Raw genomic sequence first — 57671 nt, forward strand, 5'->3', positions numbered from 1 at the left:
AGATTCCGAAGAATGGCACTTTGTTTTCACGGGCATATTGTGTAGCAATGATTTTCCCTTCTACTCCGCGGTCTCCGAAGCCTCCAGGAACAATAATGCCGTCCACATCTTGTACGAAATCAGCGATATTCTCTGCTGTCACTTCTTCTGCATTGATCCATTTAATTTGAACATCTGCATCAAACGCATAACCAGCATGACGAAGTGATTCAACGACAGAAATATAAGCATCTTGCAGCTCAACATACTTCCCTACAAGACCAATTGTGACTTGTTTCGAAAGGTTTTGCACTTTATCAACAAGCGCTGTCCACTCCGTCATGTCCGCATCTTGGCAGTCAAGTTTCATATGTTCACATACTAGCTTGTCCAGCCCTTGTTTTTGTAAATCAAGCGGAATGGAGTATAGCGTGTCTGCATCCTGACATTCGATAACAGCTTTTGTATCAATATCACAAAATAGCGCAATTTTGTCCTTCATATCTTGTGCCAATGGCATTTCCGTTCTGACCACAATGACATTTGGCTGAATACCAAGACTGCGAAGTTCTTTCACACTATGCTGTGTTGGTTTTGTTTTCAATTCACCTGCTGCACGGATGTAAGGAACAAGGGTACAATGAATGTACATCACGTTTTCACGGCCGATGTCACTCTTCATTTGACGAATGGCTTCAAGGAATGGAAGGGATTCGATATCTCCTACTGTTCCGCCGATTTCTGTAATGACCACATCTGCACCCGTTTCTTTTCCGGCACGGTACACGCGGTCTTTGATTTCATTTGTAATGTGGGGAATGACCTGTACTGTTCCACCTAAGTAGTCACCGCGGCGCTCTTTCTTCAGAACAGTAGAGTAGATTTTACCAGTTGTGACGTTGCTGTACTTATTTAAGTTAATATCAATGAAACGCTCGTAGTGACCTAAGTCAAGGTCTGTTTCAGCACCATCATCTGTGACAAAAACTTCACCGTGCTGGTATGGACTCATTGTCCCTGGGTCTACGTTGATGTATGGATCGAATTTTTGAATGGTGACATCCATCCCTCTATTTTTCAGAAGGCGGCCTAACGATGCAGCCGTGATTCCTTTTCCAAGTGAGGAAACAACTCCTCCTGTTACAAAAATATACTTTGTCATTTCGTATGCTCCTCTCTTTTTTACCCTTGCATGTCTACACATGCACAGCTTCATCCTTTTTAGAGTGTATCCCTAAATCTCTTGAAAAATAAGAAAGCTCCCTTTCAAATAAATGAAAGGGAGCGTAAATGAACGTATCTTTACGTACTCTTTTTTAGAGAGCCCAAAATACATACTACATAGTTCGCTCTCGAAAGTCAAGACGGTTTTGTCCTGTTTTGAAGACCGGTTTGAGAGGGTTATTTGTCTTCCTCATCATCGTCTAAATCGTCTTCATCAATCTCCGTTAAGCCGTCATCATCTTCATCGTCATCTTCGTCGAAGTCTTCAAGATCTTCTTCAATTTCTTCATCATCGTCTAGGTCGAGATCATCGTCGTCTTCAACAAGGTCAAGGTCTTCTTCAAGCTCGTCGATTTCTTCTTCCTCTTCGATCTCATCGAAGTCGTCTTCAACGACAGCTGCTTTTGATTTTTTCTTTTTCGCTTTTGTTTTCACAGCTGGCTGAACTTCTTCTTCGATTTGATCAACTGGATACCAGCTGCGAAGTCCCCATCTCTGATCACCTAACGAAATAAAGCGGCCATCTATATTTAAGTCTGTATAAAATTGAGCAAGTCGATCATCAAGATCGGATTTTTGTATTCCTTGCAAACGGATAATTTCATCTATTAACTCGGAAAACGTAATTGGTGTTTTGCTGTCTCTGAAAATTTCATAAGCAAGTTCAACTAAAGACATTTGTTTGAGCTGTTCCTGTGAGTATTCTTTCAAACTCAAGGTCAGACACTCCCTTTCTATTACATGTATGTATCCATTTATCAGTGAAATAATAAGTATTTATACCTTATTCTTACGACAAACCATACCTCTCATTATAAACAAATTGGGGGAGTTTATGCCACCTTTATTGATGTTAATTTTTGATTTTTCTCACGGGGAGCACCTAGAGTGGGTACGGCATGCTTTTTGTCGTTCAGTTTTTTCTCGTCTATTTTAAAATGGGATGTTCTGAATGAGCGAGACAACGACAGGAATCGTGAATAACATTCCAGCAGACATGAGTACGATTAGTTTTCTCCGGCTGTTTTCTTTTTCTTCCTGCTTTTTTGGAGATTTCGAAAGCTCCGCGGACACCATGATCCAGATAACCATCATGACGATTGCCAAAATGCCCATAAATGTTGAGTTCATCATCATAACCTCCATATTGATATTTTCCCTAATTTTAACATAACACGATGATGATATGGATGAACATTAACAATACGCTTACGTTTGAAAACTGCATGACGAACGAAAACAGACCGCCTCACGTTCAGGCGGTCTATGCTTGTTTTCTACATATCTAGCAGTTTCCTTGAGATGACCAGGCGCTGGATTTCCTGAGTTCCTTCATAAATTTGAGTGATTTTCGCATCACGCATGTATCGTTCGACTGGGTAATCCTTTGTGTAGCCGTACCCGCCGAAGATTTGAACCGCCTCTGTCGTCACCTTCATCGCTGTATCACCAGCAAAGAGCTTGGACATGGCTGATTCCTTCCCATACGGGAGGCCTTTCGTTTCGAGCCATGCCGCCTGGTAAGTAAGCAGCCTTGATGCTTCAATCGCTGTGGCCATATCAGCCAGTTTAAAGGCGATCCCTTGCTGCTGAATGATTGGTTTGCCAAATTGTTTACGCTCCTTGGCATAATCAACCGCCGCATCAAGAGCACCTTGCGCAATCCCAACCGCCTGTGCAGCAATGCCGTTTCTGCCGCCATCGAGTGTCATCATGGCTATTTTGAACCCTTCTCCTTCTAGACCGAGCCGGTTCCTTTCATGAATTCGGCAATCTTCAAATCGAATTTCAGTTGTTGGCGATGAACGTATGCCCAGTTTGCTTTCCTTTTTGCCAACAGAAAAACCAGGTGTCTCTTTTTCTACAATAAAAGCAGTTGTATTTCGAGACGAAGCTTCTTGGTCTGTGACGGCAAACACAATATAATAATCTGCAATGCCTCCATTTGTAATAAAAATTTTCGCCCCGTTCAGGACGTATTCACTGCCTGCCTTTACGGCCGTTGTCTTCATTCCGCCGGCATCTGAACCAGAACCGCTCTCGGTGAGCGCGTATGCTCCTATCTTCTGCCCTTTTGCAAGCGGCTTTAAGTATTTCTCTTTTTGTTCCTTTGTTCCGAATGTATAGATTGGCCATGAAGCAAGAGATGTATGAGCGGACAGGGTGACGCCTGTAGAGGCGCACACTCTTGAAAGCTCCTCAACTGCTATGACGTAGGCTAAATAGTCACTGCCAATTCCGCCCACGTCTTCCGGCCAAGGGATACCCGTTAAACCTAGCTCCGCCATTTTGCGGAAAATAGATGGATCATATGTCTCTGTTTCGTCTCGTTCTGCTGCTGTTGGCTCCACTTCATTTTTCGCAAAGTCTCTCACCATTTTTTGAATCATTTCATGTTCATCACTTAATTGGAACTGCATCGTGAGCCACCTCGTTTCATATTAGCTGTTTACAGATGACCAGCCTTTGAATTTCACTTGTTCCTTCATAGATTTCACAAATTTTCGCATCACGAAAGTAACGTTCTGCTTGATAGCGATTCGTATAACCATCCATGCCTAGCAAATGGATCGCTTCTGTACTGATCTCCACCGCCGTTTTTGACGCAAATAGCTTTGCCATTGATGCTTCCTTTGTGACCGGTCGATTTGCCTCTTTGAAAGAAGCCGCTTGATAGACGAGCAGTTTGGCTGCCTCAAGCTTCGCCGCCAAATCGCCCAGCCGAATGGTTGTTTCAAGACCTGCTGGATGCTGCTTTAAATAGACCACTGCCTCGGTTAATGCGGCTTCTGCAATGCCAAGGCTTTGAGCCGCAATTCCGATTCTCCCTGCATTTAAGCTGGACATGGCAATTTGAAAGCCCTCTCCTTCTGCACCGAGCAGCTGATCTTTTGGAATCCGCACGCCATCAAAATGAAGCGTGACTGTTTTTGAACCGTGCAGTCCCATCTTTTTCTCATCTTTTCCAATCGTAAATCCCGGCGTATCTTTCTCGACAATGAACGCCGATATATTTTTTCTCGCAGAAGCCGGATCGGTCACCGCAAAGACAAGATACAGTTCTGCTTCTCCGCCGCTTGTGATAAAGATTTTCGTCCCATTTAATACATAATCGCCGCCCATCCGCTCTGCTCTTAACTGAATACTGGAGGCATCTGATCCAGCCTTTGGTTCAGTCAAACAAAAGGCGCCCAACTTCTTCCCGGATGCAAGCGGCGGCACATAAGTTTCTTTTTGTTCCTTCGTTCCAAAAGTCAAAATAGGCATCGTCACAACAGATGTATGAACGGACACAATGACACCGATGGTCGCACTCACTTTCGATAATTCATGGATTGCAATGATATACGTTGTAAAATCTGCTCCTAAGCCTTGATACGAAGCTGGTATTGGAATCCCTAGATAGCCTTGCCGCCCCATTTCACTTAAAAGGGTGTTTGGAAACCGGCCTTGTTCCATGGCTTCTACTTCAGGGAATATACGCTGGCGTGCAAATTTTGCTGTCTGTTCTCTCCAGAGACGCTGTTGAACCGTAAGCAAAACATCCATCTTGACTCCCCCTATGAGTGGTCGTGGTATGTGTAAAAACCTCTCTTTGTCTTTTTGCCCAGCCAGCCTGCATTCACGTATTTTTTTAAAAGAGGACAAGGTCGATATTTGCTGTCTCCAAGTCCCTCGTGAAGGGTATTCATAATAAATAAACATGTATCCAGTCCGATGAAATCAGCTAGACGAAGCGGCCCCATTGGATGATTCATCCCAAGTGTCATCACGCCATCAATGCTTTCTGCATCTGCTACGCCTTCATACAGGGTGTAAATGGCTTCATTGATCATTGGCATCAATATGCGGTTTGATACAAACCCTGGGAAGTCTTCCACTTCAATTGGGGTTTTGTTTAATGTCTTCGCTGTTTCATAAACAACTTGATATGTGTCATCACTCGTTTGCAGCGCTCGAATGACTTCAACCAGTTTCATGACAGGAACCGGATTCATAAAATGCATGCCAATCACTTTCTCCGGTCTCCCCGTAACAGCTGCTAATTCTGTGATCGATAAGGAAGACGTGTTTGTCGCAAATATTGCCTCAGCCTCTGCAAATTGATCAAGTGTTTCAAAGATTTGTTTTTTCACACTCATTTGTTCTGATGCAGCTTCTATGACTAAGTGAGCCTGCTGTACGTCTTTTAAATCTGTGGAAACGGCAAGCCGCTGCGTAATATCTCGGACTGCCTGATGTGCCAGCTTTCCTTTTTCTGCGCGCTTCGTCAGTTGTTTGGTCATGGAGGAGATCGCTCGTTGAATCTGCTTTTCTGATGCATCATGGAGCAGAACTGTATAGCCTGACTGAGCAAACACTTGAGCAATGCCTGATCCCATTTGACCGGCTCCAACGACCATAACGGTCTCTTCTATACTCATCAATAAACGCCTCCCTTTTCATCTACCTTTATCATGATGGCGTCTCCTTGACCGCCTCCGCTGCAAATCGCCGCAATGCCAATGCCTCCGCCTCTTTGTCTTAATGCATGAATCAATGTCAATATCACGCGTGTTCCGCTTGCCCCAATCGGATGACCGAGCGCGACAGCCCCTCCGTTGATATTCATTTTCCGCCGGTCGATCCCAGTTATTTTTTCACATGCCAGAGCCACAGCTGAAAAGGCCTCATTGATTTCAAACAAATCAATATCCTCTAGGCGCTTTCCTGTTTTCTTTAAAAGCTTCTCGATGGCAAAGGCTGGTGTTTTCGGAAAATCCTTTGCCTCTACAGCAACCTGAGCATGACCGAGAACGACTGCCAATGGCTTTACGCCATGCCGTGCAGCATACGTGTCTTTCATTAAAAGGAGCGCACTTGCACCATCATTGACACCTGGTGCATTTCCAGCGGTGATGGTGCCCTTCTGATCAAAAACAGGCATGAGCTTTGACAACCGTTCATATGACGTATCACGCCGCGGAGATTCATCTTCTGTGATCAGCCGTTCTCCCGTTTTTGTTTTGACGGTGACGGGGGTCATTTCATGTTGAAAAAAGCCGTTTTTTTGCGCTTCGATGGCCCGTTCATGACTTCTTAGTGCCCACAGATCCTGCTCTTCCCGCGTGATGCCGAGCTCCTTTGCAGCCATACTTCCATACTCACCCATATGAACGCCTGTAAACGAACAGGTCAATCCATCTAAAATCATCGCATCTTGTACTGCACCATCACCCATTTTGTAGCCCCATCGCGCTTTTTTTAGCAGATAAGGAGCGTGAGACATGGATTCCATACCGCCCGCTGCGATGACCTCAGCATCTCCGGCTCGAATGATTTGATCTGCTGCGGTCACACTGCGCATGCCTGAAGCACAGACTTTATTGATGGTTTGTGTTGGAACAGACCAAGGAAGATCAGCATATCTTGCTGCTTGCCTTGAAGGAATCTGCCCTTGCCCTCCTTGTAAAACACTTCCCATGATGACTTCATCTATTTCATGAGAACCCGAAACTCTTTCCAGTGCAGCCTTGATCGCTATACCGCCTAGTTCTGCGGCAGTCAAACCACTGAGAGCGCCGCCTAGTTTTCCAAATGGTGTTCTTGCTCCAGATACAATGACCGTCGTACTCATATATGCCCCTCCCCGTTTGTTACCGCTTACATATGATTTAGGCAGCTGATGAAACAGCGCCATGGATAAGCCGATGAACATTCTATTCATCGGCCTGTCATGTTTACGACACTTGCTTTCCAGGCTCGCCAAACACTGATTTTTCAAGAAGTTCGGCGACATCAAATGTGCCTACCTGTTCCTCTACTTCCTTCGCCTTCGTCCCATCTCCCAGCATCGTTAAGCAATAAGGACACCCTGAGCTGATGATGGACGGCTGGACCTGTAACGCCTGCTCCGTTCGTGCAGTGTTAATCCGGGTACCCGTCTCTTCTTCCATCCACATTAAGCCCCCGCCTGCTCCGCAGCACATACCAGTTTCACGGTTGCGCTCCATTTCTTTCAGCGTCACACCTGGAATGGCTTTTAAAATGTCTCTTGGCGGGTCGTACACTTCGTTATATCTGCCTAGGTAGCAAGAGTCGTGGAAGGTAATCACTTCGTTCACTTCATGTACAGGTGTTATTTTCCCTTCTTTCACTAACTCTGCCAGTAATTCTGTATGATGGTATACTTCTGCCTCAAGTCCGAAGTCTGGGTATTCATTTTTAAATAAGTTATAGGCGTGTGGATCAATCGTGACGATCTTTGTGACGCCGTTTTTCTGGAATTCTTCAATGTTTTTTGCAGCAAGCTCTTGGAATAAAAATTCGTTGCCGAGTCTTCTTGGCGTATCGCCTGAGTTTTTCTCTTTATTGCCTAGGATGGCAAAGGATACTCCCGCTTCATTGAGGAGCTTTGCAAAAGCAAGTGCAATCTTTTGGCTTCGATTGTCATATGCCCCCATTGAACCAACCCAGAATAAATAATCAAAGGTTTGCTCTGCTTTTTTCAGCTCTTTCACTGTCGGCACATGCACATCTTCTCTCAGTTCACGCCAATTTTCTCTTTCTTTCCGGTTCAATCCCCACGGGTTCCCTTGGCGCTCAATGCTTGTCATGGCACGCTGTGCATCTGCGTCCATTTTTCCTTCGGTCAGCACAAGATATCTGCGCATATCAATAATCTTATCAACGTGTTCATTCATGACAGGGCATTGGTCTTCACAGTTTCGGCATGTCGTACATGCCCAGATCTCTTCTTCTGTAATGACCTCTCCAATAAGAGAAGGATGATATATCGAGCTGGCAGCCGACTCTTCCGCACCTGCTCCTCTCGCCTGCAGTGCCAGCTGGTTTCCTGTTGTCTGCTTGAAGGCAAGCTGCGGGACCCAAGGTGTTTTTGATGTAATGGCGGCCCCTTTATTGGTTAAATGATCTCTTAACCTTAAAATCAAATCCATTGGAGACAGCATCTTCCCTGTCCCTGTTGCCGGGCACATATTCGTGCAGCGCCCGCATTCCACACAGGCGTAAAGATCGATGAGCTGAGACTGACGGAAGTCTTCAATTTTTCCCACACCGAAGGTCTCTTGTGACTCATCTTCAAAATCAATTTTTTGCAGCTTGCCTGGCGGGTCTAATCTGCTGACAAATACGTTCACAGGCCCTGCAATCAGATGGGCGTGCTTTGACTGAGGAACGTATACTAAGAATGTCAGCAAAATAAGAAGATGCACCCACCATGCGGCATAAAAAACAATCGCAGCCGCAAGAGGTGAAATTCCGCCCAGCAAGAAGGCAATACCAGAAGCGATTGGCTCAGTTGGTGATAGAGAGTGTCCATGCCAGATGATGTTCATGCCGTTCCCAAGTAAGACTGTCAGCATTAAGCCGCCAATAAATAAAAGCACTAGTCCCGATTTGAAGCCTCGTTTTAAACGGACAAGCTTTTCCACGTATCTTCTATGGAAAGCCCATACAACGGCCACTAAAATGAGAAGTGTGACCACCTCTTGGAAAAACGTAAAGACCCCGTACACCGGACCTAAAGGAAGCCCGCTGTCTGGAATAAGCCCCTTCAGAATAAAATCAAGGGCTCCGAACTGTACGAGGATAAATCCGTAGAAAAACAGCACATGAATGATGCCGCTCTTCTTGTCCTTTAACAGCTTCTTTTGCCCAAATACGTTGACCCAAACACGCTCTAAGCGTTTCTTCATGTCTTGTTGAAACTCTTCTTTTTTACCAAGACGAATATACGCCGCTCGTGTTCGAATGAGATAAACAAACAAATACACAGCGTAAGCGGTCACCGCCGCAAATGCGATCAAGTTGATGATTAAAAGGCTATTCATCTTGCTCCCCCTTTCATTCCCCAAAACCCTCTTTGTTCCGTTTCCATGTTGTACCTCTATCATAAATAATGAATGAGTATTCAGTCAATATTTTTTACACGTTTGGGTACACTATTGAAATATGCAAAAAAGGAGGAAGTTTCATGATCGCATTGATCATCCTACTCGTACTCATTGCCATCGTTTTGCTCGTGATGTTAGACCTTTATATGGGAAGGAAATATTTTTCTACTCACGCATTTGAACGGTCTTTTGACCAAACAAGCGGCGATGCTGCCTTTTATCATGATGGCGAACCATTTTTCGATCAGCTGATTACCGATATACAGCAGGCCTCTTCTTCTATTCATATGATGTTCTTTATTGTAAAGAACGACAAGATTGGTCAAAGGGTCTTACAAGCATTGAAAGCCAAAGCGGAGCAAGGCGTTTCCGTCTTTTTGCTGACCGACCGATTAGGCTCCTATCCGTTTGATCAAAAGGCGATTGACATGCTAGAAAGAAGCGGCATTCAATTCTACTTTTTAAATAAGCCTCGTTTTCCTTTTTTGATTTACCGTTTAAACATGAGAAATCACCGTAAAATCACGGTGATTGATGGGAAGATTGGCTATATTGGCGGATTTAATATAGGTGATGAATATGTTGGAAAGAAAGGCCGGTTTGGCATTTGGAAGGATTATCATTTGCGGATGACTGGACAGGTTGTCGCAGATCTCCAGCATGTATTTCTGAATGATTTGTACCGGTCTTCTGGCATTCATCAGCTGCAATATGAGGTTTTCCCTGCATTGGAACCGGGAACATTACAATGCACAACACGCGCAACTGCTGGCTTTTCTTTAGAAGCTTTATTTCTCCAAGATATTCAGCAGGCGAGGAAACAGATCATCATCTGTACGCCTTATTTTATTCCATCTTCCCCTCTTCTGAAGGCGCTGCTTGCTGCACGAAAGCGGGGCGTCACAGTTGAAATCATCATTCCAATGAAAGCAGATCATCCACTTGTCAAAGAGGCTGGCTTTCATTATTTGAAGGACCTCATTGCCTCTGGATGTCTTGTTTATCGTTTTTATAAAGGGTTTTATCATTCGAAAGCCATTTTGATTGATCACAGCCGCTGTATGATCAGTACCGCGAATTTTGATAAACGCAGCTTGTTTTTAAACGAAGAAGTAGATGTAGCCATTGATGATCCCGCTTTTACTGCACACGTAGAAGAAAAGATTCGGGAGCATATGGAGGTTTCTGAGATCTTGACAGAAGAAACATTGTCAAAGCGCCCGCTTTTCACACGGCCGCTTGAGTGGGTTGCCGCCATGTTCTCGTATTTTTTATAAAGGAGATGACCTATGCGTTATCGATTTGGTTATGTATCCAATGCCGTCACCTTGTGGGAAGCTTCTCCTGCCAAGTCGCTGACCTTTGCTAGATACAGCAAGCTCGCTAAGGAAGAAAGAAAAGAGGCTTTATTGCGAACAACAAAAGCCAATCTCGTGAATACATTAAGAACGCTTTATTTCGCCATTGCTCATGATATCCCGCTTTACCGTTTTTCAAGCTCGATCGTCCCGCTCGCGACCCATCCAGAGGTGCGCTGGGACTTTATGACACCTTTTCACAAAGAATTTCTTGAGATCGGCAAGCTGGTAAAGCGGCACGGCTTACGGGTCAGCTTTCACCCCAATCAATTCACCTTGTTTACCAGCCCAAAACCTTCGATTACAGAAAATGCCGTCATCGATATGACGTACCATTATCAGATGCTTGAGGCGATGAAGCTCGATAAGGAAGGCTACATGAACATTCATGTAGGCGGGGCGTACGGCGATAAAGAATCGGCTCTCCAACGCTTTGATGAAAATATCAAACAGCTTCCAGCTCATATCAAAGCGAGAATGACACTTGAGAACGATGACAAAACATATACGTCGCTCGAAACGCTTGGTGTATGTGAAAAGCATGACATTCCGTTTGTTTTTGATTACCATCATCACGTGGCAAATAAAGATGACGATGCCGCACTCGATGACATCCTGCCAAGAATGTTCGACACGTGGACAAACACTGGCATTCCGCCCAAAATCCATTTGTCTTCACCAAAATCAGAAAAAGCTATACGCAGTCATGCAGATGGAGTAGATATGAATTTTGTCTTACCACTTTTTCAAGCATTAAAACCGTATGGCCGGGATGTAGATTTCATGATTGAAGCAAAATTAAAGGATCAGGCTTTGCTCCGTCTAGTCGAAGAGCTGTCTGCGATAAGGGGCAATCGGCGGACGGGCGGAGGAACCATTGAGTGGAAATCATAAAGAAAGGTTTACCTTTGTGCAAATGGGGGTAACAAAGCTATTGTGAGAAAGTAATTAACAGGAGGATATGAAGATGTCTCAAATCTATTCAATCCGAATCGCTGCGAAAGCGTTGAATTTACATAAGCTTATTTCTCTTTATGAAAAGTGCCAGCAGGCTCAGCATCGTATATATGTGTATTCTAAAAAAACAATGTGTAGCATTAAGAACATCGTAGAGCTTGAAACCTTCAGGCTCACTCATTTAGAGTCTGACTACTTAATTGTCGTAGAGGGGAAAAAAGCGCAAGATCTCCTTCAGCCGTTTGAAAAAGAGACGGTTTCATAAAGAAGAGCAGCCTCGGGCTGCTCTTTCAGATTGGTTGACAAAGAGCTAAAATGATGTTTATTTTAGCCCTTTGTCTTCTTTTCAGCGTGATAGAAAACCTTTGCAGCCTAGGAAGGACGAGTACCGGAGCGGAGCGAATTTGACATTCGTGAGCACCGGCACGCAGGCCTGACACCGAATGCGAGGGTTTGTCTACATGCTGGGAGAGCAGCCGCGGGCTGCTCTTTTGCTATATCCACTCTTTTGTTAACCAAACTTGTTTGGAGGATGCATCCATTTTCACTTGTGCCCCGATTGGCATCGTAAGCATTGGGTGCGTATGGGCACAGTCAAAATCAGCGATGAGTGGTCTTTTTGTCTCTCCGAGCACCTCAAGTAAAATCTCGTAAGGTTCTTTGCCCGTTCCTTCATCATCAAACAGCTCATGTTTTCCTAAAAGAATCCCTGATACCCGTTCAAACACTCCATTTACTTTCAATAAAGAGAAGTTCTTTTCTACAACCGAAGCGGTTTTCATACAATCTTCAATGAGAAGGATGTCTCCGTTTTTCACCGCTGGCATGAATTCACTTCCCCATATGCCGTACATCGCATTCAAGTTTCCGCCGATCAATCTGCCTTCTGCTTGTCCCTCTATGGCGCACAGCCAATCATTCGGACGCTGTTTTTTGTCACGCGTCTTTTCTTCCCAATTGATTCGTTCATCTGTCCAAAAAGGCGGTTTTTCAATCTGATAAGGAATGGTTTGTTGGGACATCAGGATGTCCTCAAATGACTGATATGTATTATTAACAAACGGTTCAAACTCGCCAAAAGAAGGAACAAGCGCAGGCCCGTAGAAAACAGGCAGTCCCGTTTTTTCGTACGCCGCTAGTAGAATCGCTGTCGCATCTGAATAACCGATCATGATTTTCGGATGTTGTTTCAGCAGGTCAAAATCAAGATAAGGCAGCAAACTATTTGAATTCGTCCCGCCAATCATTGACATGATGCACGCCAAGTCCTCTCTAGCCATCAGCTCATTCAGCTCATCTGCTCGTTCTTGAATTGTACCTGAACGGTAGTAATCTTCTTTCCCTGTTAATGATCCTGGAACCACAATGAATCCTTTTTGCTCAAGCCACTTCTTCGCCCGCTCATACCTAAGAGGCGAGGTCGCTGATGCAGGACTAGAAGGTGAAAATATACCGATCTTATCGCCCTTTTGTAATCGCCGAAGCCCCTTCATTCCATCAGATCCTTCCTACACGCATTTTTTCTATCCTAACAAAAAAAGCCCTTTAACAAAAGAGCTCTCAGATTGTTGACAAAGGGCTAAAATGATCTTTATTTTAGCCCTTTGTCTTCTTTTCAGCGTGATAGAAAACCTTTGCAGCCCTAGGAAGGACGAGTACCGGAGCGGAGCGAATTGACATTCGTGAGCACCGGCATGCAGAACTGCGGGCGAATGCGAGGGTTTGTCTACGCGCTGATCAATGACCAAACTGCGCTTCATGCAGTCTGCTGTATACGCCGCCCATTTGGATGAGGTCTTGGTGGCGGCCTTGTTCTTGGATGCCTTCCTCTGTCACGACGATGATACGATCGGCGTGTTTAATTGTTGCCAGGCGGTGGGCAATGACGAGTGTTGTCCTTCCGACAGCCAGTTCGCTCAGTGCATCCTGTATAGCTTTTTCTGTTTCTGTATCAAGTGCTGATGTGGCTTCATCTAAAATAAGAATCGAAGGATTTTTTAGGAACATCCGCGCAATCGACAGACGCTGCTTTTGACCGCCTGACAGTTTGACGCCGCGCTCGCCTATGACTGTATTTAATCCTTCTGGGAAACGCTGGACGAGTTCCTCTAAATGCGCACGACGTACAGCCTCCCAAATCTCTGCATCGCTGGCTTCTAGGTTGCCGTACGCAATGTTTTCTCGAATGGTACCTGAGAATAAAAAGACATCCTGCTGCACAATGCCGATCTGCTGTCTTAAAGAAGACAGGGTCATCGATTTTGTACTTACACCATCAATCGTAATCTCCCCTTTATCCACATCATAAAAACGTGGCAGCAGGCTGCAAATCGTCGATTTCCCGGCTCCTGAAGGCCCGACAAACGCAACAGTTTCTCCTTGTTTGATCTTCAAATCGATGTCCTTTAACACATGGCTGTGCTCATCATAGCCGAATGTCACGTTTCGATATTCAATTTCACCTTTCAGTCCGAATACATCACGAGCTCCCTCTGTGTCCTTTACATCTGGCTCTGTTTCAAGTAAGTCGACATAGCTTTTAAAGCCCGCAATTCCTTTTGGATACATTTCAATCACTGTGTTGATTTTATCAATCGGTCTGAATAAGACGTTTGTAATGAGAACAAATGCGATAAATCCACCTGCCGTTAATTGCCCCTGCAGAACAAACCATGTCCCTGCCAGAAGGACAAACAGTGTCACAAGACGTGTGAGAATGTAACTGATTGAGCCGTTCACCGACATGATTTTATATGAAAGAAGCTTCGCTTTCCGAAAGCGGTTGTTGTTTTCAGCAAAACGCTTTTTCTCGAAATGTTCGTTGGCAAAAGCTTGAACAAGACGAATGCCGCCAATATTGTTTTCAACCCTTGCATGAAAGTCTCCAATGTCATTGTTCAGCTGTGTAATTGCCTGTGTCATCTTCTTATTAAAATGAAGGGCAAGCCAAATGATGACAGGCATGATCAAGAAGGTTAAGATAGCAAGCTGCCAGTTAATCATCAGCATGACAGCAAAGGCGCCAAGAATCGTCATAATCGCAATAAACAAATCCTCAGGCCCGTGATGAGCTACCTCACCAATGTACATGAGGTCATTTGTCATCCGAGACATAAGCTTACCCGTTTTGTTGTTATCAAAGAACTTAAATGAGAGACGCTGAAAATGATCAAAAAGCTTCTTCCTCATATCTGTTTCAATATTGATGCCAAGCATGTGTCCCCAGTACGACACAATAAATTGCATAACCGAGCTGAGTGCATAAATGATAAACAGAGCAAGTGCGGTCCAGGCAATGACCGTCCAGTTCCCTGTTGGTAATAATGTATCAATGAAGTAGTTCACGATCAGCGGGAAACCTAGTTCCATCAGTCCAACTGCGACAGCGCAAAAAAAATCTAAAAAGAACAGACCGCGATAGGGCCTGTAATAGGCGAAAAAGCGTTTTAGCATATGTAAAAGAACCTCATTTCCTCTATAATTGATAATCATTTTCAATTATAGAGGAATCCTCTTCAAAATACTAGATCAGGAAATGATTTCTTTTGACTGGAAATCCTCATAATACGCCAGAAAACAACCGGGCAAATGATTCTTTCAACCGCTCTTTTAAGCCTCTTTTATAAAAATGAACAGGGCCCATTTGCTCACATTCCTTCATATCTTCCTCATAGTGAGCCATCAATTGCTCAATTGGCTTTTTCGCAGCTGTAAAGACATTGACCTCAAAATTGAGCTGAAAGCTTCTCATATCGACATTCGCGGTACCGACAGAGGCGAGTTCTCCATCTGCGATCATCACCTTTTGATGCATGAATCCTTTCTGATAGTGATACACCTTGATGCCCTCTTTTAGAAGCTCAGAAAAATAAGATCGTGTGGCGTATTGTGTGAGAAATCCGTCATTGATCTCTGGAACCATCACCCGCACATCCACCCCTCTTGTGGCAGCGATTTTGAGCGCAGTGCGAATCGATTCATTTGGTACAAAGTAAGGTGTGGCAATCCAGACAAATTGTTTCGCATTAGAAATGAGGGCATCATATAAATCACTCATACTTTCTTTCATATCAGGTCCAGTTGGTACAACCTGAATGACATCCTCGCCTGTCACAGAATGCGGCGTATGATACCTCGAATCATCAATTAATACTTCATCTGATACATACTCCCAATCCAGCATAAAAACGGAGTGAAGGGTCTGAACAGCCTCACCCTTTAACATGGCATGCGTATCACGCCAAAAGCCGATCTTTTCATCCCGTCCTACGTATTCCTTGCCGACATTTAACCCGCCGACAAACCCTGTCTCTCCATCAATAATGACGATTTTCCGGTGATTTCGAAAATTGAATTTTTGATTAAAGAATCCATATTTTAAAGGTAGAAAAGGAGCGACCTTGACCCCTGCCTGCTTCAAGCGTTTAATATCTTTTCGGGAGAAGCGGATGCTGCCTGCCGCATCATATATGAAACGGACCTCTACCCCTTCTTTCACTTTTTCAATCAAAATCTCCATCATCCGGTGGCCGAGGAAATCGGATTTGAACATGTAATATTCAATATGAATGAACGATTTTGCCTTTTTTAACTCTTCAAAAATTCTGGGGAACGTCTCCTCCCCATTCTTTAAAATCTCCATATCACTATTTGTGTTCACATGCATGCCTGTTGCTTTTTCTGTGTAATGAAAAAAAGCACGCTGATTATCGGTTAAACGTGACTCATTCGGCTTACTCTCAAGCTCAGAGATTCTGCGTAATTTCTCGCGGTTATACATTCTCTTTGATTTGAATAAATGCCCCTTTACATAGAGCTGCCCTGAGAACAGATAGAACATATAGCCAATGATCGGGAAAAAAATCAGCACATATATCCATAACAGCGTGTGCTGTGATGTACGGTTCTCCAGCATGAGTGAGATGATACTAAATAAAATAATGGCGATATAAATCGCTGCGTACAGCTGAACGCTCCACGCCGGCACAGTCCACCAATACACCACATATGCCCCGAATATCATAAAATATAAAAATAAAAATTCCAGTCTTCTCTTTTTCACATTCTCCGCCCTCATTCTGTCTTTTTCTCTTCCATACCCTTTGTACAGCTTGTATGAAACGCACGACCCATTCCTTTCTCCTAGCCTTTACAGACTGACGCTATTTGATCCGATATAATGGAGAAATACGTGATGGAAAGGAAGATTTGTTTATGCATACACCCCCACCTTTAAAAAAAGGCAGCCATATTCGGGTCATTGCCCCAAGCCGAAGTGCCAGCATTTTATCAAAAGAAGGAATTTCTCAAGCGAAAAAACGTCTGGAGTCTTTAGGGTTCACTGTCTCTTTTGGACAGCACGTCTTTGAATGTGACCTTCATTCATCATCGTCTATTGAACACCGCTTGTCTGATCTGCATGAGGCGTTCAAAGATGATGAGGTCGATGGTATTTTGACAGCCATCGGAGGCTTCAACTGCAATGAGCTTTTGCCTTATATTGATTACGACTTGATCCGTCAGCATCCTAAAGTCCTTTGCGGCTATAGTGACATTACAGCACTTGCAAGCGCCATTACAGCGAAATGTGATATGGTAACATATTCTGGCCCCCATTTCTCAAGCTTTCAAATGGAGCAGGGGCAGGAGGAGCAGACCGCTATGTTTCAAGCTTGCTTGATGAACGGCAGCGAACCGTTTGATGTGATTCCTTCGACAAAATGGAGTGATGACGCGTGGTATCTCGATCAAGCGAACAGGCAGTTTCATCCGACGAAATGGAACATATATCAGGAAGGAACAGCTGAAGGCACCTTGTTTGGCGGAAATCTTTGTACACTGAACTTACTGCAAGGGACATCGTTTATGCCGAATGTAAAGGATGCGATCTTATTTGTCGAGGATGATGAGCTGGTATTCCCTGAAATGTTCGCCAGAGACCTTACCTCCCTCCTGCAGCATGCAGAAACAATCAAAGGGTTGATCATCGGGCGCTTTCAGAAGAAATCCAAGATGACAGAAAAACATTTAAGATTCATTTTAGATAAACATCCAATGCTCAAACACATCCCTGTGATTTATGATGTCGATATCGGACATACACAGCCAGTCTTCACTTTCCCGATTGGTGGAAACGTTCAGCTAGCGTGTACAAATGGAGACGTGAAGCTGCGCATTCATTCATAACGAAAGGCCAAAAAGCACCCGAATAGGCGGTGCTTTTTTCTATGCCATCATCTTTTTTGAAATTTTTTTAGAAAAAGTGATCCAACCCTCTATCCCCTTCGTTAAGTAGATGTAAAAGAAAAGAGAGGAGGCAAAAAAATGTTTTCTGATGTACTTAGCCAATTATTCGATTCTATTTCTAACATGATTAATACGCTTGGATAATTCCATTTGACACACACATACTACATGCTTGCCGAAGGGAGACACACTCTATGTTCTCTGATGTACTTAGCCAATTATTTGATTCTATCTCTAACATAATTAATACGCTTGGATAATTTTCAAAACCCGCTATCTCTTAAGGATAGCGGGTTTTTTATACCAAAAAGCCCCACTCATTCAATAGAGTGGGGCTTTCTTTCATTTCATTACATCTTTTCCGGAGCCGATACACCAATTAGTTTTAATGCATTCGCAAGCGTGATTTGTGTTGCTTTCATGAGTGAAAGACGTGCTGTTGTTTTTGTTTCGTTTTCTGCGTCAATGACCTTCTCGGCATTGTAGAAGCTGTGAAGAGCTGATGCAAGGTCATAAATATAGTTGGTCACGCGGTGCGGAATACGCTTTTCAGCTGCTTCTGCTACAACTTCTGGGAAGCTGCCAATGATTTTCAGAAGATCGTATTCTTTTTCCGATTGAATGTGAGAGAAATCGGCTTTTTCAAGGTTCGGTTCATAGCCTTTTTCTTCACCTTGACGCAGCATGCTGCAAATTCTCGCATGCGCATATTGTGCATAGTACACAGGGTTTTCGTTAGACGTAGAAATCGCTAAGTCTAGGTCAAAGTCCATATGTGTCGCCGCACTTCTCATCGCAAAGAAATAACGAGTCGCATCTAAGCCGACTTCTTCAATCAAGTCACGCATTGTGACGGCTTTTCCTGTACGCTTACTCATCTTCATCTTTTCACCGTTTTTGTAAAGGTGAACAAGCTGAATGATTTCGACTTCAAGCTTGTCAGCTGGATATCCAAGTGCTTGAATCGCCGCTTTCATTCGAGGGATATAGCCGTGATGGTCCGCTCCCCAAATGTTAATGAGCTGGTCAAAGCCTCTGTCCAATTTGTCTTTATGATATGCGATGTCTGGAAGCAGGTAAGTGAAGCTGCCGTCCTTTTTAATCAGCACACGGTCCTTGTCATCGCCAAAATCAGTTGAACGCAGCCACGTTGCACCATCTTCTTCAAAAACATAGCCTTTAGCACGAAGTGTCTCCAGCGCTGGTTCGATTTTTCCATTTTCATATAAAGAGGTTTCTGAATACCATACATCAAATGGCACACGGAAATTCTCAAGGTCTACACGTAATTTCTCTAATTCGTATTTCAAGCCGTATTCACGGAAGAACTTCATACGCTCTTCTTCCGGTTCATGAACAAAACGGTCCCCAAATTCATCCGCAAGCTTTTGTCCGATGCCTTTGATGTCCTCTCCTCTGTAGCCGTCTTCAGGCATTTCTTTTTCAAGACCGAGTGCCTCAAAATAACGTACTTCTACAGATAAAGCGAGGTTATTGATTTGATTCCCTGCATCGTTGATATAGTATTCACGGCTCACATCGAACCCTGCTTTATCAAGGATGTTGCAAAGGGAATCTCCTACAGCTGCTCCGCGGGCATGTCCAAGGTGAAGGTCACCTGTTGGGTTGGCTGAGACGAATTCGACTTGCACCTTTTGACCGCCGCCTGTATTCGTTTCGCCATAAGCTTCTTTTGCCTCAAGAACAGCTGGAATGAGTTTTGTTAAATACTGATTGTTCATATAAAAGTTAATGAACCCTGGACCTGCGATATCCAGTTTTTCAATGGAAGCTTTCCCTTTATCAAACGCATTGACGATGTCCTCTGCGATTTGACGAGGTGCTTTTTTCGCAATGCGGGCAAGCTGCATCGCCATGTTGGTCGAGTAATCACCGTGAGTTTTGTCTTTCGGCACTTCTAAAAGGACATCTGGCACCTGGCTTTCATCGGCAAGTCCTGCTTTGACGACTGCCCCTATGATTTCTTCTTTTAACGCATCTTTGACCTGTTCTGCGATATTCATGAACGTAAATCCTCCTTATACGAAATCGATAATGTATGTAAATGCTTTTGATCTTCTCCTGTCAGCATATCGTACGTAATGTGCAGCAGCCCCTTGTCCACATCGAGATCAATACCATGTGTGTGCACATCTAGCTGAAGTGTACCGAATGGCATCGTGTAATGTGTGACGGTTGTTTCTCCAATGAGAAAGCGCTGCTTCATTTGAATAGCCCCTGATCTCATCACAAAAATTTCTTTTTCACTCATTTTCACAACGGTTTTTACTTGACCCATTTCATGTTCTTCATGGTAAGTGAGATACGTTTTGTCATTCTTCTCTTGGTACGTTCCAGTCGTGCGGAATTCGATCGTTTCAGCCGGCTCCGTCTCTGGTTTCATCACTGACTTTACATGAATTGAAATTTGGTTTTGTGTCATTTTGCACTTCCTTTGCTAAGACCCGTTTAACTAAAATAGTATACCATATTCACGATCGCCTATCATACCATCATTTCTCTTCTTCATGGCGATTAAACTTCGTTTTTCATCTTCAGCCTTCCCTTTAGAAAAAAAGAAAAATACAACTGACCAATATGACAAGTCCAGCCTTTACGCCTAAGTCTTTTCTTTTCATTAAGTAAAAAAGAGCCTGTATGCCTGAACTTGCCAAAAATGCCTGAAAAAAATCAAATGGTGCGATTTGATCCTTTTTAAATATCACATGCATGAATAACGCAATGGCCGTCAGATAGAAAAAGCCTCGATCGTGAAACAGCCCCAGCATCTCTTCCTTTGCTTCCTTTTTCGAAGCAAAAACAGGCGGATCAGCTGCAAGCTCTCGTTTCAGTGTGAGAAAGCCTGCCCCTAACACACATAAAGCGAGGAACACCATCAATATGGACGAAAACATGAACTGCCTCCTTTATTTTTTGACCAATGTAAAAAAAGAGCTTGTCCATATGAGATGACAAGCTCCTCTATCAACTGATTATTTCACAAACCCAAGCAGCATTTCGCGTAAAAGCTTACTCGCTGTATTCGCTGTTTGGTCTGAATGATCATATACAGGTGCTACCTCGACAAGGTCAGCCCCGACGACTTGGACGTCAGATCCTGCAATTGCATGAATGGATGCAAGCAGCTCTTTTGATGTAATACCGCCAGCATCTACCGTTCCTGTACCAGGTGCATGAGCTGGATCAAGTACATCAATGTCGATCGTCACATACACTGGACGCCCTTTTAGCTTTGGCAATACTTGCTTCAATGGCTCCAGCACTTCAAATTTAGAAATGTGCATACCCGCTTCTTTTGCCCATTCAAATTCTTCTTTCATTCCAGAACGGATGCCGAAAGAGAATACATTTTCAGCTCCAATCAGTCCTGCAACTTTACGAATCGGTGTTGAATGTGAAAGCGGCTCCCCCTCATATTCCTCACGAAGATCCGTATGTGCGTCCATATGGATGATGGCCAAATCAGGGTATTTCTTATACATCGCACGGAAAACCGGCCAAGACACGAGATGCTCGCCGCCCATTCCTAATGGAAACTTTCCTTTTTCTAAAATGCTGTCGACATACTCTTCAATTAAATCTAAGCTCTTTTGTGCATTCCCAAAAGGAAGTGGGATGTCACCCGCATCAAAGAATGGCACCTCGTGCAGTTCACGATCTAAATAAGGGCTGTATTCCTCTAAACCGATCGATACTTCACGAATGCGGTTCGGACCGAAACGTGAACCTGGGCGGTAGCTGACTGTCCAGTCCATCGGCATGCCGTATAAAATGACCTTTGCATCTTCCCATGTCGGATGACTTCCAATAAACACTTTTCCTGAATAAGCCTCATCGAATCTCATGCAAGATTCCTCCTTTTACGCTTCAAAAAATGCGCAAACCGTCATTTGCGCATGTCCATTTCGCTTGATTTATTTGATTAAGTCGCTCACAAATTTCGGCAGAACGAATGCCGCTTTGTGCAATTCTTTTGTGTAATATTTCGTCTCAATATCAAAGAAACGGCTGTCTTCTACAGCAAGTGGATCATATTTTTTAGAACCGATGGTGAATGTCCAAAGACCGCTTGGATACGTTGGAATATTCGCTGTGTAAAGCTTTGTAATTGGGAAAATTTCTTTTACATCACGCTGTACATTTGTAATCAGCTCAGGAGTGAACCAAGGGTTGTCCGTTTGTGCAACGAAAATACCGTCTTCTTTGAGTGCTTTTGCGATTCCTGCGTAAAATCCTTTAGAGAACAGGTTCACAGCTGGTCCAACCGGCTCAGTAGAGTCAACCATAATCACATCATACTCGTTGTCAGCTTCAGCAATGTGCATAAAACCGTCTCCTACTTTCACATCTACACGAGGATCGTCTAGTTTCCCAGCGATAGAAGGAAGGAATTTCTTCGAGTATTCGATGACCTTTCCGTCAATATCAACAAGTGTCGCTTTTTTCACACTTGGGTGTTTGAGGATCTCACGAATGACACCGCCGTCTCCTCCGCCTACAACAAGAACATTTTCCGGGTTTGGATGAGTGAAAAGAGGAACATGTGCCACCATTTCGTGGTATACAAACTCATCTTTCTCAGACGTCATCACCATGCCGTCTAAAAACAGCATATTGCCAAACTCTTCTGTTTCTACCATTTCTAAATGCTGAAAGTCTGTTTGTTCTGTGTGAAGGGTTTTGTTCACCTTCAATGTAATACCAAAATTCTTCGTTTGCTTCTCTGTATACCAAAGTTCGCTCATTGTTCATCTTCCTCTCATCCAATAATAAACAAACATCTATTGTTAGCGCCTTTTATCGGCTTTGACTATATCGATTGTCCAAGAAAAAAGTATAGTGGATTCATATCAAATTGTAAAGAACCGCATGAGTTCTCTTCATTTTTTAAAGCGCTCCAGCAATCGCTTGTTTAAAACGGTTTTCTTTGTTCCATACTGATAAAAAACCGTCAAAATGGGGGCTTTGCATGGACACAATCATGAGTAATAAAAAAATCCGCATGACCGTGAAAACGATTCGAGCCTGTTTTTTTATCGGCTTGCTCGCTTTTCTATTTGCAGGTACCGTCTTTTTGACGATTCTATTAATAGCTAAATGGCAAGGTGCCCCTTCTGTTCAAGTTCCCCAATCCACGACCATTTATGCAGCCGATGGCTCAAAGCTTGGAGAATCCAGCTTTGGAGAAAAGAGATATTGGGTGCCATTAAAGGAGATGTCTCCTCATATCAGACAGGCAGTTGTCGCTGTTGAAGATAAAACCTTTTATGAGCATCATGGCTTTGATGTGAAACGGATGGCAGGTGCTGCGGTGGCCGATATTCGTGCCATGGCTAAGGTGCAAGGTGCCAGCACGATCACCCAGCAATATGCACGAAATCTGTATTTAGATCATGATAAAACGTGGAAACGGAAGTGGAATGAAGCCTTTTACACGATTCGTTTAGAACAAAACTATACAAAAGATGAGATTTTAGAAGGATACTTGAACACCATTTATTATGGTCACGGAGCGTACGGTGTGGAAGCAGCGTCCCGTCTGTATTTCGGGAAAAAAGCAAAGAACTTAACCCTCGCTGAATCTGCCCTGCTTGCCGGTATCCCAAAGGGGCCTTCTCTCTATTCCCCTTATGTGAATGAGGAGAAAGCCGGCGCAAGAAAGAATATGATTTTGAGACAAATGCACGAGGATGGCATGATTACGAAAAAAGCAGCCGATGACGCTGCGAAAGAAAAGCTGTCCTATCGCCCTTTGCAAAAGAAGCAGCTGCAAGCAAAGCAAGCCCCGTATTTTTATGACGATGTGATTCGAGAGTTGAAACAAAGTTTGGGGTTAACTGAGGAACAGATTGAAACCTATGGGCTTCATATCCAAACGACTCTCAATCCAGAATTACAGAAAATCGCAGAAAAGACACTAAAAAACGAGATGAATTCCAAATCGGAAATCCAAATCGGCTTTGCCGCCATCCATCCTCAAACAGGGCATGTACTTGCCCTCATAGGCGGGAGAGATTATGAGAAAAGTCCATTCAATCGGGTGACACAAGCAAAAAGGCAGCCCGGTTCAACCATGAAACCCCTTCTCTATTACATTGCCTTGCAAAACGGGTTTACACCCGCAACCGTCATGCGCAGTGAGGAAACGGTGTTTGAACTGGATGATCAAGGCAGCGATGCCGCTTATTCACCAAGCAATTATCACGGCTATTACGCCAATGACGGCATTACAATGCTTCAAGCTTTAGCGCTGTCTGATAATATTTACGCTGTGAAAACACATCTATTTTTAGGAATGGAGCAGCTTGTACGTGCTGGCAAGACATTTGGAATCAAGGAGAAACTAGATCAAGTACCATCTCTTGCCCTGGGCACGTCTCCTGTGAAACCCATTGAAATGACCAATGCTTACGCCATGCTGGTCAATGGCGGAAAACGCGTCAAACCAACCTTTATTACGAAAGTAACCGACGCAAAAGGCAATGTGCTTTTTGAAGAGAAACAAAAACGAGAACAAATCCTAGATGAAAAAGCAGCATTTGTCACCACCGACATGATGTCAGGCATGTTCAATGATCAATTAAACGGCTATACAAGTGTCACTGGCCGCACCATTATAAAGGACCTTACACGAACATACGGAGGAAAGTCTGGGACTACAGGCGCCGACAGCTGGATGATCGGCTTCTCTCCCCAGCTCGTCACAGGTGTATGGACAGGCTATGATAAAGGCCGCACCATTGACTCAGTCGAAGAAACGGCCTATGCGAAAAAAATATGGGCTTCCTTTATGGAATCAGCTCTCTCAAAGCAGCCAGCCTCCTCCTTCATGCCGCCTGACGGTGTCAAAGGGGTATATATCAATCCAAAAACCGGCGACCTCGCAGGTCCAGGATGTGAATCAAAGGTATTCACCTATTTTATAGAAGGTACGGAGCCGACAGGTGTCTGCTATGGTGCTGAGGACAAGGCCTCTGAGCAGGAACCAGTTCAAGATCAAAAGCCAAAGAAATGGTGGGAAAAGTGGCTGAAACGTTAAAAAAGACATGAAAAACCCCGAGACCTGCATCTCGGGATTCTCCATGTCCTAGCTTTAACACCAGTTTACTCAAAAAACGGATCGAATTGGTAGACATCCGCCAATCTTCACAAAAATTTCACAATTATTCAGGGACAGCCAATCCTTCTTTTAATTCATCTGTCGATGCGTCCCATAGCGCTTGATTATGACCCTTTAGGAAATCAGCCAGCACCTTTTTGGATACGTCATCCATATGACTAACGACGATTTTCCGCTTCATCGATTTATCCATTAAATTCACATGCTCTGGAAGTGACTTATACCCGCGGCGGATCGAACGGTCAACGGTCATTTCACAAGCCGTCACACCTGCATAATAAGGTCCTTCTTCTCTGCGGTCAATCGTCACCCATACGAGCCAATACGGCTTTCCGTTCGGCACTTCTTCTTTTGTTTTCAAAAATTTAATTCCTTTTTCGACGGCACTTCTTGCATGCATGGCACCAATATCAATGACAGCTTCCTTTTCTTCTACATCAATGATGACTGGCGAGATATTATCAAGGCTGAGGGCGCCTGCCCCAAAGCCTCCATGTCCGTCGGTTGCATCTGTTTTTTTAATGATGTTAAAACCAATTGGTTTCTTCTTTTTACCTTCCATTCTTTAAACCTCCTAAAGCAGCGGCTTCAAAATAAGATTAAACCAGTGTATGATTTGATCCCGCATTCCGATCAATGGACCAAACACAAACTGTCCCAGCGGTGTGATCACGAATATGAGAAAAATAATGATCCCATATTGTTCAAATTGCGTCATTTTCGCCCGGATACGGGGGCTGACGACGTCCTCAATAATACGATACCCATCAAGCGGCGGAAGCGGTAATAAGTTAAATAGGAACAAGATGACGTTTAAGTTAATAAAGATTAAAAAGAAATTATCGACTCCCGGCTCAAAGCGCATGATCCACTCTCCGCCAAATTTCTGAAGAAGCACATACACAAAAAAGCCCAAAAACGCCAGCACCAAGTTACTTAATGGCCCAGCAATGGAGACACAAATCCCTGCTAAGCGCGGTTTTTTAAAATGGTAACGATTCACTGGTACAGGTCTCGCCCAGCCAAACCCGGCCACAAAGATCAAAATCGTCCCGAATACATCGAGATGCTTCAGTGGATTGAGCGTCAGTCTCCCTTGATTCTTAGCCGTCGGGTCTCCGAATCGGTACGCAACATATGCATGCGCCAGCTCGTGCATCGTAAATGCAACAACAAGCGTAATGGCGACATATGGAATAAGTTCTAATGGATAAACAAGAAATTGGTTCAAAGGCATGAATCCCTCTTTCTTTCTATACAATGATTTACTTCATTCAGTATACTATAAGAAGTCCCTTAAACTAAAGGGAAGCGTAGCATTAAAGGAAAAAGGAGGTTTTCGCCATGCCGATTGTCACCGTTCAAATGCTTGAAGGAAGAACAGACGAGCAGAAAAGAGCTCTTGTGGAGAAAGTCACTGATGCCGTTGTAGAAACAACAGGCGCAGGTGCAGAAAAAGTCTCTGTTATTATTGAAGAAATGAAAAAAGAACACTATGCCGTAGCAGGAAAGCGAATGAGCGATCTGTAAGCATATAAAAAGGACAAACACTCAATGTGTTTGTCCTTTTGTCTGCATTCTTATCTGTACCACGCTTTATTACGGTTCACTTGATTTTTATGAGCCGCATCGAAGAAATCGACTGTGTAAGAATAATCATAATTCATTAGGCAGACAATGCCGCTTCCTTGAGGGTCGTGCGGTAAGCCAAAGTTATGACCGTATTCATGCGTAGCCGCTTTTGCAGTGTTCGCTGTTCCTTGATCAAGGTTAACGGCGAATGCACTTCCGCTTGGTGCACTATTGTAGACATAAGCGATTCCGCCAGCATCAAAGTTTGGATTTGCTGTAAATCCAGTGACAAAGTCATATCCTCTGCCATCAAAGCTGCGCGCAAGGTTAGACAAAATTTGCTCTGCATTTGAACCCGAAGACGTCCATGATCCTACTGCTTGTACGACAAAGTCCACATCATGATCACGGTTAAACGTGACATCTGCTTGCTCGATGATGCTGACAATCCGTGTTTGCCAGTCACTATATTTCGCACGATACTGCGCATCAGCAACCGCATAGACAGTGACCTTCTGACTGCCTGTACTTGCTTTTGTTGAAATTGAATCTCCTGTATTGGCCTTAAAGGTTCTTGAGCCTACCTGCTTACCAGACTCATCTAATACCTTTGTTGTCACATCTCGTTCAATTGGAGGTGCTGTCTTCAAATCTTTAAAATCTTTTGCTTTTGGCAGCCCCTCACTAATATGGGTTTCGAACGGCGCATGACCATGATCATGCCCATGACCTGCACTCGCTACTGGTGCTGAAGCTGAACTTACCCCCGGTAACAAACTACCTACCAATAAAAATGACAAAAAGACTGAACGCTTTTTCATTCCTATCCCTCCTTTGTTTTTCACAAGGTTATATATTCACTGAAAATTCACCATTTTCCTTCTATTCAGTCAAAAACAGGGAATTAGATACACAGGAAGAAAGTCGAATTACGTCATTTTCACTAATTTTTCGGATATTTTGACACACATTTCATCGAAAAATAGCGCTTTTGGTCTGGGTCTTACAAAACAAAAAAAGCCCTAAAAGTCGGGCTTTTGTTCAACTAGTTCAATTTCTTCAACTGATCAATATAAGCAAGGGCCGCCTCAAATTCTTCGTCCGTATAACGCTGCTTGCTTTTAATGGTAAAGACCTTTTCCTTTACCTCATCTTCTGGCAGGTCATCAAAATATAAAATCGTTGAGACAAGCTCTAGGAAACGGGACGATTGCTCGTTCATCTGCTGCGTCAGCGCTTTGAGGTCAGGCATGTCCACTTCACACTGATCGAGAAACTCTTTCCCATTGTCCGTCAGCGAATAGCGATATTGATAGTATCCGCCCTTTTTTTCCTTCATTTCGTCCAAGAATCCAAGGTTGCACAGCTCTTCAATTCTGAGCGTCAACTCCTCTGAATAGGGGCCATAAAAATGAAAATCGTATTTCTCGTAAAAAGGCAAATCTAGCTTTTTTGCTATGTAAATCATCTTTTGCAGCTTCTTCCGTCCAACGATTTCCCCTGATTCAGAGAATACCTTCATCAACTTTGCATGCTCTTTCAACAAATTCCCGACATCTCCTTTTTCAGTACTTCCTTATCCCAAACCAAGCAGCTTCATGATCGCCTTCTTTTCTTCAGCTTTTTCCGACATATCTACAATTAAGTCCATCGGGAAATAAAGTTTATGATCGGTTCTTCGTTTACCGGAAATGGCGTCTACTATATCTGACTGTCTCGACAGTTCTTTAATATGACCGCTTTGCGTCAAAAGGTGGATTGGCAGCCTCTCTTCTTCCTCCCCTGGTCTGTAGAAGTCATAGGGCAAGTCAGAGGAAGAGTCGACCACTAAATAGTAGTCAGGATCAATTCCTGCCTCCTTGAACAAGGCGGTCAGCTTGAAATATTTCGTCATTTCTTCATTTGGATTAAACTCTGTATATTGGAACAATCGACGGTTCATAAAACGGCGGCACAAATCAGCCAGCACGTGATCTTCTTCATCTTCCCACGCCTGAAAATAAAATAAGACAATGGATTCATCCAGCTTAATATAGTCCTCTGTGGTGACATTCCCCTCAAAGATTGAATAAAAATGAACTGGGGCATGTGTAAAAATATAACCAGTTTCATGCAGCTCTTTTGCCCGATGAAGGATTTTCGTTAAAATGACTTCAGCACTGCGTGTCACTGGGTGGAAATAGACTTGCCAGTACATTTGATAGCGGCTCATAATATAATCTTCAACCGCATGCATCCCGCTCTGCTTCATCACAATCTGATCTTCTCTCGGGCGCATCACACGTAAAATACGTTCCATATCAAAGTGGCCGTAGCTGACGCCTGTATAGTAAGCATCACGCTGCAAATAGTCCATTCGGTCGGCATCAATTTGACTTGAGATCAAACTGACCACCTGTTTGTTTTGATACGTTTTGGCAATGACTTCAGCCACATGCTTCGGGAAATCATCACTCACCCTGCGAAGCACTTCATTGACTTCCGTCTGTCCTAAAATAATATCTCTTGTAAACGATTCATGGTCTAAGTGGAAGACCTTTTCAAAGGAATGAGAAAATGGACCATGTCCGAGGTCATGAAGCAAGGCAGCACTAAGTACAAGCTCGCGCTCTCCTTCATCCCATTCAGGCCGCCCTTTAAACACATCATCCACAATTCGTCTCACAATCTCGTATACACCGAGTGAATGATTGAATCGGCTGTGTTCTGCACCATGAAACGTCAAATAAGTAGTTCCTAGCTGTTTAATTCGTCTCAGGCGCTGAAACTCTCTTGTTCCTATTAAATCCCATATTAATGCATCCCTTACGTGAACATAACGGTGCACAGGATCTTTAAATACCTTTTCCTCAGATAATTTCCCTTTTGGATACGCCATCGTTTCGTCCCTCTTTTTTTAAGACGTGTTTCTATTATATCGGGTAACTTTTCCCGAAAACATCCTTGAATTTGCTGGTGAATGTGTTCTCAGAAGTTGCTTGGACGTAAAAAGCCCGACCTGACAGGGACGGACCTCTTTTTAGGTCGACTGAACACATTCAGTGACATTTATTTGACTTTTTTTTGAACCTTTTCGAGTAATTCATCTTCTGTTGGTGCGGATAATGGGCGATTGTTCACAAACGCAAAAGCCTTTTTTCGTCCTGGACCACAATAGGATTGACAGCCGATCTCAATTTTTGCATCAGGATCAACCGATTTGAGTCGAGGCAATAACGTCTTTAGGTTCGTCGCATCACAATCGTCACATACGCGAAACTCATTAGCCATGGTCTTACGCTTCCTTTCAATGATGATACTTCATTCTATATGAAACAGTTGGACAGCCAATCGTGAATAATATACCACCCAACATTGTACATCGAAGCGGCTGGACTTGCAAGACGCTTTGCCACCCCAATCACCAGCTTACATAAAAGCTAGTATTTTCCACTATCCTTTTAGCAAACTTGTATAAACCTTCTTGAACTTGGCTAATCTAATACCATCAAATCATATGGGGGTTTAAACACATGTCAAAACAAAGACAAGATGCTTGGTCAGAGGAAAATGATCTCCTCCTGGCAGAAACCGTCTTACGTCACGTCAGAGAGGGCAGCACGCAGCTAAATGCGTTTGAAGAAGTAGGAGATAAACTGAACCGCACCTCAGCGGCATGCGGTTTTAGATGGAATGCTGTCGTCAGGCATCAATATGAAAAAGCGCTGGCACTTGCCAAAAAACAGCGAAAACAACGGATGCGCGCACTTGGCAATGGCCAGCCTGCGAAAAAACGATTACTTTATCAGCCGCAAGTAGAAGAAACGGTCACTCAAGAGGAATTCTCACAGGAATTGGAGCCAGCACAACCACAGGAAGAAACATTTGCACCAGCTGCTGAAACAGCAGAACAGCTACAGTTTGTGGATCAAAGCTACAATGAAGAGTTAGCTAGTTTGTCACATTTATTGTCACAGGCTTCTCATGCCCCAAATACTGCAGAGAAAAAGCCGGAAGCAAATCCATTTAGGCAGCATCAAGAATTAACCATCGACGATATCATTGATTTCTTACGCCGTTATGAAGGCGATGGTCAGCAATCCACTGCCTTACGTATGGAAAACAGCCGCTTAAAACGAGAAAACAATGAGCTTTCTCATAAAGTCTCGCAGCTAGAAGCTGAAGTGAAAAAGCTTGAAAAGGATCAGCTCACGATTCAAGAAGATTATGAAACACTCGTCAAAATCATGAACCGTGCAAGAAAACTAGTTTTGTTTGAAGAGGACGATAGTGCCGCACCAACCTTTAAAATGGACCGGAACGGCAACCTCGAAAAAATGGCAGAATAACAAAAAGTGCTCCCCGCCTCGGGAAGCACTTTATTTAAATGCCCAAAAATAGCATCACACTAAAAAGGACATTGATCAAAAACACAAACATAAAAATATACCTGACCTGCCTTACCTGAAAATCACCCAACATAAAAATATAAAGACCTGCAATGCCAAGTGTCAGGACAGGCTGAAGAAATGGCACTAAAAGCGAAATGCCGTAGCCGGCTCCCATGATGACAGGAAGCCATAGTAAATAGAGGTAACCGCCGTTTTTGGATTTCAAGAAACCACTCCCTCTCTTTCTTCTATCTGCTTGATTTCGGGCTGAACAAACTTGAGCCCGGCCATTGTGCGGCCGCGTTTTTGTGATGTCCAGACTGCAATCGCCGGCTGATCTGTGAGAGATTCTGTGTCAATGGTGATCAGCACTTTCTCATGTAATTCAATTGAAGCTTCAGATTCGATTTTGCACCCAGATAAACTTATATCATGTATGTTGACCGGCACCTTCTCTTCTAACCGGCCCTCATAGGACAGCGTGCCTGCCACACCTTGCAAAGGCCTTCTCATCCATTTGCGCCGCAAGGCCCTTGGTACTTTTTCCGTTTCTCTTATAAAGCGGAGAAATGTCCGAACAGCATAGGATTTTTTCTCGCGATCCGTTATCGATACATGCTCTCGTGTGAATAAGAAACGGATCAATGATAGGTACTCTGATTTTTCTGTATCAGTAAAAGCAACACCAACCATCAGCTTGTCTCCCTCTGGATGGCTCCAAACCACATCACACGCCACACTTTGATCCTCTGAAAAGAACAATTGCATTTGTCCTTGATTTAAAGAAGAAGCTTGATCCAATGGAATGGATAGACGCGCACCTGAATCACTCATGTCTAGTAGAAAACAAGCAATCGGCTCATCTTGACGATCAGAACAGAGCTGCCCCTCTTTTTCTATGACAAACCGCTCTGATTTTCGATAACGCGGACGATCAAACGCCACAATCAGTGCCATGAGTAGACCTGCACCGTTATAAAGCACCCAAAAAATATTAATCAACGTGAGATCAGCATTCATCGTCCCATTTACCTTCATATCGTATCCTATTTTCACAAGGACAAGCAATGAGAGCAGCAAGAAGATCAAATGAGGAATCATCGTTTTCAAATGAAAATGTCTCTTGTCCGTTTGAATTCCCTTCGGCGTGACAAGGAATTCAACCCTCTTCTTCAAAAACAGCTCACTTAAAGCTACACCAGCCAAGTGGAATGCCATAGAGCTTTCGTAAATATGACTCCAAAACATACTTCTTTTTTGATTCGACACCAGTTTAAACGCTAAATACGAACTAAAGAACGCCGGCAGCCAAAACATAAAAATGGACTGGAAATCGGCCCAGAAACTTTGAATACCAAACAATAAAAACAATATTGGTGTAAGAATGTAAATCATTTTAAACAAACCGTTAAACCAATACACAATGCCATCTAAATAAAGAACTCGCTGCATAAGCGTTAAGCCGCGAACCTTCAATGGATTAAACTTACGGGCGCACTGAATGTTCCCTCTCGACCACCGGTCTCTCTGCTTTAACAAGTCAAGCCAGCTTTCAGGTGCCAGACCGACGGCTAATACTTCTCCGACAGACACAGATTTGAACTTCCCTTGGAGAAGCATTCCGGTCGCCATGTCTTCTGTAATCACTCCAGTAGCAAATCCGCCAATTTCCTCTAAGGCCGTTCTTCTAAATACAGTATTACTCCCGACATACATCACCGCATTGAACCGATCCTTACCAGCTTGGAGGGTTTGCATGAAGAAGTCCTGTTCATTTGGAATTCGATCCTTCGAGAACATATTATATTGGAAAGGATCTTCGTTATAAAACGCCTGTGGAACTTGAACAAACGCAGTCGCTCCATCATGAAAGTAAGGCACTGTCTTTTCTAAAAAGGCAGGAAGGGGGACCATATCAGCATCAAGTGTGAGAATCAGTTCCCCATTCGTTTGAGACATCGCATGGTTTAAATTACCCGCCTTAGCAAACTTGTTATCTGTTCTTGTCAGATAATGAACGCCAAACTCAGATGCAAGCTGCTCCACAGACTCCCTCTTGCCATCATCACATAAATAAATGTGGACGCTGCCTTTTGGATAAGACAGATTCAAACAGCCTGCAACAGTGCGTTTCAGCACTTCAATCGGTTCATTATATGTAGCTATGAAAATATCAACTGTTGGCAGCCTGTCCAAATCACTGATCATGACTTGTTTTCGATTTGAAGGCTTCCAAACAAGTGTATAAAACACAAGCAGCTGTAAAAATCCAATACATTCACAGGCTACAAGCAAGATGCCCATTATTATATTAAATGTACCTTCATGCGGCAGTGTAAAAAAGAGACGCCAGCAAATATATGCGGCATTTGTTAACACACAGAGCACAATGATGATTTTTTTAACAGTAGAGGCAAGCGGCTGAATACGATACATCACATACAACACAGATAAAACACAAAGCATAAACAGCGGGTAATACGTGGTGAATAATGACAACAAATTTACCTTCTTTCTTACGCCATAAATGACAATCACATATAAAATTCCATAACAAAGGAGGGGATTCTTTCATCACATTGCCCCTCCAAATCTATTCAAGTAACCAAATCAATATATTATTTCCACAATGTATCTAACTGATTTGAATAACAATCAATCACTTTTAGATAACTTAAAATGTATGTACTTCCTAACCCTAGTAAAGCGTCTTCTAGTTCTTCTGAAGACAATCCTAACTTAATGGCCCTTTCATAAAAAAAGACAGCCTGCCTTTCCTCTCCTAACAGGTCATAACTCCAGGCACATTGATAATGAATAGAGGCATCGTCTGGATACTCCTTTGCAAGATGAGACAGCATTTCATTTGATTCTTGAAGATGTCCACTTTTTCGAAGTTCAATGGCTTTTTCAAGCTTTGTTTCCATCACTTCACCTCTACTCTTTTCAAGATGAAAAGTGATGTTTACGAAAACACCTTTTCATTCCGCTCAATCATCCGCGTCATATTTTTCTCAAATTCCAGCTGTTCTTCTGCGTTCAGGCCCGAGGCTGTCAGCTGATCACTAAGCTTTTGAAGCTCCTCTAGTAATAAACGCATAAGAAGTGTACAATCAATCGATTCACCGATTAATTCTGATAAGGATGCCATCGTATCCGGCTGTATATCAGGAAATACTGCCTTCACTTCTTGCCGTTTATCCTTTAAGGCGGCGTCATAAAAACGGCGGATCAAGTCGGCACGTTCACGCCCGCTTCCATCTGCACACAAATAAATTTGCACAGCGACCCCACCGCGTAATCTACGCTGAGAAATACCTGCAAATTTCTTTCCATTGATACTTAAATCATAGCTGCCTGGACAATATGAGCCGACTATTTCATAGGCTTCAATGTCCACATCATACATCGACAGCATCCGGCGGATCAATTCCACCATCGCATCATACCCGCGGTCAATATCAATGCCCTTCTTTTGTTCCGCAAAAATTAAAGACACATTCAGTACACCTTCATCCAGCACCACAGCAAGACCGCCTGAGTTGCGCACAATCACACGATATCCCTCTTCCTCAAGCAGCTTTACGCCATCTTGGAGAAATGGAAGTCTTGTATCCTGAATCCCAAGCACAATCGTATTGTGATGCACCCAAGAACGGGCTGTCGCTGGTGAGAGGCCCTTCCCCACCGACGCGCAAAGCGTATCATCCATCGCAAAAGATTGCTTCGGGTCCACATAGAGACCAAGACTCGACTGATCGATGATTCGCCATTTTGGCTGTGTCAGTAACTCAATAGGTTCATTTTTCATCTCCTGCATATCCTCTCGTTCATAAACTGTGTTTATTATACCATGGGATGAATGGGGGGAGAATGCAAAAAAGCTCCATAACATTTGGCGTCACAGAGCGTTTCAGTTGGATGATTTGGTTTTCTTGTTCTTGCTTTTCATGTTGAAATATACAGAGAAAACTAAAACGATGGGTATCACAACTACGAGACAAGCAGTGATCCATGTATTCCAAGGCAATGTGATCATCTCCTTTACTGGATTACGCTTCTATGTTACAGCCCTCACTCACCCATTTCAGAAAGTTGTCGGTCAGGAGCTCTGCATGCTGAGGGTCCATTACACCAGCATCCACGATCCATACCTTTTTCTCCTCTTCAGCCAGCCGCATGAGAAATACTTGCCCGCCGCCATCGTCGCCAATCGCCACATAGCCGCTTGCATATTGTCGAGCCTCCCATGTTGCATTGCGTTCCGCAATGTCCTCCGTACCGTATAGAAGCACCTCACCGCCAACGGAACATCCATTTGTCTGTTTCAGCAGTTCCTTATAAACATGGGGCAGCAGCATGTTTAGCTGGGATTCTGCCTCTTTGATCTGTATGTCACTTGCTGGTTTATTCACGTGCAGATGTGGGATTTGAGGTAAATTGAGCATTTTAAGAGCCTCCTCTATTTTAAGTTGCTGATTTTTTCATCACCCTTTTATACAAACGAAGGAGCATTTTTAAAAGAAAATAGAAAATGACCACGTCAAGTATAAAACCCCACACTAGAAATTCAAAAGTATGATGTCCGTGCAGAACTAGCCAATCAATAGGGAAACCGCGATAATCAGCATCTGAGTAAGAAACTCCTCTCAGCAAAGCTGTTCCTATAACAATCAGAACACTGACACTTAATAGCCAGTTGGATGTTTTTTTGCTTTTGTTTTGTTCATGTTCCATAGGCATTCCTTTCTCTGTTTTGCTGCCCGATACAAGACTTGATTCCAGTACTACAGACAACCGTCCTATCTATGACAGCATTTCTTTAAGCAAACTCTCTGCTTTATGTAATTCATCTAGAAAGGGGTTTAGATAGTCATTATAACTATCCAAATAAGCTCTCACCCCGCCAATGATCAAAATTTTTTGGAGATCTTCATTGTTCTGAATGATCCTTTGTGCATTTTTATATCTTTTGTATATTAATTGGAGAACACCTTGATGGATTTCTTGTGGATATTCTTTTTCTAGGATGTTGATGACGGTTTGGATTTGTTTCGTTAGTTGTTGTTTTTTGTTCATTTAATGCTCCTTAAGACTTCAATCTCCTACTAATAAATATCTAATCGTTGACAATTAAAACTTATAAAATCGCCTTCATTTATATCTCCTGGTATATTGTAATCCAATTCTAATAAAAATCCGCCCACTCTCACTTTTTCATCACGCTTATCAATTAATTTTCCTAAGAAACTATAACTAAAATTATCATCTAATTTTTCAATTCTAAACTCTGACAACTCTGCCTTCACTAAGTCTGACACATCTAAACAAAAAATAGGTTCCAATAGTTCACTTTCTTCAAGGTAATTTAATGGTTGAGCAAAACACATTAATTCCAGTTCGCCATCTGTTACAATCACTTCAGCTTCTGAAGCTTCTTGTGAAATCCAGTTTATTTTTTTTATTTTCAATACGATCATCCTTTTTTTACTTCTCTGTCTTTACCCCTAAACTTGGTACTTTTCAGAAAGTTCTTCAGCACAGAGTAAGTTAAAATGCTTGTAGTAAGTCAAATAGTGATGATTGTCTGTGGGCCGGATTGATTAGCAAAGAGAAAAGTAAAACCAGATATAGCAATCAAACTTAGAATGACCTTCACAGAAACATTTCAAAAAAGCACAAGCTTACATTCAAAGATTATTTAACATTGCATCAAATAAAGTAGAAAAAGAAAGAATATCTTTTTTATTAACAATAATAAACATTTAAAAACCCTCAAAGAGACTCAAATTAATTCTCTTTGAGGGTTCATCTATTCTATTTCAACCCTATTTTTACTTCACCATCATGAAAAACTTCAATCGCATATCCAGAAGATGGTGAAAAAATCCACGTATCAAAACTGACAGCTGTAACATCATCTATAGCTTCAAATACTTTATCTAAAGTAGATTGAATAATTGGTAACGTCCCTTCATCCCAAATTACATAAACAATATCACTGTACTCATTCAGTTTTTGATTCAAAAAGGATCGTATTTCATCGAATGTATCCACTTGCTTATAAGAAGATATCTTCTTCCATTCAATTTGCCCCCAATCAGTAAATGGAAAAGAATTTTCAAAATCATTTAATATTTGCTCTCTATTATCTTCATATAAAATATGTACATCCTCACCTAGTGCCTCAATACACTCATCTAATAAACTCATCTAAAATCTCCTTATCTATTCAAATGTTTTAATAAAGATTTAAAAGTGCTTTCATTACCCTCAAATGGAATAGCAATCTTTCGAGCATTCGCCCCTTTACCATTACGAAAATCTTCAATATTTATATGTGGTCCCTTTTTAGGGTCATAATCTAATCTCCATCTTACTTTTCCGTCAGCGGACTGTCTACCAACGACTTTACCATATCCAGCACTCGACTTAAGCGTACCTGTATATGGTTGTGAATTGGGTCCTAGGTCTCCAACTATGTCTACTGTCTTATTTCTAGCTTGCTCATATGTTTTAACTTTATCTAATAATTGTTCTCCTCTTCCAATACCCTTTACTTTCTTCTCAACTTTCTTAGCTACTTTCTCCCCTTTAATAATCTTAAAAACATATTTCCCCACTTTAACAATGTTGGTGCTTGGAACCATGTACACTCCTGATACCAAACGATCCATATCCGCGACTTTATCACCTGTTATCGGATCTCTTCCTGTAATAACCCGAATCGCGTCGTTTATTCCTGTAAATTCAACCGCTGTATTTAAGATATTTTGGGGTTGATCGCCTGTTTTTACATCAGAAATCGGTTTAACGCTCTCAATCGTTACTTTGTTTTTTTCTGATATTCGTAACCGATACAGCATTCCGTCTCGCATGACATCAACCGTTTTGGCATGTTCGAAGTTGATCTTTTTGTACTCATTTATGTTGTATACTTTTCCATTTAAGGTCAAGGTGGTTTGATTGATTTTACTAGACGGCGTTTCCCGAACAACCGTCTCCACATTCGCGTGTTGTTTCTCTTTCAGTTTCTTCAGCATGATCATCATTGGATTGTCTTTTGGGTTGTCTATTTTATCCTTCAATCCACTGATGGTGCTGCTTACTTTTTCTTCTTTTTCATCTTTGAAAATAGATCCCTTTTGATAGCTCGTGATGTCGATTTTTGGGCCGGTGAACATGGGACTTAAGGTATCGATGTATTGCTTCATTGTTTGAAGGGAGCTTTTGGTTTCATGTAAAGCACTTGTCTGCTCCCGGTCAAATGCATGAAGCAGACCAATGGTTTTTGAGGTCTCGAGCCATGCCTTTTGATAGTTTTGCTGAAAAGCTGATTCATCTACATTTGGTAAATGAACAATATGACCAACTCTGCCAATGGCGTGGTTTACCTCTGATACGATTTCAGAAATTGTTCGTTCAGCTTTTTTTAAGCCTTGATCAAGATCATGTTCGATAAATGCTTGTGAGATAAATCCGTGCTCATTTGATTCTAATGCGTGAAGAGCCTGCTTTGTGTTTTTTAATGCAGCGCTATATTCCTCAATGACGACCTGAAAGAATTGCAGAAAGGGAATATGGCATTCTGTATAAAAGGCGCGGATGGCTTGTCCCGCCTCTCCCTTTAGTGCGCCATCGAGTGAGATGATGTGATTGATTTGTTTTTCTAGGGAGCTGATTTGCTGCGACTGCTGCTTTAACGCATTCAGCGTTTGATCTATTCCGTTTATTAGCACAAAGGCGTCAAGGGTTTTCATTGCGTTCTCCTTTATTTTCTTTTACTGCTGAAAGCAAGCGCCTTGTCCGTTTCAATCATGGTGTTCACCGCTTGTTCTGTTTGTACAAGCTGTTTCTGAAGAATGCCTATATAGGATGTACTTAATTCGTTCAGCTGATGATTGATCTTTTCTATTGTGTCTGCCGTCAGGAGCTGATTTCTCCCTTTGATGGTGGTTGGAAGGGCTGTATTCATTTGAGCGCCTGATTGTTTTGCATGCTGTAATACTCGTTTGATCTGACTGGCATCTATTTTAATTTCTCTCGTCATGTGCTACCCTCTTTTTTCTTCCAGTTGTTTCTGCTTTTCTTTCTCTATTTTTCTTTCAACCGAATGAATTTCATGTTCTAACGAATGGATCTCCGATGTTAAATCACTGATTTTCTCATTGATTCGATTTAATAGATTGGTTAGCTGTACACCTTTTATTTCCTGACTGGCGGAAGCCATTTCGTCTCGAATGTCATTAAACGTATCTGCCAAATGGCCAAACCATGTATGTGATGTCAGATCTGGATGAGTGATTTTTTTGCTGGCATCTGACAGGGCCCATTTTGCCTCTTTGATTTCTTTTCGGCACATGTTGAGTTCGATGATTTGTTCTTTTTTGATAGATATATCTGCCTTTAATGAATACAAGGCTGTTTTATAACCGATGATTGCTCCAGATATGGTCAAACACCTCTATTCCTTAAATAGTCCTCCGTTATGTTACCATTTACTAGCACAAGAGGCATATGATTGAAAGTGAATTTACCAAAAAATGAATCGTACGTATTGGGTTTTAATACCTAATTCTCGCGCGCAAAAAAGCTGGATTCATTTACTGAATCCAGCTTTTTATTGCTTATTTGAGCGATTCACCTGCTGATGCAGATGGATGATCGCTAAATGAGGTGTCTTTCTTTTCAGGAATATAATGGAGAGAGAAACCAACAAGACTAAAAAAGGCGCTTAACACCAGTGTTGGGTTTTTGAATAGGTTCGTACTTGCAATAATCATATCTCCCTTTTGCAAAAGAATCCCTAGTATTTGACCGAATACCAACAGGGCTCCTGACGTTAAGAACAGGACAAGCAGCACTTTAAATAAAAATTCCATCAATGCTCTCATGTGTTTCTCCTTTCTATACTGGAAGTATTCCCATTCCGATGAGCCAGCCAATTCCTACGATCGGCAGCATATAGTAGAGAATCAGCGGTATAAACGTTTTCTCCGGTCTGGCTCCTGCAAGACCAGAAGCAATGAAAATCGATCCTGATGCCGGCGGGGAAGCGCCTTCTGTTGATGAAAAAGCAAGAATGGCGACAACAGCCACAACTGGATCCACTCCGACTGAGACTAAAGCTGAAAATGAGACAAGTCCAACAGCTGTTAATGTGGCTGTAGAAGATAATGGTCCAGCCACCAGCGTGACAAGAATACCCACAATGAGCACCATGAGCCATTTCGGAATGGTCAGTACTGATGTGATTTGCGTCAAATCTTCTGCCAATCCTAATTCAGCAAGCACCTGACTAGCAGCAACAGCAAACAGCATCAAGGCACCGATCGTTGTAAACTTAGGAATGGCCGACTTGAAAAACTGCGACCAATCTAGTGCAGACGCCTTTTTTCTTCCAATTGTTAAACTAATCAACATCATGAGAATCGGAATCCACGTAATTAAAGAAATTTGATCCATTGCCTCTGGTCCGATGTTTGGATTACTTTTTAAGTAGTTTGCCAGCGGACCTATTGTGATAATGATAGGAATCAAGGCACCGAAAAAAATAAAGATCGATTTCCACCCTTGTTTCACAGCTTCCCTAAAAGGAAGAATATCATCTGGCGGCATGGCCTGAATTTTATTCTTTTTCACCAGAATATACACCAAAATAAATCGGTATACGACTTGATACAGTCCTCCTATTAAAAGCGCAATATATAAATCCCCCTCAGATACAAGGGCTGCAATTGGTGCAAACCCCAGCATGATAAACATGGAAGAATTCGGTGGCAGTGCCGCTCCAAGTCCTCCATTCCCCGCTAAAATAGTCGCTGTATGGGTTCGGCTCCAGCCTGATTTCATCATCCAAGAGGCCGTGATAGAGCCAGTCGCAGCTGTGTTTGCAGAATTTGAACCTGAAAGAGCACCTAAGACTGCTGAACCTAACGTACTCATATAAGCCGCTCCACCAGGAAGTTTTCCTACAACTGAATTTAAGATTCGCAAGAGTGCATGAATTAATTCCAGCTTTTCGATTAAATAGGCCATGAATACAAATGCGACAGCTGCATAGAGCACCTCATATGTGGATGCAAATTTTAATCCATCCCAGAAAAGTCTTAATGCATCCAATCCGCCAAATAATGTGGTTGCAATAAAGCCTAATAGCATGGCTTCTCCCATATTCCGCTTCACGACGACATTCCATATAATGATGACAGCTATGAATACAATCAACGCAATAAAACCCATATCGTTTTTTCGCCTCCCCTTTGTTCAATAAAACGCTTACAATTTATTTCCCCTGCTGCATCACGTCAATGACTTCTTCCCAGCTGGCCGGCTTTTTCCCATTAAACCGTTCAACGAATTGAAACTCTGCTAATCTCTCTAGCTTCTGTTGTGCTGCCCGAGACATACTGGCATCAACCTCTGCTTCATTCAGCATGTCAATAGAGCCAAGCAGCTCGATCGCTCGTCTTTTCGCATGAAGTGCACTCCCTGTCACAAGACGGTTCATGGTCTCTTCAAAACTTTTGCTATCCATTGTATCGCTTAGTGAAGAAATCACTTGATGTTCCACATTGTACTTTTTTGAAATTTCCAAAAATTCAACCATGAGACCAACGATCCCCTTCATATAAACGCTTCTGATCAGCTTCAAAGCCGAAGCATCTCCTGGCTGGTCACTGATTTTTGTGATATTCATGCCATAAGCATTCATTACTTTCATGAATTGGTCAGTTCCACTGCCGCTTGCCGTGATCGGAACCTTGTGTTTGTTGACTGGAAGAGGCCCTAGCATGGCAGCATCTACGAATAGAGCTTTTTGCTTTTCAATTTCGTTTGCCACTTGTTTTTTGATGTCTGGTGTTGATGCCGATACATCTACATATAATTGATCCTCTTTCAAACTTCCCGATACGGATTGGGCCACTTCTAAGGTTTTATTCGCTGGCACAGCGGCAATGACAATATCAGATTTCTCAATGACTTCGCTAATACTGCTGGTTAATTGAACTCCTGTCTGCGATGCTTTTTCCTTCAACGCGCCAGCCAATTTCTCATTTTGTAATAGTACATCATACGCATAAAATTGATCTAATCCTTCTGTTTTCAATCCTGTTGTCAGCTCATATGCCGCTTCTCCATATCCAATAAAGCCTATCTTCATCACAGATTCCCCTATCCCTGATATTTTTTCATTCTGCCTTCCAGCCATGCCGGTGCTAAGAGACTGATGTCTTGCTTTCCTTCGTTCATATACTGTTGAATCGTTTGTAATCTATGATTTTCATACGCTTGTTTCTCTTCCGCTAGCGTCAGCAGGTGTTCCGCCTTTTCCTTTGGAACGATGACGACTCCATCATCGTCTGCAATGACTAAATCACCTGATGCTACTTTGACACCGCCGCACGAGATGGTTTGATTCAATTCCCCAGGACCATCTTTAAAAGGTCCATTTGGCATAAACCCCTTACTGTAGATCGGAAAAGCCAGCTCCTCTAAAGCGAGTTTGTCGCGAACAAACCCGTCAATCACGATTCCTTCTATTCCTACAGCCTTTGCTGCCCCTGCCATCAATTCCCCTAAATATGCATGGCCCTTATGGTCTTTTCCATCAACAATCAGTACATCTCCTTCTTTCGCAGAGTAGATCGCTTGATGAAGAAATAAATTATCGCCTGGCCGTAAGCTGACGGTAAAAGCTGTACCTGCTACATTCATGCCTCTTGCAACTGGTTTGATTTGATGATCCATCGCGCCGGTGCATCCCATCACGTCTGACAGCAAGGTCGAGTTAAGCTTTCTTGCCCGATCTATTAGATCATTTGACACGAATTGAACAGTACTCATAGTTTCCATCATCCCCTTTTAGTTATATTCATTACATTTAATCTAGTTAAAGTAATATTTATTACTTTTGTGATACGATCATACCATCTCGATTTTATTTAGTAAAGCGCTTTCAAAAAAATCAAATTAAAAAAATGAGTCACCACACGACTAATGTGTTGTGTGATAACTCATTTTCGTTAACATATGATTGATTTGATCTAAACGTGGTTTTGTTCTTTCAGGATCATTAATGGCTAAGGCACTTAAAATATAATCTACGATAAAGATAGCAGATACGACAGAGTTATGAGAGCTCACACTTGCTGAGGAACATGGCAATACATATTGTGCATACTTTGTTAGTGGAGAGCTGTAGCTGTCTGTAATTAAAAGCACTTCCACCCCATATGACTTCGCTGCCTCCAGCAAATCCTTCATACGCTTTGCATAGCGGGGATAGCTGACCGCTATAATGAAATCATCAGATTGAAAATGAACGAGATCATCCACCCAGTCACTTTTGTCTGCATCAATATATTGACAGTTCCCCAACAGCCGATTGATTCCGAGTGACAGATACTCGCCGACAGGTCTTCCGCTTCGAACACTTGTACACAGAACCTGGCGGGAGCTGGCTATTTTTTCAACAATATGCTGAAAGGTTTCTTCCGTGATATTGTCTAAAGCGTACTGGATATTTTGAAATTGCAGCTCAACATGATTATGCAGGAGCTTACTTTTATTTGAATGCTTGAGGTTCGCTTCAAGTCTCGTTTGAGGGGCAGCTTTATGCTTCATATTTGATTGAAGCTCTTTTTGAAGCTCGGAGAAACCGGAATATCCTACAGCAGCAGAGAATCTCATGATGGTCGCTGTACTCGTCCCTACTTTTGAGGCCAATTTATCTACAGTTAAAAACGCAACCTCCATTGGATTTTGCACGATATAATCTGCAATTCTCCTTTGTGCCTCGGTTAATCCCGCGACCTTATGCTGAAGCTTATGTATTAAATCGTCCATTATAGCACCTGCCCATTCTATCGGCTTTATCTACGATCAAAATTTTTTCTTTTCCCCTATATTGTACACATTTGTCATCAAAAAAACAGCCAGCACGAATCTATCGTACTGGCTGCCTTTGTCGAGATCATTATAGTGCTTGAGCTGCTGTGATAAGCGCAAGGTTGTAAACGTCTTCGGCATTACAGCCTCTTGATAGATCGTTTACTGGCTGGTTTAAACCTTGAAGGATAGGACCTACAGCTTCAAAGTTACCTAAGCGCTGTGCAATTTTGTAGCCAATGTTTCCAGCTTCAAGGCTAGGGAAAACAAATACGCTGGCGTCGCCTTTGATGACGGAATCTGGCGCTTTTTTCGCTGCTACTGAAGGAACGAAAGCTGCATCGAATTGGAATTCTCCATCAAGTACAAGCTCAGGTGCCTTTTCTTTTGCAATGCGAACTGCTTCAGATACTTTTTCTGTTTCGTCTGATTTTGCTGAGCCTTTTGTAGAAAAGCTAAGCATTGCCACACGTGGCTCGATATCAAACATTTTTGCTGTGTTTGCACTTTCGATCGCAATTTCAGCTAGATCTTGGCTGTCTGGTGCAATGTTGATTGCGCAATCAGCAAACACGTACTGCTCTTCGCCGCGAGCCATGATGAAGACGCCAGATGTTTTCTTTACGCCTTCTTTTGTTTTAATGATTTGAAGTGCTGGACGCACTGTATCAGCAGTTGAGTGTGCCGCACCGCTCACAAGTCCGTCTGCAAGACCTTTATACACAAGCATTGTACCGAAGTAGTTTTCATCTAGTAATGCTTTTCTTGCTTGCTCTTCTGTTGCTTTGCCTTTACGTCTTTCTACAAAAGCTTGTACAAGCTCTTCAAAACCTTCATATGTATGAGGATCATACACGTCAACACCATCAAGTGTAAGACCTAGTTCTTTTGCTTTAGCTTCAACTTCTTGTTTTTTTCCTACCACAATTGGCTGCAATACTTTGCCATCTGCTAATTTTTGAACGGCTGTTAGAATGCGTTCGTCCATTCCCTCAGGAAAAACGATCTTAACTCCTTTACCTGCAACCTTTTCCTGAACTGTTGAAAAAATATCTGCCACTTCAATACCCTCCTTGATTTTACAAAAAAAGCGTTCTCTTTTAAGCATACTCTTCTTCTACCTAAATTCAAACTACCAACTTACATTATAGCGCTTACAAATTAAATTCTTATTTTTCAAACTAATTTAATCAATTTTGATAAAAGCTGTTTTCCTCGTTCAAGTTTTGATCACATCTCCATTTGGACAAACTATGTTATAGTTGGAACAGATGGAAAACTGTTAATAGGAGTGAAAGAAATGAGCGAACAACATACAACAAATGAAGCAGCTCAAACACTAGATGGCTGGTATGCACTGCATGATTTTAGAACAATCGACTGGACAGCTTGGAAGCTGCTGACAAGTGATGAGCGCCAAGCCATCATTCATGAATTCACAGGTCTATTGGAAAAATGGAAAACAGCTGAGCATGATAAGGCTGGGAGCCAAACAATCTATAGTATTGTCGGCCAAAAAGCAGATATTATGCTCATGATTTTACGTCCGACAATGGAAGAACTAGGTGAAATTGAACTCGAATTCAACAAGACACGGCTAGCAGAGTTTACGATTCCAGCTTATTCTTATGTTTCAGTTGTTGAGCTCAGCAACTACTTAGCAGGAGGCGGCGATGGCGGAGATCCTTATGAGAACCCGCATGTACGTGCTCGCTTATATCCAGAGCTTCCTTCTTCTCAATACGTGTGCTTCTATCCAATGGATAAAAGACGTTCTGGCAATGACAACTGGTACATGCTTTCCATGGATGAGCGTAAATCTCTTATGAGAAGCCACGGCTTAATTGGCCGAAGCTATGCTGGGAAAGTAAAACAGATCATTACAGGTTCTGTTGGTTTTGATGATTATGAGTGGGGCGTTACCCTTTTCTCTGATGATGTGCTTCAATTTAAAAAATTGGTTTATGAAATGCGCTTTGATGAAGTCAGTGCACGCTACGGCGAATTTGGTTCCTTCTTTGTTGGAAACCGATTAGCAAACGAGCAGCTGGCGTCTTATTTCCATGTATGATAAACTCTTAAGGCTTCGGATCTCTCCGAAGCTTTTTTATGTATTTGTTTAGAAAGGTGATCACATCATGAAAAACTTCCCCATCGCTATTTTTGCGTTAACGCTCGGTGCGTTTTCGATTGGCATGACTGAATTTGTCATCATGGGACTTTTACCAAATGTCGCAAACGACCTTCATGTATCAATTTCTGCTTCAGGACAGCTGATTACTGGATATGCACTTGGTGTCGCAGTTGGCGGACCTATTTTAACGTTATCGACTGGAAAAATATCGAGGAAACGTCTCCTCATTCTGTTAATGATTCTTTTCGTTGCAGGAAATGCTGCTGCCGCTGTCTCGACCTCTTATGGTCTATTAATGGCCGCCCGTATTTTAACGTCATTTGCTCATGGAACCTTCTTTGGCGTCGGAGCCATTATGGCTGCACGGCTTGTGCCTAAAGAGAAAAGCGCAAGCGCGATCAGCTTCATGTTTACAGGACTGACAGTTGCCAATGTACTCGGTGTGCCGTTCGGTACCTTTATCGGAAATCAATTCGGCTGGCGTATGTCTTTTCTAGTCATTGCCGTCATTGGTCTCATTTCCTTAATTGGTATCATCAGCTTAGTCCCAAATCAGTCGAAAGAAGAAGTACTCGATATTCGAAATGAAGTATCCGTTTTGAAAAAACCACAAGTACTCGTTTCCTTTGCAATGACCATCTTTGGTTTTGCTGGTGTATTTACAGCCTTTACGTATATCAGCCCAATCTTGCTGCAAGTCACTGGATTTCAGGAAAATGGGGTTACGCTCATCCTTGTCCTATTTGGACTTGGGGTCACTATCGGAAATTTAGTTGGCGGAAAGCTTGCTGACTGGAAGCTGATGCCAAGTATTATGGTGACACTGATCCTGCTCATTGCTGTCCTGTTATTGTTTACAGTCACTTCCGAATTCAAAGTGCCTGCCGTGCTGACCATTTTTGTTTGGGGAATCATTTCATTTATTCTTGTTCCTACCTTGCAATACCGCACGATGAACATGGCACATGAAGCACCGACACTCGCATCGACGCTCAGCCATTCTGCCTTTAATATTGGGAATGCCGGCGGTGCAGCGCTTGGCGGTCTTGCTATCGAAATCACACATTTACAGCTTGTTCCGTTATTTGCTGCAGCTGTGACATTTATTGGTCTTATCATTACAATTATGAGCTATCAGTCAGATAGACGAACAAAAAGGACCTGAGTCAGGTCCTTTTTTTATTTCACCACGGTCATTTCTGGCTCTTCTATTGGTTTCACACGTTCCTGAATGGGATGGGAAAAAGAGTGCTCTGACAAGACAATATGGGAGACGGTTTTTGTAAATCCAGATACTTCTTGAATAAAGGCTTCAATTTCTTCAAGAGAAGAAACTGACAGCTTAATGAAAAAGCAAGACTGACCTGCCACTCGATAAGCAAAAAAGGCGCGTGGATGCTCATTCATAAAAGCCACAAAACGCTGATACTCCCCATTTAACACCGTAACTTCCAGCAGGCAGTCAATCAGAAGCCCTAATTTTTTATAATTGACCTGAACAGAATACCCTTCGATAATCCCTGCATCCTCTAATTTACGCACTCTTTCTGCTACCGCAGGTGCTGATAAATTCACTCGTTTGGACAATTCCCTCATGGATAAGCGGGCATCTTCTTTCAATTCATTTAAAATATGCACATCTACATCGGTGATTTTCATTCGTACCTCTCCTATCCAAAAATCGTTCCATTTGAAAAGTATTTGATGATAATACTTATGATATGAAATGTAAAATAAAACTAAATAATGGTAGAATTTATTTTAACGGAATTGAATGAAAAAGCAAGTATGGAGGGATTACTTGATGAAAGAATCTTTAGACAGCCAGGCTTCTAAAACATTTCCCATCACACTTGCCATCGCACTCACACTTGGCGTTTTTGCTGCGGGATCGGAAGAGCTGGTGATTTCACCGCTGCTGCCTGATTTATCAAACTCCTTTCAGCACTCTCTTGATATTCTCGCTCTTTCCATCAGCATTTATGGGTTAGCTGTGCTGGTTGGAGCTCCGCTGCTCGTTCCTTTAGGGGACCGGTATTCAAGAGAGCTGTGTTTGATTATTGGGCTGTCTTTCTTTTTGATTGGCACAGTGATGTGTGCTGTTGCCCCAAATTTGGCCGTGTTTTTTGCAGGCCGTGCTATTTCTGGGCTGGCGACTGGTGTATTTGTGCCAACAGCCTATGCTCTTGTAGGCGACCGGGTTCCATACGAGTATCGCGGCAAAGTGATGGGACTCATTGTATCGAGCTGGTCTCTTTCTCTTGTCCTTGGTGTGCCCATTGGCGCCTTTATCGGTCAAAGTTTGAACTGGCGCTGGACATTTTGGATTTTCGCCATGATGAGTCTCGTTGTCCTGCTGCTCGTCATCCTTGAATCTCGTAAACAAGTCGCCACAGCTGATCCGAAGGCATCTCAAGCTAGGGAGAAATCAGGCTCTATATGGGGGGCTTTAAAAATCGACCGAGTCCCTGCCTATTTGACCGTGACATTTTGTAACATGCTTGGATTTTATGGCATGTACTCATTTTTAGGAGCATACCTGCAAAGTCTGTTTTCCGGAGGGCAATCAACAGCTGGACTTCTGATCATGGCTTATGGTGTTGGCTTTTCCATGAGTATGTTTACTGGGAAATTAGCAGATTGGTTCGGCAAAACACGTTCACTTTACTTTGTGCTGGGCGGCATTACGCTTGTTCTTGCCTTACTTCCTTATGCACCGTTCTCATGGACATTGCTCATTTTTGCTTTATTTATTTGGGGTGCCATGCAAAGTTTATCTGTCACGCTTTTGAGCACCGTCCTGAGCGACTGCTCCCAAACCCACCGAGGCAAAGTGATGGCTTTTTACAGCCTTGCTTCCAATCTTGCCGTAATGCTTGGATCAGCTCTGATGGGACCTGTTTATGTCCATTTCGGCTATCATACAGTAGGGCTTGTATGTGCACTCATTACGCTTGTTGGTTTTCTCATCAGCTTCGTCAGCTATAAACGTGAAAAAACCTTACAGCAGAAACATAAAAACACATTTGAAACGTGAGCTCATTTCACTGCACATCTCGATATGTGCAGTTTTTTAGATCAATTTTTAATATCATCATAAAATACATTTTTTATAAATTTTGTTGACAATTACCAATTTTATTTTTTATAATCTAGTAAAAATTTGAAAAAGATTGGATGGTAAGGTAAACATGATCTTAAAGAATGATGTTTTTCATTTCAAAGAAGAGCCCATCGTTTCACCTAAGATGTTTACAGTCAATACATTAGGCCCTAAGGGGACAAGCAGTGAATATGCAGCAAAACATTTCATCTCTCATTCCACCACTACACTCGGCACTCATACGAAACTATCCCTTTACGACACATTCGAAACTTGCATTGAACATACTCTCTCTAACGCACTCCAATACACTCTCGTTCCACACGCATACGAAGGAATTAAACACTTCTACATGAGACCTGACCTTCAGCTTTTACAAATATTCAGATGTGACACGCCCATGTATGGTTTGGCTGTCAGACCAGATTTCCCCTTTCAAGAACAAATGCTTCACCACTTAAAAATTGTTTCTCATCCTGCACCTGTGAATTTGATTCAATATTTTATTCATCAAAATGCTGAATTTGAGCTTGTCAATTCTACAAGTACAGCCGCACAAAAAGTAAGAGACGGCGAATTTGATTTCGCTTTAACCAATGAGGTGGCTAGAGCTACATACGGCCTCACCTTCATTCGAACATTTAAAAGCATTCCTATGAGCTGGTCTATATTCGGAAAAGGAGAGATGTAACATGACAACTGAACGAAAGGTGCAAGAATTATATTTTCCTCAAGCGAAAAAACGAGAATGGGATAATGGTGTCATCCAATATTCTACTGTCAGAGGCGATACGGAAGTGTTAATTTCATACGTCCCTCCTCACACGATCATCGAACCTCATGAGCATCCAGAAGCACAAATCGGCATCGTATTAAAAGGCGAGCTTCAAATGACGGTCGGCCAATCGACCCAATTGCTCACCCCATTAGAATCAGCCTATATTGCACCACCATTCGTTCCTCACGGCGCATCGAATCTGACAGATGAAGAAGTGATCGCCATTGATATTAAGAGATTGAAAGATGGCGAGGAATATACGGCTCCTCCTACTTATTTCTTAGACATTTTCAAAACGCGTGATTTACTTCCTGGCATGGAAGTGACTTTTTTTGTGGAGGACTGGATGGAGCTTATGATTGCCAACATTCCGGGAAATGGCGGGGAAATGCCTTTTCATAAGCACCGTAATGAACAAATCGGGATTTGCATTAGCGGTGGGTACGATATGACGATTGAAGGCTTTACAGAAAAGATGGAATTTGGCACGACCTACTTCTGTGATCCAAAAGAAGATCATGGCGCCATTAATCCAAAGCCAGAAGCATCAAAGTCTATTAATCTCTTCTTCCCTCCACGCTATAACCGCTTAAAGCCAAAAGCGCCTAAGGTGAAGAAATGAACATTGCCGGAAAAGTCGTCCTGATTACAGGAGGTGCGTCTGGGATTGGGCTTGCCGCCGTCAAGCTTTTCCTTGAGCACGGAGCAAAAGTAGCAGTGGCTGATATCAATGAAGATAGCGGTAAACAACTCATTGAATCATTGCCTCATGAACATGCTGCGTTTTTCAAAACAGATATTACGAATGAGTCAGACTGTCAAAAAACCGTTCAATCCGTGCTGAGCCAATTCGGGACAATTGATGTTTTGATTAACAATGCAGGCATCGAAATTGTCTCACCTATTCACGAGATGACACTGGAGGATTGGAACCACATTCTACAGGTCAACCTGACTGGTGTATTTCTTATGAGTAAGCATACATTGCCGCATATGCTTGAAAAGAAAAGCGGAAGTATTATTAATACTGGATCTGTCGGAGGTCTCGTTGGCTGGCCTGACATTCCTGCATACAACGCAACGAAGGGCGGTGTCATCCAGCTCACCAAATCGATGGCGATCGACTATGCCGCTCATCAAATCAGGGTGAATTGTATCGCACCAGGCATCATTGATACGCCATTAAATGAAAAATCCTTTTTAGACAATCATTCAGAAAGTCTTGAGGTTGTTAAAAAGGAAAAAGCAAAGGTGAATCCCTTGCTTCGTCTCGGAAAACCTGAAGAAATTGCGGGCGTGATGCTGTTTCTCGCCTCTGATCTATCCAGCTATATGACTGGAAGTGTGGTCACAGCAGATGGCGGATACACCGCTAGATAAAAAGGAGTGCTTTCATTGAGTAAAAAAACCGTACTTGTCATTGCTGACTTAGGAGGATGCCCGCCCCATATGTTTTATGAAAGCGTGGCGGCATCTTATCATATCGTTTCCTATATCCCTAGACCCTTTGCCATTACAAAGGGTCACGCTGAACTAATCGAAAAATACTCCATTGCCGTCATCAAAGATCGTGATTATTTTGAGACACACCCTTCTTTTGAACACCCTGATTCTATTTACTGGGCACATGATGATTATCTGAAATCAGAGGAAGAGGTGGTGGATGACCTAGTCCGTGTGGCTTCCTTTTTCAAAGCTGATGCCATCACCACCAATAATGAATTATTCATTGCACCAATGGCAAAAGCCGCTGAGCGGCTGGGGCTGCGCGGCGCTGGGGTAAAAGCAGCTGAAATGGCACGTGATAAAAGCCAAATGAGAGCTGCATTCAACGCTGCTGGTGTCAAAGCGGTGAAAACTCAGCCTGTCACGACTTTAGCTGATTTCCAGCAAGCTATTGAACAGATCGGGACACCGCTTATTTTAAAGCCTACATATTTAGCAAGCTCCATTGGCGTGACCCTTTTTCATGACAGAGCCGGCAGTGATGATCTCTTTTTAAACGTACAATCCTACTTGCAAACGATTCCCGTCCCAAACGCTGTGACATATGAAGCACCATTTGTCGCTGAAACGTACTTAGAGGGTGCTTACGAGGATTGGTATCAGGAGGGTGGCTATTCTGATTATGTCAGTGTAGAAGGGTTAGTCGTGGAGGGAGAATATATCCCTTTTGTCATTCATGACAAGACCCCTCAAATCGGTTTTACAGAAACGGCTCATATTACTCCCTCGATCCTAGACAATGAAGCCCAGCAAATCATCATTGAGGCAGCTAAGAAGGCAAATGAAGGGCTGGGCCTTGAAAACTGTGCGACCCATACAGAGATCAAGCTCATGAAAAATCGAGAAACAGGACTGATCGAATCCGCAGCTAGATTTGCTGGCTGGAATATGATTCCGAATATCAAAAAAGTGTTTGGGGTGGATATGGCCAAGCTGCTGATCGATGTATTAGTCGATGGAAAAAAAGCGGAGCTGCCAAAAGAGCTGCTTTCTGGACATACGCATTATATAGCAGACTGCCATTTATACCCTCAGCATTTCAAAGAAAGCGGACACATACCGGCAGAGGCCACACACATCACCATTGATCATATCCATATTCCGCAGGATGCTTTAGTTGGAGATACTGTGATCGTCAGTGAATCTGGCCCGTCCAAAGGCACCTTTGTCGATCTATCTTTATTTGAAGCCTTTAATGGCATCGTGTCGCTTGAGTTAAAAGGGTCATCCTCACAGGATGTTGCAGCATCCATCCGCAACTTACAGAAACAAGCTGCCCTTCATTTAATGGATGAATTAGTCAAGGGATAGAAAGAGAGGGTAACGTGGTGGAGATCTTACCATCTAACATAATGAAACGGCTGCCAGAACAGAAATTTGGAACCGTATTTGAGAAAATTGCGCAAAAAGCACAAAACGGAGCGAACATCATAAACCTTGGTCAGGGAAATCCCGATCTTCCTACTCCTGCACATATCGTAAGCGCCCTTCAAGAGGCGGCAGGCACTTTGCAGTTTCAGCAATATGCACCTTTCAGAGGCTTCGACTTTTTCAAGCAAGCCATTGCAGATTTCTACAAAAAGGAGTTCGGCCCTGAGATAGACCCACAGAAAGAGGTTGCTCTTTTCAATGGAGGGAAAACAGGCCTTTATGTCATGAGTCAGTGTCTGCTTGACCCTGGGGACGTTGCCCTCGTCCCCGATCCAGGATACCCAGAATATCATTCTGGGATCTTGATGGCAGACGCAAAGCCCTACTGCATCAAACTTGAATCGAAAAATGGCTATTTGCCGAATCTCTCTTCAATTGATCCGGAGGTACTCAAAAAGGCAAAGGTTCTTTTCTTAAATTATCCGAATAACCCAACAGGTGCTGTGGCAAATGATGCATTTTTTGAAGAGACTGCTGATTTTGCATCAGCTCACGGACTGCATGTCATTCATGATTTTGCCTATGGTTCATTTCATTATGAACAAAAACCCGTAAGCTTTCTAAACGCTCCTCTTGGGAAAAGCGTAGGAGTGGAATTATATTCTCTATCCAAAACATTTAATATGGCAGGATGGAGAGTCGCTTTTGCTGTAGGTAATGAGGACATCATCCAAGCCATTAACGCCTTCCAAGATCATGTGTTTGTCAGTATGTATGGCGGATTTCAACAAGCTGCAACTGTCGCCTTGCAAAGTGATGACCGTCACATACAATCATTAAAAGAGGTCTACCTTGAACGAATTCACTTTTTCATCCGTCAGGCAGAAAAGCAGCTAGGATGGTCCATCGAACGTCCAGCTGGCGCCTTTTATTTATGGGCTCCAATCCCTGATGATTTTGAACATTCTCATGAATTTGCTGACTATTTACTCGAACATACTGATGTCGTTGTCACGCCGGGGGGTGTGTTTGGAGCACATGGAAGCCGTCATGTCCGCATCTCAATGGTTGCTCCAATTGAACAGCTTGCCCTGTTTATCGACCGGCTTCGCATCCTTCCAATTCGCTTTAATCAAAAAACCCGCATATAGCGGGTTTTTGATGTCATATACTTTTCATCGAACCACCATCGACGGATATTTGTTGTCCTGTAAGATAGGAGGCTTCCTCTGATGCGATAAAAGCGGCCAATGAAGCCATTTCACTCGCTGACCCCACTCTTTTCATTGGAATTCCTGACGCTACAGCCTGTACAGCTTCTTCCCGCGATAATGCCTGTTTACGCATCATGTTTCCGATAAATTGTTCATACCGATCTGTAGCTATAAATCCCGGATTTAAACAATTCACTGTGATCCCTGAAGGTGCAAGCTGTGTGGCAGCATTTTTACTAGCATTAATAATCGCTGCATTCATCATACTGTTCGTAAACATTTGGTCGCCAGGCTCCTTCCATAGGTTCCCGACAATTTGAATGATCCGGCCATATTCATGTCGTTTCATCATCGCTGCCGCACGCTTCATCGTATCAATGTACGCAAGGGCTTTTTGAGAAAATACTGCCATCATCTGCTCGCTGTCACACGAATCAAAGGTATCCGGCTTCCCCCCTGGAATGTTATTAATCAACACATCCAGTCTGCCAAACTCTTTTTCTATTTTCGTAAAAGCCTCAGCCCTCACTCCTTCATCTGACATGTCCCCACAGAAAAGAGCCACCGGCTCCTTTGTTTCTGCCATACGCCCAATGTGCTGCTGCGCTTCTTCTAGTGAGGATTGATTTCTAGAATTGATGATGATCTTTACATTGTCTTGAGCGGCAAGCTTTACGGCGATGGCCTTTCCAATCCCTGTACTTGCTCCTGTTACAAACGCAATTCTTTTAGACAAACTCATCCACATCCCTTTTCTTATCAGCTTAGTACATATACATAAAATGACACATATAGAATGTATTTCAACAAAAAAAGACCTTTCTCCTGCGAAAGGCCCCCCGTTCTCTATTTAAATGTCGTTTCCCAATTAAACCCGATCGTTTCGTCATTCCAGGCGATTCGCTTTTCATCTGGGTTATTCGGGTCATACGATTCTGTTGTGAAATACACAATTTGCAGCGGCGTCTCACCTAGTACACGATAGCCATGCGCGACACCCTTTGGGATAAGAAGCAGCATCGGATTGTCTTCCCCCATATAATACACATCGGTTTGCCCCTTTGTGGGAGAGTCGTCACGCAAATCATATAACACGACCTGCGCATGACCTGCAGGGAAGAACCAAACGTCGTCTTGTTTTTCATGATAATGAAAGGCTTTGATCACGCCTGGAAAGCTTTTCGACCATGACGCCTGCCCAAAGCGTTTCAGCATCGGTTCATCATCTCGAATGAGCTCTGCAAAAAAGCCGCGGTCATCACAATGTTTCATAAGTTTTTTCGTTTGAACACCATCAATCATGCTGTTGCCATCTCCCTTCTTTCTGCAAATATTCGTAAAGTGCATCCTTCCAATGCCTCGGCTGCCAGCCTGTGGCTTCAATCGCTTGAAGATCTAAGACAGAATAGGCTGGGCGAGGCGTTTGGAAGCCGTACTCTTCCGTGGAAATCGGCTCAATTGTGGCGGACAGGCCGCTTTTCATCACAATTTCTGACGCAAAATCAAACCAGGAACAGCTTTCTCGATTACTGACATGATACACGCCTGCCTTCTGATCAAACAAATGAATCAAGGCCTCAGCTGCATCCTTTGTATAAGTAGGAGACCCTATTTGATCGTTCACAATGCGCAAATGATCCTTCGTTTCAGCGAGCCGAAGAATGGTATTCACAAAGTTATGCCCCTCATGTCCATAAAGCCACGAGGTACGAATGATTTTCACTTCATCTGACACAAGCTGAATCAATTCCTCACCAAGCTTTTTACTCTTTCCATAAATGGTTTGAGGATCTGCCTGTGCATCGATTTGGTAAGGGGTGTCCGCCTGCCCGTCAAACACATAATCTGTACTGACATGTAACACATCAGCGCCTGCGCGCTTTGCTTCCAGGGCTGTATAGTAGGCGCCAATGCCATTCACAAGATACGCCTTTTCGGTTTCTGTTTCACATTGATCAACAGATGTATAGGCTGCTGCACTGACAACAATATCAGGCTGATAGTGTCTCATCGCATGTCTAACTGCCTGCTGGTCTGTGATATTGAGCATGTTCCTCGTTAAGGCAATGACGGTCATGTCTTTTTCTTTGAGCTGTCTGCTCAATTCTTTCCCTAATTGGCCGCCTGCACCGGTGATTAAAACTTTCATCCGTCACCCTTCTTCGCTCTGATCGTATTTGGTTCGATACCAATTGATCGTTTTTTCGATACCTTCTTCAAATGACGTCTCCTGCGTCCAGCCGAGCTCGCCTTTTAGCTTACTTGCATCAATGGCATACCGTCTGTCATGTCCTTTTCGGTCTTGAATAAACGCAATTTGATCATGACTGATTCCAAGCTGCGATAGAATCGTTTTGGTTAAATCAAGATTTGTTTTCTCATTGCCGCCGCCAATATTGTATACCTGCCCGGCTGTGCCGTTTTCGAGCACCTTCTTCACAGCTCTCGCATGGTCCTCTACATACAGCCAATCGCGAATTTGCCGGCCGTCTCCATAAATCGGGATTTTCTCTCCATTGACTGCTTTTCTAATAATGGTCGGTATTAATTTTTCCTCATGCTGATACGGTCCGTAATTGTTGCTGCATCGTGTAATCATCGCGGGTAATTGGTAAGTGTGGATAAAGGATTTTACAAGCAGGTCTGAACTCGCCTTGCTTGCTGAATAAGGATTGTTCGGTGAGAGTGGTGTTTGTTCTGTGAAAGCAGGATCATCTGGCTCCAAATCTCCATATACTTCATCTGTTGAAATATGAATGAGCTTTTTCGCCTTTCCATTTAAAACAGCTTCAAGCATACGATACGTTCCAAGGACATTTGTTTGAATAAAAGGCTCTGCCGATTCAATGCTGCGATCAACATGCGATTCTGCCGCAAAATGAATGATCGCATCATAGACTTCGTCAAATGCTTGATCCAGCTCATGCTGAAGGCTAATATCCCCTTGAATAAACCGAAAATGAGACAACTTTAATAATTCATCCATCTCGTCTGGATGACTGGCATATGTTAATTTATCAAAAACGGTGAGCCTGACATTTGTATCCTGAAGCAGCAGCTTCACAAAATTCAGTCCGATAAAACCCGCTCCGCCTGTAATTAAATAAGACTTCGTCATTCGGATCCCTCTTTTTTCTTCATCGTTTCAAACATTTTCGCAGATGCTTCGTGGAGAGATTCATGTGTTCCTGCATCAATCCACCACCCTTTTAACATATCATAGGTCAGCTGGCTATTTGAGATATAGAGATTGTTCACGTCTGTAATCTCTAATTCGCCTCGATCTGACGGCGAGATTCTCTCAATATATTGAAAGACTTCTTGATCATAAAAATAGATGCCCGTGACGCAGTAGGATGAGCGCGGATGCTCCGGCTTTTCCTCTATTGATAAAATCTGTTGACGGGCGGCATCAATTTCTGCAATGCCAAACCGCTTTGGATCTGCCACTTCTTTCAACAGAACCTTGGCTCCTCTATCTTGCTGCTGAAAAGCTTCAACAAAAGGGTTTAGCGAATCCTCAAATACATTATCACCAAGCATCAGCACAAACTTCTCCCCTTTGACAAAGGGCTTTGCATAGGATAAGCCGTCTGATATCCCAGACGCTTCAGGCTGTACCTGATATACGATGTTCATCCCCAATTCCTGATCGCTTTCAAGCAGTTTTTGAAACAACGGGATTTGTTCTTCTTGTGATATAACCATCACATCTAAAACCCCTGCTTCCTTCAATTTGAACAATGACCAATAAATCATTGGATATGGACCAACCGGCAATAAATGTTTATTGAAAATCTTCGTTAAAGGCGCCAGTCGTGATCCCTTTCCTCCTGCTAAAATAACTCCCTTCACATCTACACATCCCTATAGTCTTTTTGGTGATGATTCATGAGGTGTATAAGAATGTTTTTCACTCGTTCAATTCCTTT

The 57671-nt window shown here is 42.9% G+C and carries 62 protein-coding genes (2 of these 62 only partly in view); 15 read left to right on the plus strand and 47 right to left on the minus strand.

Features of this window, described 5'->3' with window-relative positions:
* The 8 genes from pyrG to MHB66_RS17315 form a co-directional block, all read right to left on the minus strand.
* On the minus strand, positions 1-1141 hold the 5' portion of the coding sequence (gene pyrG / locus MHB66_RS17280) for a CTP synthase (glutamine hydrolyzing) (RefSeq protein ID WP_034281230.1). 467 nt of this gene lie to the left of the window's left edge; only the first 1141 of its 1608 coding nucleotides appear in the window; it begins with the start codon at positions 1139-1141; its stop codon lies off the left edge, out of view.
* 239 nt (positions 1142-1380) lie between these two features.
* Positions 1381-1920, minus strand: a complete 540-nt coding sequence (gene rpoE, locus MHB66_RS17285; protein ID WP_034281231.1) for a DNA-directed RNA polymerase subunit delta — start codon at positions 1918-1920, stop codon at positions 1381-1383.
* A 216-nt stretch (positions 1921-2136) separates the two neighbouring features.
* A complete protein-coding gene (locus MHB66_RS17290; protein ID WP_046312939.1) occupies positions 2137-2334 on the minus strand; it encodes a hypothetical protein in 198 nt (65 codons plus the stop codon).
* A gap of 146 nt (positions 2335-2480) precedes the next feature.
* Complete coding sequence (locus MHB66_RS17295; protein WP_046312936.1) at positions 2481-3623, minus strand: acyl-CoA dehydrogenase; 1143 nt, start codon at positions 3621-3623, stop codon at positions 2481-2483.
* A gap of 16 nt (positions 3624-3639) precedes the next feature.
* Positions 3640-4752 carry an acyl-CoA dehydrogenase family protein gene (locus tag MHB66_RS17300; RefSeq protein ID WP_046312934.1) on the minus strand — a complete coding sequence of 371 codons (1113 nt, stop codon included), beginning with the start codon at positions 4750-4752 and terminating at the stop codon, positions 3640-3642.
* Positions 4753-4763: 11 nt separating this feature from the next.
* Complete coding sequence (locus MHB66_RS17305) at positions 4764-5627, minus strand: 3-hydroxybutyryl-CoA dehydrogenase (protein ID WP_046312931.1); 864 nt, start codon at positions 5625-5627, stop codon at positions 4764-4766.
* A complete protein-coding gene (locus tag MHB66_RS17310) occupies positions 5627-6820 on the minus strand; it encodes an acetyl-CoA C-acetyltransferase (protein WP_046312927.1) in 1194 nt (397 codons plus the stop codon). Before MHB66_RS17310 ends, MHB66_RS17305 begins: the two co-directional genes overlap by 1 nt.
* A 103-nt stretch (positions 6821-6923) precedes the next feature.
* Positions 6924-9035: a heterodisulfide reductase-related iron-sulfur binding cluster gene (locus MHB66_RS17315; RefSeq protein WP_046312925.1), complete on the minus strand. Its 2112-nt coding sequence runs from the start codon at positions 9033-9035 to the stop codon at positions 6924-6926.
* Between the two features lie 143 nt (positions 9036-9178).
* Between MHB66_RS17315 and cls (MHB66_RS17320) the strand changes: the two genes are divergently transcribed.
* The 3 genes from cls (MHB66_RS17320) (at position 9179) to MHB66_RS17330 (ending at position 11678) form a co-directional block, all read left to right on the plus strand.
* Positions 9179-10375 (plus strand): cardiolipin synthase, encoded by a 1197-nt coding sequence (gene cls, locus MHB66_RS17320; protein WP_046312923.1) that lies wholly within the window; start codon positions 9179-9181, stop codon positions 10373-10375.
* Between the two features lie 12 nt (positions 10376-10387).
* A complete protein-coding gene (uvsE, locus tag MHB66_RS17325) occupies positions 10388-11350 on the plus strand; it encodes a UV DNA damage repair endonuclease UvsE (protein ID WP_046312918.1) in 963 nt (320 codons plus the stop codon).
* A 73-nt stretch (positions 11351-11423) separates the two neighbouring features.
* Positions 11424-11678, plus strand: a complete 255-nt coding sequence (locus tag MHB66_RS17330) for a hypothetical protein (RefSeq protein ID WP_024423759.1) — start codon at positions 11424-11426, stop codon at positions 11676-11678.
* A gap of 229 nt (positions 11679-11907) precedes the next feature.
* Here MHB66_RS17330 and MHB66_RS17335 read toward each other — a convergent pair whose 3' ends face one another.
* From MHB66_RS17335 to cls (MHB66_RS17345), 3 genes are all read right to left on the minus strand, one after another.
* Entirely contained in the window at positions 11908-12906 is a 999-nt protein-coding gene (locus MHB66_RS17335; protein ID WP_025093867.1) for a S66 peptidase family protein, read from the minus strand.
* 244 nt (positions 12907-13150) lie between these two features.
* A complete protein-coding gene (locus MHB66_RS17340; protein WP_024426361.1) occupies positions 13151-14866 on the minus strand; it encodes an ABC transporter ATP-binding protein in 1716 nt (571 codons plus the stop codon).
* A gap of 106 nt (positions 14867-14972) precedes the next feature.
* Positions 14973-16475 (minus strand): cardiolipin synthase, encoded by a 1503-nt coding sequence (gene cls / locus MHB66_RS17345; protein WP_046313471.1) that lies wholly within the window; start codon positions 16473-16475, stop codon positions 14973-14975.
* A gap of 152 nt (positions 16476-16627) precedes the next feature.
* On the opposite strand from cls (MHB66_RS17345), the gene MHB66_RS17350 reads away from it, so the two are divergent.
* Positions 16628-17599, plus strand: coding sequence for a S66 peptidase family protein (locus MHB66_RS17350; RefSeq protein ID WP_046312915.1), 972 nt, complete (start codon positions 16628-16630; stop codon positions 17597-17599).
* A 410-nt stretch (positions 17600-18009) separates the two neighbouring features.
* Here MHB66_RS17350 and argS read toward each other — a convergent pair whose 3' ends face one another.
* The 5 genes from argS to speE form a co-directional block, all read right to left on the minus strand.
* Positions 18010-19683 (minus strand): arginine--tRNA ligase, encoded by a 1674-nt coding sequence (gene argS / locus MHB66_RS17355; protein ID WP_342490564.1) that lies wholly within the window; start codon positions 19681-19683, stop codon positions 18010-18012.
* The gene (locus MHB66_RS17360) at positions 19680-20102 is read right to left on the minus strand and encodes a DUF1934 family protein (protein WP_003215400.1); all 423 of its coding nucleotides are present in this window, start codon (positions 20100-20102) and stop codon (positions 19680-19682) included. The genes argS and MHB66_RS17360 overlap by 4 nt, the downstream gene beginning before the upstream one ends.
* 124 nt (positions 20103-20226) lie before the next feature.
* Positions 20227-20574 (minus strand): hypothetical protein, encoded by a 348-nt coding sequence (locus MHB66_RS17365; protein ID WP_034281248.1) that lies wholly within the window; start codon positions 20572-20574, stop codon positions 20227-20229.
* A gap of 78 nt (positions 20575-20652) precedes the next feature.
* The gene (gene speB / locus MHB66_RS17370; RefSeq protein WP_039182190.1) at positions 20653-21525 is read right to left on the minus strand and encodes an agmatinase; all 873 of its coding nucleotides are present in this window, start codon (positions 21523-21525) and stop codon (positions 20653-20655) included.
* 69 nt (positions 21526-21594) lie between these two features.
* Positions 21595-22425, minus strand: a complete 831-nt coding sequence (speE, locus tag MHB66_RS17375) for a spermidine synthase (protein ID WP_025093862.1) — start codon at positions 22423-22425, stop codon at positions 21595-21597.
* 224 nt (positions 22426-22649) lie between these two features.
* On the opposite strand from speE, the gene MHB66_RS17380 reads away from it, so the two are divergent.
* Positions 22650-24719, plus strand: a complete 2070-nt coding sequence (locus MHB66_RS17380) for a transglycosylase domain-containing protein (protein WP_046312913.1) — start codon at positions 22650-22652, stop codon at positions 24717-24719.
* Positions 24720-24843: 124 nt separating this feature from the next.
* Here MHB66_RS17380 and MHB66_RS17385 read toward each other — a convergent pair whose 3' ends face one another.
* Both MHB66_RS17385 and MHB66_RS17390 read right to left on the minus strand, forming a co-directional pair.
* Positions 24844-25362, minus strand: a complete 519-nt coding sequence (locus tag MHB66_RS17385; RefSeq protein ID WP_024423769.1) for a YwhD family protein — start codon at positions 25360-25362, stop codon at positions 24844-24846.
* A 12-nt stretch (positions 25363-25374) separates the two neighbouring features.
* Positions 25375-26031 carry a site-2 protease family protein gene (locus tag MHB66_RS17390; protein WP_024423770.1) on the minus strand — a complete coding sequence of 219 codons (657 nt, stop codon included), beginning with the start codon at positions 26029-26031 and terminating at the stop codon, positions 25375-25377.
* A 113-nt stretch (positions 26032-26144) separates the two neighbouring features.
* Between MHB66_RS17390 and MHB66_RS17395 the strand changes: the two genes are divergently transcribed.
* Positions 26145-26330 carry a 2-hydroxymuconate tautomerase gene (locus MHB66_RS17395; protein ID WP_003214939.1) on the plus strand — a complete coding sequence of 62 codons (186 nt, stop codon included), beginning with the start codon at positions 26145-26147 and terminating at the stop codon, positions 26328-26330.
* A gap of 50 nt (positions 26331-26380) precedes the next feature.
* Here MHB66_RS17395 and MHB66_RS17400 read toward each other — a convergent pair whose 3' ends face one another.
* The 4 genes from MHB66_RS17400 to MHB66_RS17415 form a co-directional block, all read right to left on the minus strand.
* Positions 26381-27193, minus strand: a complete 813-nt coding sequence (locus MHB66_RS17400; RefSeq protein ID WP_025093861.1) for a zinc-dependent metalloprotease — start codon at positions 27191-27193, stop codon at positions 26381-26383.
* 224 nt (positions 27194-27417) lie between these two features.
* Positions 27418-27918 carry a YwgA family protein gene (locus MHB66_RS17405; RefSeq protein ID WP_046312907.1) on the minus strand — a complete coding sequence of 167 codons (501 nt, stop codon included), beginning with the start codon at positions 27916-27918 and terminating at the stop codon, positions 27418-27420.
* Positions 27919-27948: 30 nt separating this feature from the next.
* Positions 27949-29250, minus strand: coding sequence for an HD domain-containing protein (locus tag MHB66_RS17410; protein WP_007497716.1), 1302 nt, complete (start codon positions 29248-29250; stop codon positions 27949-27951).
* Between the two features lie 170 nt (positions 29251-29420).
* Positions 29421-29642 (minus strand): DUF1450 domain-containing protein, encoded by a 222-nt coding sequence (locus tag MHB66_RS17415; protein WP_003215259.1) that lies wholly within the window; start codon positions 29640-29642, stop codon positions 29421-29423.
* Between the two features lie 242 nt (positions 29643-29884).
* Between MHB66_RS17415 and MHB66_RS17420 the strand changes: the two genes are divergently transcribed.
* Positions 29885-30700 carry an RsfA family transcriptional regulator gene (locus tag MHB66_RS17420; RefSeq protein WP_046312905.1) on the plus strand — a complete coding sequence of 272 codons (816 nt, stop codon included), beginning with the start codon at positions 29885-29887 and terminating at the stop codon, positions 30698-30700.
* Between the two features lie 34 nt (positions 30701-30734).
* Here MHB66_RS17420 and MHB66_RS17425 read toward each other — a convergent pair whose 3' ends face one another.
* From MHB66_RS17425 to pta, 18 genes are all read right to left on the minus strand, one after another.
* A complete protein-coding gene (locus MHB66_RS17425; protein WP_034281254.1) occupies positions 30735-30968 on the minus strand; it encodes a DUF5970 family protein in 234 nt (77 codons plus the stop codon).
* Entirely contained in the window at positions 30965-33241 is a 2277-nt protein-coding gene (locus MHB66_RS17430; protein ID WP_046312903.1) for a glycosyltransferase, read from the minus strand. Before MHB66_RS17430 ends, MHB66_RS17425 begins: the two co-directional genes overlap by 4 nt.
* Before the next feature lie 119 nt (positions 33242-33360).
* A complete protein-coding gene (locus MHB66_RS17435; protein ID WP_046312901.1) occupies positions 33361-33669 on the minus strand; it encodes a hypothetical protein in 309 nt (102 codons plus the stop codon).
* A gap of 38 nt (positions 33670-33707) precedes the next feature.
* Entirely contained in the window at positions 33708-34553 is an 846-nt protein-coding gene (locus MHB66_RS17440; RefSeq protein ID WP_034281256.1) for a biotin/lipoate A/B protein ligase family protein, read from the minus strand.
* 241 nt (positions 34554-34794) lie between these two features.
* Positions 34795-35208, minus strand: coding sequence for an SMI1/KNR4 family protein (locus MHB66_RS17445; protein WP_259455923.1), 414 nt, complete (start codon positions 35206-35208; stop codon positions 34795-34797).
* Position 35209: 1 nt separating this feature from the next.
* Positions 35210-35479, minus strand: a complete 270-nt coding sequence (locus MHB66_RS17450; RefSeq protein WP_046312895.1) for a hypothetical protein — start codon at positions 35477-35479, stop codon at positions 35210-35212.
* Positions 35480-35548: 69 nt separating this feature from the next.
* On the minus strand, positions 35549-35821 hold the full coding sequence (locus MHB66_RS17455) for a hypothetical protein (protein ID WP_046312893.1): 273 nt from the start codon (positions 35819-35821) through the stop codon (positions 35549-35551).
* Between the two features lie 29 nt (positions 35822-35850).
* Positions 35851-36213: a hypothetical protein gene (locus MHB66_RS17460; protein ID WP_046313469.1), complete on the minus strand. Its 363-nt coding sequence runs from the start codon at positions 36211-36213 to the stop codon at positions 35851-35853.
* A 346-nt stretch (positions 36214-36559) separates the two neighbouring features.
* A complete protein-coding gene (locus tag MHB66_RS17465; protein WP_046312890.1) occupies positions 36560-36955 on the minus strand; it encodes a hypothetical protein in 396 nt (131 codons plus the stop codon).
* Positions 36956-36966: 11 nt separating this feature from the next.
* Positions 36967-38502 carry a T7SS effector LXG polymorphic toxin gene (locus tag MHB66_RS17470; protein ID WP_080943479.1) on the minus strand — a complete coding sequence of 512 codons (1536 nt, stop codon included), beginning with the start codon at positions 38500-38502 and terminating at the stop codon, positions 36967-36969.
* Positions 38503-38513: 11 nt separating this feature from the next.
* A complete protein-coding gene (locus tag MHB66_RS17475; protein WP_046312888.1) occupies positions 38514-38792 on the minus strand; it encodes a YwqI/YxiC family protein in 279 nt (92 codons plus the stop codon).
* 3 nt (positions 38793-38795) lie between these two features.
* Positions 38796-39194 carry a DUF5082 family protein gene (locus tag MHB66_RS17480; RefSeq protein WP_046313466.1) on the minus strand — a complete coding sequence of 133 codons (399 nt, stop codon included), beginning with the start codon at positions 39192-39194 and terminating at the stop codon, positions 38796-38798.
* Between the two features lie 175 nt (positions 39195-39369).
* Positions 39370-39636, minus strand: coding sequence for a hypothetical protein (locus MHB66_RS17485; protein ID WP_041115477.1), 267 nt, complete (start codon positions 39634-39636; stop codon positions 39370-39372).
* Between the two features lie 13 nt (positions 39637-39649).
* Positions 39650-40984 (minus strand): TRAP transporter large permease subunit, encoded by a 1335-nt coding sequence (locus MHB66_RS17490; RefSeq protein WP_041115475.1) that lies wholly within the window; start codon positions 40982-40984, stop codon positions 39650-39652.
* A gap of 43 nt (positions 40985-41027) precedes the next feature.
* A complete protein-coding gene (locus MHB66_RS17495; RefSeq protein WP_041115473.1) occupies positions 41028-41906 on the minus strand; it encodes a prephenate dehydrogenase/arogenate dehydrogenase family protein in 879 nt (292 codons plus the stop codon).
* Positions 41907-41917: 11 nt separating this feature from the next.
* On the minus strand, positions 41918-42589 hold the full coding sequence (locus tag MHB66_RS17500; protein WP_080769778.1) for an RraA family protein: 672 nt from the start codon (positions 42587-42589) through the stop codon (positions 41918-41920).
* A 150-nt stretch (positions 42590-42739) separates the two neighbouring features.
* Positions 42740-43591, minus strand: coding sequence for a MurR/RpiR family transcriptional regulator (locus MHB66_RS17505; protein WP_041115469.1), 852 nt, complete (start codon positions 43589-43591; stop codon positions 42740-42742).
* Positions 43592-43721: 130 nt separating this feature from the next.
* Complete coding sequence (gene pta, locus MHB66_RS17510) at positions 43722-44693, minus strand: phosphate acetyltransferase (protein WP_024423792.1); 972 nt, start codon at positions 44691-44693, stop codon at positions 43722-43724.
* Positions 44694-44933: 240 nt separating this feature from the next.
* Here pta and hemQ point away from each other — a divergent pair, with 240 nt between their 5' ends.
* Entirely contained in the window at positions 44934-45704 is a 771-nt protein-coding gene (gene hemQ, locus MHB66_RS17515; protein ID WP_034281267.1) for a hydrogen peroxide-dependent heme synthase, read from the plus strand.
* Between the two features lie 67 nt (positions 45705-45771).
* Entirely contained in the window at positions 45772-46932 is a 1161-nt protein-coding gene (locus MHB66_RS17520) for an MFS transporter (protein ID WP_046312886.1), read from the plus strand.
* Between the two features lie 14 nt (positions 46933-46946).
* Here the strand turns inward: MHB66_RS17520 and MHB66_RS17525 are convergent, their stop codons facing one another.
* Positions 46947-47426 (minus strand): Lrp/AsnC family transcriptional regulator, encoded by a 480-nt coding sequence (locus MHB66_RS17525; protein ID WP_046312884.1) that lies wholly within the window; start codon positions 47424-47426, stop codon positions 46947-46949.
* 145 nt (positions 47427-47571) lie between these two features.
* On the opposite strand from MHB66_RS17525, the gene MHB66_RS17530 reads away from it, so the two are divergent.
* The 6 genes from MHB66_RS17530 (at position 47572) to MHB66_RS17555 (ending at position 53676) form a co-directional block, all read left to right on the plus strand.
* The gene (locus MHB66_RS17530) at positions 47572-48804 is read left to right on the plus strand and encodes an MFS transporter (protein WP_046312881.1); all 1233 of its coding nucleotides are present in this window, start codon (positions 47572-47574) and stop codon (positions 48802-48804) included.
* A 154-nt stretch (positions 48805-48958) separates the two neighbouring features.
* Complete coding sequence (locus tag MHB66_RS17535; RefSeq protein ID WP_024423797.1) at positions 48959-49561, plus strand: bacilysin biosynthesis protein BacA; 603 nt, start codon at positions 48959-48961, stop codon at positions 49559-49561.
* A gap of 1 nt (position 49562) precedes the next feature.
* Entirely contained in the window at positions 49563-50270 is a 708-nt protein-coding gene (locus MHB66_RS17540; RefSeq protein WP_046312879.1) for a cupin domain-containing protein, read from the plus strand.
* Positions 50267-51028: a glucose 1-dehydrogenase gene (locus tag MHB66_RS17545; RefSeq protein ID WP_034281272.1), complete on the plus strand. Its 762-nt coding sequence runs from the start codon at positions 50267-50269 to the stop codon at positions 51026-51028. Before MHB66_RS17540 ends, MHB66_RS17545 begins: the two co-directional genes overlap by 4 nt.
* 15 nt (positions 51029-51043) lie before the next feature.
* The gene (locus tag MHB66_RS17550) at positions 51044-52465 is read left to right on the plus strand and encodes an ATP-grasp domain-containing protein (protein WP_046312877.1); all 1422 of its coding nucleotides are present in this window, start codon (positions 51044-51046) and stop codon (positions 52463-52465) included.
* Between the two features lie 17 nt (positions 52466-52482).
* On the plus strand, positions 52483-53676 hold the full coding sequence (locus MHB66_RS17555; RefSeq protein ID WP_046313464.1) for a pyridoxal phosphate-dependent aminotransferase: 1194 nt from the start codon (positions 52483-52485) through the stop codon (positions 53674-53676).
* Between the two features lie 13 nt (positions 53677-53689).
* Here the strand turns inward: MHB66_RS17555 and MHB66_RS17560 are convergent, their stop codons facing one another.
* The 6 genes from MHB66_RS17560 to MHB66_RS17585 form a co-directional block, all read right to left on the minus strand.
* Positions 53690-54481 (minus strand): SDR family oxidoreductase, encoded by a 792-nt coding sequence (locus MHB66_RS17560; RefSeq protein ID WP_269199619.1) that lies wholly within the window; start codon positions 54479-54481, stop codon positions 53690-53692.
* A gap of 104 nt (positions 54482-54585) precedes the next feature.
* The gene (locus MHB66_RS17565) at positions 54586-55041 is read right to left on the minus strand and encodes a dTDP-4-dehydrorhamnose 3,5-epimerase family protein (protein WP_046312875.1); all 456 of its coding nucleotides are present in this window, start codon (positions 55039-55041) and stop codon (positions 54586-54588) included.
* The gene (gene rfbD, locus MHB66_RS17570) at positions 55034-55888 is read right to left on the minus strand and encodes a dTDP-4-dehydrorhamnose reductase (RefSeq protein ID WP_034281275.1); all 855 of its coding nucleotides are present in this window, start codon (positions 55886-55888) and stop codon (positions 55034-55036) included. Before rfbD ends, MHB66_RS17565 begins: the two co-directional genes overlap by 8 nt.
* A gap of 3 nt (positions 55889-55891) precedes the next feature.
* Complete coding sequence (gene rfbB, locus MHB66_RS17575; protein WP_046312874.1) at positions 55892-56857, minus strand: dTDP-glucose 4,6-dehydratase; 966 nt, start codon at positions 56855-56857, stop codon at positions 55892-55894.
* Positions 56854-57594, minus strand: coding sequence for a sugar phosphate nucleotidyltransferase (locus tag MHB66_RS17580; RefSeq protein ID WP_046312873.1), 741 nt, complete (start codon positions 57592-57594; stop codon positions 56854-56856). Before MHB66_RS17580 ends, rfbB begins: the two co-directional genes overlap by 4 nt.
* 2 nt (positions 57595-57596) lie before the next feature.
* Positions 57597-57671 carry the 3' end of a glycosyltransferase gene (locus MHB66_RS17585; RefSeq protein ID WP_046312871.1) on the minus strand. Its footprint extends 954 nt past the window's final position, so 75 of the gene's 1029 nt are visible here — the last part of the coding sequence; its start codon lies off the right edge, out of view — the gene reads right to left on this strand; it ends in the stop codon at positions 57597-57599.

This window comes from Bacillus sp. FSL L8-0167, assembly GCF_038630295.1.
In the GTDB taxonomy this organism is placed as follows: domain Bacteria; phylum Bacillota; class Bacilli; order Bacillales; family Bacillaceae; genus Bacillus; species Bacillus safensis.

Bases quoted from the DNA above. Each gene is read 5' to 3' on its own strand.
- MHB66_RS17380 (WP_046312913.1), top strand. From the start codon at position 22,650: ATGGACACAATCATGAGTAATAAAAAAATCCGCATGACCGTGAAAACG.
- MHB66_RS17310 (WP_046312927.1), bottom strand. From the start codon at position 6,820: ATGAGTACGACGGTCATTGTATCTGGAGCAAGAACACCATTTGGAAAA.
- MHB66_RS17360 (WP_003215400.1), bottom strand. From the start codon at position 20,102: ATGACACAAAACCAAATTTCAATTCATGTAAAGTCAGTGATGAAACCA.
- MHB66_RS17535 (WP_024423797.1), top strand. From the start codon at position 48,959: ATGATCTTAAAGAATGATGTTTTTCATTTCAAAGAAGAGCCCATCGTT.
- MHB66_RS17335 (WP_025093867.1), bottom strand. From the start codon at position 12,906: ATGAAGGGGCTTCGGCGATTACAAAAGGGCGATAAGATCGGTATATTT.
- MHB66_RS17540 (WP_046312879.1), top strand. From the start codon at position 49,563: ATGACAACTGAACGAAAGGTGCAAGAATTATATTTTCCTCAAGCGAAA.
- rfbD (WP_034281275.1), bottom strand. From the start codon at position 55,888: ATGAAAGTTTTAATCACCGGTGCAGGCGGCCAATTAGGGAAAGAATTG.
- MHB66_RS17475 (WP_046312888.1), bottom strand. From the start codon at position 38,792: ATGACGAGAGAAATTAAAATAGATGCCAGTCAGATCAAACGAGTATTA.
- MHB66_RS17440 (WP_034281256.1), bottom strand. From the start codon at position 34,553: ATGAAAAATGAACCTATTGAGTTACTGACACAGCCAAAATGGCGAATC.
- MHB66_RS17300 (WP_046312934.1), bottom strand. From the start codon at position 4,752: ATGGATGTTTTGCTTACGGTTCAACAGCGTCTCTGGAGAGAACAGACA.
- MHB66_RS17340 (WP_024426361.1), bottom strand. From the start codon at position 14,866: ATGCTAAAACGCTTTTTCGCCTATTACAGGCCCTATCGCGGTCTGTTC.
- MHB66_RS17455 (WP_046312893.1), bottom strand. From the start codon at position 35,821: ATGAACAAAAAACAACAACTAACGAAACAAATCCAAACCGTCATCAAC.
- MHB66_RS17400 (WP_025093861.1), bottom strand. From the start codon at position 27,193: ATGAAAAAGCGTTCAGTCTTTTTGTCATTTTTATTGGTAGGTAGTTTG.
- MHB66_RS17290 (WP_046312939.1), bottom strand. From the start codon at position 2,334: ATGAACTCAACATTTATGGGCATTTTGGCAATCGTCATGATGGTTATC.
- MHB66_RS17410 (WP_007497716.1), bottom strand. From the start codon at position 29,250: ATGGCGTATCCAAAAGGGAAATTATCTGAGGAAAAGGTATTTAAAGAT.
- MHB66_RS17305 (WP_046312931.1), bottom strand. From the start codon at position 5,627: ATGAGTATAGAAGAGACCGTTATGGTCGTTGGAGCCGGTCAAATGGGA.
- MHB66_RS17450 (WP_046312895.1), bottom strand. From the start codon at position 35,479: ATGGAACATGAACAAAACAAAAGCAAAAAAACATCCAACTGGCTATTA.
- MHB66_RS17490 (WP_041115475.1), bottom strand. From the start codon at position 40,984: ATGGGTTTTATTGCGTTGATTGTATTCATAGCTGTCATCATTATATGG.
- MHB66_RS17330 (WP_024423759.1), top strand. From the start codon at position 11,424: ATGTCTCAAATCTATTCAATCCGAATCGCTGCGAAAGCGTTGAATTTA.
- MHB66_RS17465 (WP_046312890.1), bottom strand. From the start codon at position 36,955: ATGAGTTTATTAGATGAGTGTATTGAGGCACTAGGTGAGGATGTACAT.
- MHB66_RS17485 (WP_041115477.1), bottom strand. From the start codon at position 39,636: ATGAGAGCATTGATGGAATTTTTATTTAAAGTGCTGCTTGTCCTGTTC.
- MHB66_RS17530 (WP_046312881.1), top strand. From the start codon at position 47,572: ATGAAAGAATCTTTAGACAGCCAGGCTTCTAAAACATTTCCCATCACA.
- cls (WP_046312923.1), top strand. From the start codon at position 9,179: ATGATCGCATTGATCATCCTACTCGTACTCATTGCCATCGTTTTGCTC.
- rfbB (WP_046312874.1), bottom strand. From the start codon at position 56,857: ATGACGAAGTCTTATTTAATTACAGGCGGAGCGGGTTTTATCGGACTG.
- speB (WP_039182190.1), bottom strand. From the start codon at position 21,525: ATGAGATTCGATGAGGCTTATTCAGGAAAAGTGTTTATTGGAAGTCAT.
- MHB66_RS17295 (WP_046312936.1), bottom strand. From the start codon at position 3,623: ATGCAGTTCCAATTAAGTGATGAACATGAAATGATTCAAAAAATGGTG.
- MHB66_RS17520 (WP_046312886.1), top strand. From the start codon at position 45,772: ATGAAAAACTTCCCCATCGCTATTTTTGCGTTAACGCTCGGTGCGTTT.
- speE (WP_025093862.1), bottom strand. From the start codon at position 22,425: ATGAGCGAACTTTGGTATACAGAGAAGCAAACGAAGAATTTTGGTATT.
- MHB66_RS17395 (WP_003214939.1), top strand. From the start codon at position 26,145: ATGCCGATTGTCACCGTTCAAATGCTTGAAGGAAGAACAGACGAGCAG.
- MHB66_RS17505 (WP_041115469.1), bottom strand. From the start codon at position 43,591: ATGGACGATTTAATACATAAGCTTCAGCATAAGGTCGCGGGATTAACC.
- MHB66_RS17435 (WP_046312901.1), bottom strand. From the start codon at position 33,669: ATGGAAACAAAGCTTGAAAAAGCCATTGAACTTCGAAAAAGTGGACAT.
- MHB66_RS17560 (WP_269199619.1), bottom strand. From the start codon at position 54,481: ATGAGTTTGTCTAAAAGAATTGCGTTTGTAACAGGAGCAAGTACAGGG.
- MHB66_RS17420 (WP_046312905.1), top strand. From the start codon at position 29,885: ATGTCAAAACAAAGACAAGATGCTTGGTCAGAGGAAAATGATCTCCTC.
- MHB66_RS17385 (WP_024423769.1), bottom strand. From the start codon at position 25,362: ATGGAAGGTAAAAAGAAGAAACCAATTGGTTTTAACATCATTAAAAAA.
- MHB66_RS17470 (WP_080943479.1), bottom strand. From the start codon at position 38,502: ATGAAAACCCTTGACGCCTTTGTGCTAATAAACGGAATAGATCAAACG.
- MHB66_RS17495 (WP_041115473.1), bottom strand. From the start codon at position 41,906: ATGAAGATAGGCTTTATTGGATATGGAGAAGCGGCATATGAGCTGACA.
- MHB66_RS17565 (WP_046312875.1), bottom strand. From the start codon at position 55,041: ATGATTGATGGTGTTCAAACGAAAAAACTTATGAAACATTGTGATGAC.
- MHB66_RS17500 (WP_080769778.1), bottom strand. From the start codon at position 42,589: ATGAGTACTGTTCAATTCGTGTCAAATGATCTAATAGATCGGGCAAGA.
- argS (WP_342490564.1), bottom strand. From the start codon at position 19,683: ATGAATATCGCAGAACAGGTCAAAGATGCGTTAAAAGAAGAAATCATA.
- MHB66_RS17315 (WP_046312925.1), bottom strand. From the start codon at position 9,035: ATGAATAGCCTTTTAATCATCAACTTGATCGCATTTGCGGCGGTGACC.
- MHB66_RS17415 (WP_003215259.1), bottom strand. From the start codon at position 29,642: ATGGCTAATGAGTTTCGCGTATGTGACGATTGTGATGCGACGAACCTA.
- MHB66_RS17545 (WP_034281272.1), top strand. From the start codon at position 50,267: ATGAACATTGCCGGAAAAGTCGTCCTGATTACAGGAGGTGCGTCTGGG.
- uvsE (WP_046312918.1), top strand. From the start codon at position 10,388: ATGCGTTATCGATTTGGTTATGTATCCAATGCCGTCACCTTGTGGGAA.
- hemQ (WP_034281267.1), top strand. From the start codon at position 44,934: ATGAGCGAACAACATACAACAAATGAAGCAGCTCAAACACTAGATGGC.
- MHB66_RS17350 (WP_046312915.1), top strand. From the start codon at position 16,628: ATGCATACACCCCCACCTTTAAAAAAAGGCAGCCATATTCGGGTCATT.
- MHB66_RS17365 (WP_034281248.1), bottom strand. From the start codon at position 20,574: ATGTTTTCGTCCATATTGATGGTGTTCCTCGCTTTATGTGTGTTAGGG.
- MHB66_RS17525 (WP_046312884.1), bottom strand. From the start codon at position 47,426: ATGAAAATCACCGATGTAGATGTGCATATTTTAAATGAATTGAAAGAA.